This window comes from Streptomyces sp. NPDC056734, assembly GCF_042790455.1.
Classification (GTDB): Bacteria; Actinomycetota; Actinomycetes; order Streptomycetales; family Streptomycetaceae; genus Streptomyces.
The window spans coordinates 294,804-349,936 of sequence record NZ_JBHTZD010000004.1 but is presented as its reverse complement, the minus strand read 5'-3'; the positions used below and the strand labels follow the sequence as shown (position 1 = coordinate 349,936).

General features: G+C 71.5%; 51 protein-coding genes, 1 tRNA gene and 5 pseudogenes (1 of these 57 only partly in view). 32 read left to right on the top strand and 25 right to left on the bottom strand.

What is annotated here, in order from left to right; all coding sequences use genetic code 11:
• Window positions 1-101, bottom strand: partial view of an ArsR/SmtB family transcription factor gene (locus ACFRFC_RS07940; RefSeq protein ID WP_382687173.1) — the 5' portion only. 259 nt of this gene lie to the left of the window's left edge; 101 of the gene's 360 nt are visible here — the first part of the coding sequence; the start codon lies at window positions 99-101; its stop codon lies beyond the left edge, outside the window.
• Between the two features lie 54 nt (window positions 102-155).
• Complete coding sequence (locus ACFRFC_RS07935; protein ID WP_382687170.1) at window positions 156-1,019, bottom strand: LysR family transcriptional regulator; 864 nt, start codon at window positions 1,017-1,019, stop codon at window positions 156-158.
• Window positions 1,020-1,087: 68 nt separating this feature from the next.
• Here ACFRFC_RS07935 and ACFRFC_RS07930 point away from each other — a divergent pair, with 68 nt between their 5' ends.
• From ACFRFC_RS07930 to ACFRFC_RS07920, 3 genes are all read left to right on the top strand, one after another.
• A complete protein-coding gene (locus tag ACFRFC_RS07930; protein WP_382687168.1) occupies window positions 1,088-2,008 on the top strand; it encodes a DMT family transporter in 921 nt (306 codons plus the stop codon).
• Window positions 2,009-2,092: 84 nt separating this feature from the next.
• The gene (locus ACFRFC_RS07925) at window positions 2,093-2,431 is read left to right on the top strand and encodes an SCO4225 family membrane protein (RefSeq protein ID WP_382687166.1); all 339 of its coding nucleotides are present in this window, start codon (window positions 2,093-2,095) and stop codon (window positions 2,429-2,431) included.
• A 194-nt stretch (window positions 2,432-2,625) separates the two neighbouring features.
• A complete protein-coding gene (locus ACFRFC_RS07920; RefSeq protein ID WP_382687164.1) occupies window positions 2,626-2,970 on the top strand; it encodes a cupin domain-containing protein in 345 nt (114 codons plus the stop codon).
• On the opposite strand, the gene ACFRFC_RS07915 is transcribed toward ACFRFC_RS07920, so the two are convergent.
• Window positions 2,960-4,030 (bottom strand): LacI family DNA-binding transcriptional regulator, encoded by a 1,071-nt coding sequence (locus ACFRFC_RS07915; RefSeq protein ID WP_382687162.1) that lies wholly within the window; start codon window positions 4,028-4,030, stop codon window positions 2,960-2,962. The two genes, ACFRFC_RS07920 and ACFRFC_RS07915, sit on opposite strands and share 11 nt — an antisense overlap.
• Window positions 4,031-4,234: 204 nt before the next feature.
• Between ACFRFC_RS07915 and ACFRFC_RS07910 the strand changes: the two genes are divergently transcribed.
• The gene (locus ACFRFC_RS07910; RefSeq protein WP_382687479.1) at window positions 4,235-5,428 is read left to right on the top strand and encodes a Gfo/Idh/MocA family protein; all 1,194 of its coding nucleotides are present in this window, start codon (window positions 4,235-4,237) and stop codon (window positions 5,426-5,428) included.
• On the opposite strand, the gene ACFRFC_RS07905 is transcribed toward ACFRFC_RS07910, so the two are convergent.
• Window positions 5,376-6,452, bottom strand: coding sequence for a LacI family DNA-binding transcriptional regulator (locus ACFRFC_RS07905; RefSeq protein ID WP_382687160.1), 1,077 nt, complete (start codon window positions 6,450-6,452; stop codon window positions 5,376-5,378). The genes ACFRFC_RS07910 and ACFRFC_RS07905 overlap by 53 nt on opposite strands.
• A 216-nt stretch (window positions 6,453-6,668) precedes the next feature.
• Between ACFRFC_RS07905 and ACFRFC_RS07900 the strand changes: the two genes are divergently transcribed.
• Window positions 6,669-7,673, top strand: coding sequence for a Gfo/Idh/MocA family oxidoreductase (locus ACFRFC_RS07900; RefSeq protein ID WP_382687157.1), 1,005 nt, complete (start codon window positions 6,669-6,671; stop codon window positions 7,671-7,673).
• A 48-nt stretch (window positions 7,674-7,721) separates the two neighbouring features.
• Here the strand turns inward: ACFRFC_RS07900 and ACFRFC_RS07895 are convergent, their stop codons facing one another.
• Window positions 7,722-9,104, bottom strand: coding sequence for a glutamate decarboxylase (locus tag ACFRFC_RS07895; protein ID WP_382687155.1), 1,383 nt, complete (start codon window positions 9,102-9,104; stop codon window positions 7,722-7,724).
• A 283-nt stretch (window positions 9,105-9,387) separates the two neighbouring features.
• Between ACFRFC_RS07895 and ACFRFC_RS07890 the strand changes: the two genes are divergently transcribed.
• Window positions 9,388-10,401: a DUF3068 domain-containing protein gene (locus ACFRFC_RS07890; RefSeq protein ID WP_382687152.1), complete on the top strand. Its 1,014-nt coding sequence runs from the start codon at window positions 9,388-9,390 to the stop codon at window positions 10,399-10,401.
• A gap of 111 nt (window positions 10,402-10,512) precedes the next feature.
• Here the strand turns inward: ACFRFC_RS07890 and ACFRFC_RS07885 are convergent, their stop codons facing one another.
• The 6 genes and pseudogenes from ACFRFC_RS07885 to ACFRFC_RS07860 all read right to left on the bottom strand — a co-directional run bounded on the left by ACFRFC_RS07885 (window position 10,513) and on the right by ACFRFC_RS07860 (window position 15,957).
• Window positions 10,513-11,415: a sugar phosphate isomerase/epimerase family protein gene (locus ACFRFC_RS07885; RefSeq protein ID WP_382687150.1), complete on the bottom strand. Its 903-nt coding sequence runs from the start codon at window positions 11,413-11,415 to the stop codon at window positions 10,513-10,515.
• A gap of 103 nt (window positions 11,416-11,518) precedes the next feature.
• On the bottom strand, window positions 11,519-12,418 hold the full coding sequence (locus ACFRFC_RS07880; protein ID WP_382687477.1) for an ATP-binding cassette domain-containing protein: 900 nt from the start codon (window positions 12,416-12,418) through the stop codon (window positions 11,519-11,521).
• 116 nt (window positions 12,419-12,534) lie between these two features.
• Window positions 12,535-12,773 (bottom strand): annotated as a pseudogene (locus ACFRFC_RS07875) (ABC transporter permease); the annotation flags it as partial.
• A 320-nt stretch (window positions 12,774-13,093) separates the two neighbouring features.
• Window positions 13,094-14,242 carry a methyltransferase gene (locus ACFRFC_RS07870; RefSeq protein WP_382687147.1) on the bottom strand — a complete coding sequence of 383 codons (1,149 nt, stop codon included), beginning with the start codon at window positions 14,240-14,242 and terminating at the stop codon, window positions 13,094-13,096.
• Between the two features lie 206 nt (window positions 14,243-14,448).
• A pseudogene (locus ACFRFC_RS07865) lies at window positions 14,449-15,285 on the bottom strand (aldo/keto reductase); the annotation flags it as partial.
• A gap of 3 nt (window positions 15,286-15,288) precedes the next feature.
• Complete coding sequence (locus ACFRFC_RS07860; RefSeq protein WP_382687144.1) at window positions 15,289-15,957, bottom strand: NUDIX domain-containing protein; 669 nt, start codon at window positions 15,955-15,957, stop codon at window positions 15,289-15,291.
• Window positions 15,958-16,158: 201 nt separating this feature from the next.
• Here ACFRFC_RS07860 and ACFRFC_RS07855 point away from each other — a divergent pair, with 201 nt between their 5' ends.
• The gene (locus tag ACFRFC_RS07855; protein WP_382687141.1) at window positions 16,159-18,078 is read left to right on the top strand and encodes a glycerophosphodiester phosphodiesterase family protein; all 1,920 of its coding nucleotides are present in this window, start codon (window positions 16,159-16,161) and stop codon (window positions 18,076-18,078) included.
• 163 nt (window positions 18,079-18,241) lie between these two features.
• Here the strand turns inward: ACFRFC_RS07855 and ACFRFC_RS07850 are convergent, their stop codons facing one another.
• Complete coding sequence (locus ACFRFC_RS07850) at window positions 18,242-19,114, bottom strand: helix-turn-helix transcriptional regulator (RefSeq protein ID WP_382687139.1); 873 nt, start codon at window positions 19,112-19,114, stop codon at window positions 18,242-18,244.
• Between the two features lie 193 nt (window positions 19,115-19,307).
• Between ACFRFC_RS07850 and ACFRFC_RS07845 the strand changes: the two genes are divergently transcribed.
• The 3 genes from ACFRFC_RS07845 (at window position 19,308) to ACFRFC_RS07835 (ending at window position 22,139) form a co-directional block, all read left to right on the top strand.
• On the top strand, window positions 19,308-20,144 hold the full coding sequence (locus ACFRFC_RS07845) for a helix-turn-helix domain-containing protein (RefSeq protein ID WP_382687136.1): 837 nt from the start codon (window positions 19,308-19,310) through the stop codon (window positions 20,142-20,144).
• A 142-nt stretch (window positions 20,145-20,286) separates the two neighbouring features.
• Window positions 20,287-21,126: an SDR family NAD(P)-dependent oxidoreductase gene (locus ACFRFC_RS07840; RefSeq protein ID WP_382687133.1), complete on the top strand. Its 840-nt coding sequence runs from the start codon at window positions 20,287-20,289 to the stop codon at window positions 21,124-21,126.
• Window positions 21,127-21,356: 230 nt separating this feature from the next.
• The gene (locus ACFRFC_RS07835; protein WP_382687131.1) at window positions 21,357-22,139 is read left to right on the top strand and encodes an SDR family oxidoreductase; all 783 of its coding nucleotides are present in this window, start codon (window positions 21,357-21,359) and stop codon (window positions 22,137-22,139) included.
• 2 nt (window positions 22,140-22,141) lie between these two features.
• Here the strand turns inward: ACFRFC_RS07835 and ACFRFC_RS07830 are convergent, their stop codons facing one another.
• Together ACFRFC_RS07830 and ACFRFC_RS07825 are read right to left on the bottom strand one after the other, a co-directional pair.
• Window positions 22,142-23,533, bottom strand: coding sequence for an amidohydrolase family protein (locus tag ACFRFC_RS07830; RefSeq protein ID WP_382687128.1), 1,392 nt, complete (start codon window positions 23,531-23,533; stop codon window positions 22,142-22,144).
• Window positions 23,534-23,609: 76 nt separating this feature from the next.
• The gene (locus ACFRFC_RS07825; RefSeq protein WP_382687125.1) at window positions 23,610-24,446 is read right to left on the bottom strand and encodes an Atu4866 domain-containing protein; all 837 of its coding nucleotides are present in this window, start codon (window positions 24,444-24,446) and stop codon (window positions 23,610-23,612) included.
• A 310-nt stretch (window positions 24,447-24,756) separates the two neighbouring features.
• Between ACFRFC_RS07825 and ACFRFC_RS07820 the strand changes: the two genes are divergently transcribed.
• Window positions 24,757-25,107, top strand: a complete 351-nt coding sequence (locus tag ACFRFC_RS07820) for an Atu4866 domain-containing protein (protein WP_382687124.1) — start codon at window positions 24,757-24,759, stop codon at window positions 25,105-25,107.
• Between the two features lie 106 nt (window positions 25,108-25,213).
• Here the strand turns inward: ACFRFC_RS07820 and ACFRFC_RS07815 are convergent, their stop codons facing one another.
• The 4 genes from ACFRFC_RS07815 to ACFRFC_RS07800 form a co-directional block, all read right to left on the bottom strand.
• The gene (locus ACFRFC_RS07815) at window positions 25,214-25,894 is read right to left on the bottom strand and encodes an NADPH-dependent F420 reductase (protein WP_382687122.1); all 681 of its coding nucleotides are present in this window, start codon (window positions 25,892-25,894) and stop codon (window positions 25,214-25,216) included.
• Between the two features lie 3 nt (window positions 25,895-25,897).
• Window positions 25,898-26,962, bottom strand: a complete 1,065-nt coding sequence (locus ACFRFC_RS07810; protein ID WP_382687474.1) for an LLM class flavin-dependent oxidoreductase — start codon at window positions 26,960-26,962, stop codon at window positions 25,898-25,900.
• Between the two features lie 72 nt (window positions 26,963-27,034).
• The gene (locus ACFRFC_RS07805) at window positions 27,035-27,712 is read right to left on the bottom strand and encodes a response regulator (RefSeq protein ID WP_382687120.1); all 678 of its coding nucleotides are present in this window, start codon (window positions 27,710-27,712) and stop codon (window positions 27,035-27,037) included.
• Complete coding sequence (locus tag ACFRFC_RS07800; protein WP_382687117.1) at window positions 27,709-29,079, bottom strand: sensor histidine kinase; 1,371 nt, start codon at window positions 29,077-29,079, stop codon at window positions 27,709-27,711. Before ACFRFC_RS07800 ends, ACFRFC_RS07805 begins: the two co-directional genes overlap by 4 nt.
• A gap of 280 nt (window positions 29,080-29,359) precedes the next feature.
• Here ACFRFC_RS07800 and ACFRFC_RS07795 point away from each other — a divergent pair, with 280 nt between their 5' ends.
• The 10 genes and pseudogenes from ACFRFC_RS07795 (at window position 29,360) to ACFRFC_RS07750 (ending at window position 37,847) form a co-directional block, all read left to right on the top strand.
• The gene (locus tag ACFRFC_RS07795) at window positions 29,360-30,625 is read left to right on the top strand and encodes an alpha/beta hydrolase family protein (RefSeq protein ID WP_382687115.1); all 1,266 of its coding nucleotides are present in this window, start codon (window positions 29,360-29,362) and stop codon (window positions 30,623-30,625) included.
• A 102-nt stretch (window positions 30,626-30,727) separates the two neighbouring features.
• Window positions 30,728-31,255, top strand: a complete 528-nt coding sequence (locus tag ACFRFC_RS07790; protein WP_382687470.1) for a sugar O-acetyltransferase — start codon at window positions 30,728-30,730, stop codon at window positions 31,253-31,255.
• Between the two features lie 34 nt (window positions 31,256-31,289).
• Complete coding sequence (locus ACFRFC_RS07785; RefSeq protein WP_382687112.1) at window positions 31,290-31,814, top strand: transposase; 525 nt, start codon at window positions 31,290-31,292, stop codon at window positions 31,812-31,814.
• 946 nt (window positions 31,815-32,760) lie between these two features.
• Window positions 32,761-33,084, top strand: a pseudogene (locus ACFRFC_RS07780) (4-hydroxy-3-methylbut-2-enyl diphosphate reductase); the annotation flags it as partial.
• A gap of 61 nt (window positions 33,085-33,145) precedes the next feature.
• A pseudogene (locus ACFRFC_RS07775) lies at window positions 33,146-33,304 on the top strand (hypothetical protein); the annotation flags it as partial.
• A 77-nt stretch (window positions 33,305-33,381) separates the two neighbouring features.
• Window positions 33,382-33,582 carry a hypothetical protein gene (locus ACFRFC_RS07770; protein WP_382687468.1) on the top strand — a complete coding sequence of 67 codons (201 nt, stop codon included), beginning with the start codon at window positions 33,382-33,384 and terminating at the stop codon, window positions 33,580-33,582.
• A 33-nt stretch (window positions 33,583-33,615) separates the two neighbouring features.
• The gene (locus ACFRFC_RS07765) at window positions 33,616-34,380 is read left to right on the top strand and encodes a 1-deoxy-D-xylulose-5-phosphate synthase N-terminal domain-containing protein (protein ID WP_382687109.1); all 765 of its coding nucleotides are present in this window, start codon (window positions 33,616-33,618) and stop codon (window positions 34,378-34,380) included.
• Window positions 34,299-34,649: pseudogene (locus ACFRFC_RS07760) on the top strand (flavodoxin-dependent (E)-4-hydroxy-3-methylbut-2-enyl-diphosphate synthase); the annotation flags it as partial. The gene ACFRFC_RS07765 and the pseudogene ACFRFC_RS07760, both read left to right, overlap by 82 nt.
• Complete coding sequence (locus ACFRFC_RS07755) at window positions 34,646-35,737, top strand: polyprenyl synthetase family protein (RefSeq protein WP_382687106.1); 1,092 nt, start codon at window positions 34,646-34,648, stop codon at window positions 35,735-35,737. The pseudogene ACFRFC_RS07760 and the gene ACFRFC_RS07755, both read left to right, overlap by 4 nt.
• Before the next feature lie 241 nt (window positions 35,738-35,978).
• A complete protein-coding gene (locus tag ACFRFC_RS07750) occupies window positions 35,979-37,847 on the top strand; it encodes a hypothetical protein (RefSeq protein WP_382687104.1) in 1,869 nt (622 codons plus the stop codon).
• Window positions 37,848-38,082: 235 nt separating this feature from the next.
• On the opposite strand, the gene ACFRFC_RS07745 is transcribed toward ACFRFC_RS07750, so the two are convergent.
• A complete protein-coding gene (locus tag ACFRFC_RS07745; protein WP_382687101.1) occupies window positions 38,083-38,616 on the bottom strand; it encodes a hypothetical protein in 534 nt (177 codons plus the stop codon).
• Window positions 38,617-38,711: 95 nt separating this feature from the next.
• Between ACFRFC_RS07745 and ACFRFC_RS07740 the strand changes: the two genes are divergently transcribed.
• Both ACFRFC_RS07740 and ACFRFC_RS07735 read left to right on the top strand, forming a co-directional pair.
• Window positions 38,712-38,984 (top strand): zinc-binding dehydrogenase, encoded by a 273-nt coding sequence (locus tag ACFRFC_RS07740; RefSeq protein WP_382687098.1) that lies wholly within the window; start codon window positions 38,712-38,714, stop codon window positions 38,982-38,984.
• A gap of 318 nt (window positions 38,985-39,302) precedes the next feature.
• Window positions 39,303-40,427, top strand: a complete 1,125-nt coding sequence (locus ACFRFC_RS07735; protein WP_382687095.1) for a Rieske 2Fe-2S domain-containing protein — start codon at window positions 39,303-39,305, stop codon at window positions 40,425-40,427.
• A 256-nt stretch (window positions 40,428-40,683) separates the two neighbouring features.
• On the opposite strand, the gene ACFRFC_RS07730 is transcribed toward ACFRFC_RS07735, so the two are convergent.
• Both ACFRFC_RS07730 and ACFRFC_RS07725 read right to left on the bottom strand, forming a co-directional pair.
• The gene (locus ACFRFC_RS07730) at window positions 40,684-40,962 is read right to left on the bottom strand and encodes a hypothetical protein (protein ID WP_382687092.1); all 279 of its coding nucleotides are present in this window, start codon (window positions 40,960-40,962) and stop codon (window positions 40,684-40,686) included.
• 316 nt (window positions 40,963-41,278) lie between these two features.
• Window positions 41,279-41,355, bottom strand: a tRNA-Pro gene (locus ACFRFC_RS07725).
• A gap of 93 nt (window positions 41,356-41,448) precedes the next feature.
• Here ACFRFC_RS07725 and ACFRFC_RS07720 point away from each other — a divergent pair.
• The 3 genes from ACFRFC_RS07720 to ACFRFC_RS07710 all read left to right on the top strand — a co-directional run bounded on the left by ACFRFC_RS07720 (window position 41,449) and on the right by ACFRFC_RS07710 (window position 45,018).
• Window positions 41,449-41,961 (top strand): DUF309 domain-containing protein, encoded by a 513-nt coding sequence (locus ACFRFC_RS07720; RefSeq protein WP_382687089.1) that lies wholly within the window; start codon window positions 41,449-41,451, stop codon window positions 41,959-41,961.
• 67 nt (window positions 41,962-42,028) lie between these two features.
• Window positions 42,029-42,802: a precorrin-6A synthase (deacetylating) gene (gene cobF, locus ACFRFC_RS07715; protein ID WP_382687087.1), complete on the top strand. Its 774-nt coding sequence runs from the start codon at window positions 42,029-42,031 to the stop codon at window positions 42,800-42,802.
• A gap of 137 nt (window positions 42,803-42,939) precedes the next feature.
• Window positions 42,940-45,018, top strand: a complete 2,079-nt coding sequence (locus tag ACFRFC_RS07710) for an MDR family MFS transporter (RefSeq protein WP_382687084.1) — start codon at window positions 42,940-42,942, stop codon at window positions 45,016-45,018.
• A gap of 168 nt (window positions 45,019-45,186) precedes the next feature.
• Here ACFRFC_RS07710 and ACFRFC_RS07705 read toward each other — a convergent pair whose 3' ends face one another.
• On the bottom strand, window positions 45,187-45,951 hold the full coding sequence (locus ACFRFC_RS07705) for a cobalt-precorrin-6A reductase (RefSeq protein ID WP_382687082.1): 765 nt from the start codon (window positions 45,949-45,951) through the stop codon (window positions 45,187-45,189).
• Between the two features lie 31 nt (window positions 45,952-45,982).
• Window positions 45,983-46,759, bottom strand: a complete 777-nt coding sequence (locus tag ACFRFC_RS07700) for a sulfite exporter TauE/SafE family protein (RefSeq protein ID WP_382687079.1) — start codon at window positions 46,757-46,759, stop codon at window positions 45,983-45,985.
• A gap of 327 nt (window positions 46,760-47,086) precedes the next feature.
• Here ACFRFC_RS07700 and ACFRFC_RS07695 point away from each other — a divergent pair, with 327 nt between their 5' ends.
• The gene (locus tag ACFRFC_RS07695; protein ID WP_382687076.1) at window positions 47,087-47,899 is read left to right on the top strand and encodes an SAM-dependent methyltransferase; all 813 of its coding nucleotides are present in this window, start codon (window positions 47,087-47,089) and stop codon (window positions 47,897-47,899) included.
• A 54-nt stretch (window positions 47,900-47,953) separates the two neighbouring features.
• On the opposite strand, the gene ACFRFC_RS07690 is transcribed toward ACFRFC_RS07695, so the two are convergent.
• Window positions 47,954-48,835: a Cof-type HAD-IIB family hydrolase gene (locus tag ACFRFC_RS07690; protein WP_382687073.1), complete on the bottom strand. Its 882-nt coding sequence runs from the start codon at window positions 48,833-48,835 to the stop codon at window positions 47,954-47,956.
• A 302-nt stretch (window positions 48,836-49,137) separates the two neighbouring features.
• Here ACFRFC_RS07690 and ACFRFC_RS07685 point away from each other — a divergent pair, with 302 nt between their 5' ends.
• The 5 genes from ACFRFC_RS07685 (at window position 49,138) to ACFRFC_RS07665 (ending at window position 53,704) form a co-directional block, all read left to right on the top strand.
• On the top strand, window positions 49,138-49,950 hold the full coding sequence (locus tag ACFRFC_RS07685) for an SAM-dependent methyltransferase (RefSeq protein WP_382687071.1): 813 nt from the start codon (window positions 49,138-49,140) through the stop codon (window positions 49,948-49,950).
• A gap of 40 nt (window positions 49,951-49,990) precedes the next feature.
• A complete protein-coding gene (locus ACFRFC_RS07680; RefSeq protein WP_382687068.1) occupies window positions 49,991-51,412 on the top strand; it encodes a glutamine synthetase family protein in 1,422 nt (473 codons plus the stop codon).
• Window position 51,413: 1 nt separating this feature from the next.
• Window positions 51,414-52,547, top strand: a complete 1,134-nt coding sequence (locus ACFRFC_RS07675; protein ID WP_382687066.1) for an amidohydrolase family protein — start codon at window positions 51,414-51,416, stop codon at window positions 52,545-52,547.
• A gap of 15 nt (window positions 52,548-52,562) precedes the next feature.
• Window positions 52,563-53,099, top strand: coding sequence for an NUDIX hydrolase family protein (locus ACFRFC_RS07670; protein WP_382687064.1), 537 nt, complete (start codon window positions 52,563-52,565; stop codon window positions 53,097-53,099).
• A gap of 185 nt (window positions 53,100-53,284) precedes the next feature.
• Complete coding sequence (locus tag ACFRFC_RS07665; RefSeq protein WP_382687063.1) at window positions 53,285-53,704, top strand: molybdopterin-binding protein; 420 nt, start codon at window positions 53,285-53,287, stop codon at window positions 53,702-53,704.
• A gap of 30 nt (window positions 53,705-53,734) precedes the next feature.
• On the opposite strand, the gene ACFRFC_RS07660 is transcribed toward ACFRFC_RS07665, so the two are convergent.
• Window positions 53,735-54,721: an XdhC family protein gene (locus tag ACFRFC_RS07660; protein WP_382687061.1), complete on the bottom strand. Its 987-nt coding sequence runs from the start codon at window positions 54,719-54,721 to the stop codon at window positions 53,735-53,737.
• Window positions 54,722-55,133: the final 412 nt, after the last annotated feature.

The window sequence follows — 55,133 nt, the reverse complement described above, 5'->3', positions numbered from 1 at the left end:
TGGATGACCTCGCCGACCGCCCCGGACGTCATCTCGCCGTCCGCGAGCAGTTCCAGGATCCGGCGGCGCACGGGGTCGCCGAGCACATCGAAGGCGTGCATAGGCATAGAGTATCATCCGTCGCTTATATAAGTGGATAGTGAATTAGGTGGGAGTCAGGCGGTGCGGTACAGCGTGCTGAGCAGTTCGATCACCACGGGTGTGGCCGGGTGCGGGTCGTCCCGCCACCACGCCAGGCGTACGGCGACCGGTTCCGCGTCGCGCACCGGGCGGTAGACGACGCCGGGGCGCCGGTACTGGTGGGCGGTGGACTCGGCGGTGACGCCCACACAGCGGCCGGTCGCGATGACCGTGAGCCAGTCGTCCACGTCGTGGACCTCCTCCGTCCGCGGACGCGCGTCCGGCGGCCACAGTTCGGGGGTGGTGGTCCCGGTGCGGCGGTCGACCAGCAGCCGGCGTCCGGACAGGTCCGCGAGGCGCACCGAGCGGCGGCGGGCGAGCGGGTCACCTGCGGGCAGCGCGCACAGCCGGCGCTCCAGGCCGACGAGGGCGCAGCCGAAGCGCCGTTCGTCGACCGGCCTGCGCACCACCGCGACCTCGCACATGCCCTCAAGGAGCCCGGCCGTGGGCGAGTTGGTGCGCACCAGGTGCAGTTCGGTCTCCGGGTGGGCGGCGCTCCAGCGCCGCTGGAAGGGCACGGTGTGGCGGCCCAGTGCCGCCCAGGCGTAGCCGATCCGCAGCCGGACATGCCCCGAGGTCGCCTCGCCGACCAGGTCGTCCACCTCCGCGAGCACCCGGCGGGCGTGCGCCACCACCCGCAGCCCGGTCGGTGTCGGTGCCACCTCGCGCGAGGTCCGCCGCAGCAGCCGTACGCCCAGCGACCGTTCCAGCCCGGCCAGGGTGCGCGAGACCGCGGCCTGGGAGACGCCGAGGCTGTGGGCCGCGTCGGTGAAGCCGCCCTCGTCCACGATCGCCACCAGACAGCGCAGCTGGCGCAGTTCCAGATCCCTTCGATCCATACGTCCAGCGTATAGATCTTCGGTCCTATGCATTTTGCTCATGTGCCGGGCGGGCGCACGATCGGGGGATGCGTTCTTCTGCCGTACGCGCGCGGGCCGCGCGGCGTGTCCCGCGTGCCCGGGCGTCCGGCTCCGGCCGGGGGCAGCTCGCCGGGGTGGTCATCATGACCGGCAGCGGGCTGTCCAACCAGTTCGGGGCCGCCGTCGGCGCGCTCGCCTTCCCGGTGCTCGGGCCGGTCGGGGTGGTGGCCGTGCGGCAGTACGTGGCCGCCGCCGTGCTGCTCGCCGTCGGCCGGCCGCGGCTGCGGGAGTTCACCTGGGGGCAGTGGTGGCCGGTGCTGCTGCTGGCGCTCGTCTTCGGGACGATGAACCTCAGCCTCTACACCGCCGTGGACCGGGTCGGGCTGGGGCTGGCCGTCACCCTGGAGTTCCTCGGACCGCTGGCCATAGCGCTGGCCGCCGCGCGGCGCCGGCTGGACGCGTGCTGTGCGCTGATCGCGGCGGCGGGCGTGCTGGTGCTGATGCGGCCCCGGCCCTCCGCCGACCATCTGGGCATGGGCCTGGGCCTGCTGGCGGCGTGCTGCTGGGCGTCGTACATCCTGCTCAACCGCACGGTCGGCAGGCGGCTGCCCGGGGCGCAGGGGTCCGGTGCCGCGGCGGCGGTCTCGGCGCTGATGTTCCTGCCGGTGGGGGTGCTGGTGGTGCTCCACCGGCCGCCGACCGCCGGGGCGCTGGGGTGTGCGGTGGTGGCGGGGGTGCTGTCGTCCGCGGTGCCCTATCTGGCGGATCTGTTCACCCTGCGCCGGGTGCCCGCGCAGACCTTCGGGCTGTTCATGAGCGTCAATCCGGTGCTCGCCGCGGTGGTCGGCTGGACGGTGCTGGGGCAGGGGCTCGGCGCGGCCGAGTGGGCGGGCATCGGGGCGGTCGTGATCGCCAATGCACTCAGCCTGGCGGTACCGCGCGGGCGCGAACGAACAGAAACGATCTGAGTACGGCTACTCACGACCCGGAGCACTCCCCGGGCGCACGATGGAGACCTGACCACGCCTTGCCGCACACCCGGGGGTGTCCTGATGGACCGTCGTACGCTGTTCCGTTTCGCCGTCGCCAATCCCGCCTCGGCGGTGTACCTGAGCGCCGTCGGCGCGTCGGTCGCCGTGACGGCGGGGGTCGTCCTGCTGAGCGACGACCCCGGGTTCATCGGCGTCTGGCCCGTCTTCCTGACCGCCCCGACCTCGCTGCTGGCTGTGATGCCGCTGGCCGCGACCGAAACAGACCTGCCGACGGCGGTGTACGGCGTGGGGATCGCCGTGGCCGCGCTGGTGCAGTCGCTGGTGATCGGTACGTGCTTCGAGCTGCTGCGGGGGCGGGGGCCGAGGTCGGGGGGCGCCCGGCGGATGCGGACGCAGTGAGACCGGTGGCACGGCATGGCCAAGTGGTTCAGATGACTGAGTGGTCAAGATGACCGAAGGGTCAAGTAGTCAAGTGGTCATGACGTGATCAGGTGATCACTCCGCCGATCGGGGGACGGAGTGTCCGGCGGTGGGGGGCGATCGCGGACAGTGTGTCCACATCGCCGCCGGGCGCCGCTGGCTAGGGTCGCCCTATGAACCACAGCTTCGCCGTGCACGTCCCCGACGCCGTTCTCGAACCCGAGCCGCTCGACCCCGGCCAGATCGTCTCCGGCTCCCCCGAGGTGACCGGCAAGGTCGTCTGGGAGTCGCAGGACGGCCGGCAGCTCCGCGGCATCTGGCAGATCACCCCCGGGGTGGTCACCGACACGGAGGCGGACGAACTCTTCGTCGTGCTCAGTGGGTCGGCCACGATCGACTTCGAGGACGGGCCGACGCTGACGGTCGGCCCCGGCGATCTGGCGGTACTGCGCGCGGGCGACCGGACGACGTGGACCGTGCACGAGACCTTGCGGAAGGTGTACTCGATCAACCTCTGATCGTTCGATCAGTCTCCGATTGTTCGTTTCCGGTCGCTGCGCCTTGGCGGTCGGTCCCCGGCCCGGCGGTCGTGCCGCGTACCTCCAGGCGCGGCATCGTCAGGTGCAGCCGGCCCGTGGCCCCGGGCGTCGGTGTCTCCAGCCGGTCGAGCAGACAGCGCGCGGCCCGGCGGCCCATCTCGTGGCCCGCGTTGTCGACCGTGGTCAGCCATACGTGCCGCAGCTTGGCGATGCTGGTGTTGTCGTAGCCCGCCACCGACACCTGCCCCGGCACATCGAGCCCCAGGTCCCGGGCCGCCGAGAGCGCGCCGACGGCCGCGATGTCGTTGGCGGCGAGGATCGCGGTGGGGCGGTCGGGGCGGGCCAGCAGCCGGACGGCGGCGCGGTGGCCGCCCTCCTCGGTGAGGTCGCAGGGCTCGACCCGCACTCCCCCGGCCAGTCCGTGCGCCCGCATCGTCGCCTCGAAGCCGCGCAGCCGCAGGGCGCCGACCGCCCCGTACCCGGCGAGATGCGCGATGCGCCGGTGGCCGAGGCCGATCAGATGCTCGGTGATCAGCCGGATGCCCGTCTCGTCGTCGCCGGCGACCAGGTCCACCCCGTACGGCACCGGTTCACGGGCGCCCGCGACGACCAGCGGGACCCGGGCTGCCACCGGGTCGAGGGCGGCCGGGTCGGGCAGGGTGCCGACCACCACCAGGCCGTCGACCCCGAGGTCGAGGAACGGGCCGGTGAGGTCGTGTCCGGCGCGGCGGCCGAGGCGGGCGTCGGCGAGCAGCATGTGCAGGCCCGCCGTGTCCAGGACGGAGTTCAGGCCGTCGAGCAGTTCCACGAACCAGGGGTTGCGCAGGTCGTTCAGGAGCACGCCGACCGTGCGTGTACGGCGTTCGCTGAGGCTGCGGGCGGCGGCGTTCGGCCGGTAGCCCAGTTCGCGTACGGCCCGCAGCACCGCGTCCCGGCGTTCGGGGCTCACCTGGTCGGAGCCGCGCAGCACCAGCGAGACCAGCGACTTGGAGACTCCGGCGTGCGAGGCGACATCGCGGATGGTCGGCGGGCGGGGCATGGATGGACCGTTCCATGCGGCCCACGGGTTGTCAAAGGGCCCGAGGGAAGGGGGGCCCGGAGGAGGGGGGCGGGCCAAGGGGCGGGAGAAGGGCCCGGCGGATGGGTGAGGCGACACTCGGGGAAGGGTTGACACCAACCAGGATGGTGCTGATCGTGGCCGGTGAGTTCGAGTTCCTGGACCGGTCCAAGAGAGGTGGCCATGGTGGTGGAAGCGTGCGGTGTCGCCGTCGTCGGTTTCGGCTGGATGGGCCGGGTGCACACCCAGGCGTACGCCCGGGTCCGGCACCACTTCCCGCGTCTCGCGCTGCGGCCGGAGCTGGTGGTCGTCGCCGAGGAGGTGCCGGGGCGGGCCGAGGAGGCGGCGCGGCGGTTCGGGTTCGCCGCGACGGCCCGGGACTGGCGGGAGGTGGCGGCCGATCCACGGGTACGGGCGGTCAGTGTCACCGCGCCGAACTTCCTGCACAGGGAGATCGGCGTCGCGATGGCCGAGGCGGGCAAGCACCTGTGGATCGAGAAGCCGGTCGGGCTGAACGCCGAGGACGCGCGGGCGGTCGCCGACGCGGTGGCCAAGGCGGGAGTGCAAGGCACGGTGGGCTTCAACTACCGCAACGCGCCCGCCGTGGAGGCGTCCCGTGAGCTGATCGCCTCCGGCGGGATCGGCACGGTCACCCATGTCCGTATCCGCCTGTTCAGCGACTACGCGGCGCATCCGGACTCCGCCCTGACCTGGCGCTACCAGCGGGCGCGCGGCGGCAGCGGGGTGCTCGGCGATCTGGCCTCGCACGGCGTGGACCTGGCCCGCTTCCTGCTCGGCGAGATCACCTCCCTCACCGCCGACACGGCCGTCTTCGTGCCCGAGCGGGCGCGTCCCGCCGGGGCCACGGCGGGCCACTCCCGGGCGGCGGGCGGCGCCATGGGCCCGGTCGAGAACGACGACTACGTGAACTGTCTGCTGCGCTTCGCCTCCGGGGCGCGGGGCGTGCTGGAGGCGTGCCGGGTCTCGGTCGGCGAGCAGAACAACTACGGCTTCGAGGTGCACGGCACGAAGGGCGCGGTCTTCTGGGACTTCCGCCGGATGAACGAGCTGGGTGTGAGCCGGGGCGCCGCCTATCAGGACCAGCCGGTCAGCACGGTGTACGTGGGTCCGGGCGCGGGCGAGTTCGGCGCGTTCCAGCCGGGCGCGGGCAACGCCATGGGCTACGACGACCTCAAGGTGATCGAGGCGTACCGGTTCCTGCGCTCGATCGCCGAGGACACGCCGTACGGGGCCACGCTCCAGGACGCCGTACGCGGTGCGGTCCTCCTGGACACGATGGAGCGGTCGGCGCGGCGCGGGGTGTGGGTCAGCGTGCCGGAGGTGCCAGAGGTAGGGGTGGCTGACGTCCTGGAGGGGTAGGGGCGGCCGGCGGCAGGTTGAAGGGCGTCACGATCTGGATCGCGGACGGCAGGGTGGGGCCCGCGGGCGGCAGTGCGCCATGGGCCCGCATCACCTGCTGGCACGCCTCGCGCAGGTCGGCGCGGAGATCGTGGTGGAGGACGGCGGACAGCCGGTGCTCGCGCAGCAGGCGGGTGTTGTCGTGGTCGAGATCGTGGGCGATGAACACCGCGCAGTCGCGGCCGAGGTCGGCGAAGGCGCGCAGGGTGGCGATGTTGCCGCCGCCGATGGAGTAGACGGCCCGGATGTCCGGATCCCGCTCCAGGGCGGCGCGTACGAGGTCGTACTGGGTGGCGTCCAGGCCCTGGCCCTCGGTGATCTCGACCAGGGTCCGCTCGGGGTGCCGGGCCCGCACGGCGGCGCGGAAGCCCATCTCGCGCTCTTCCTCGTTGCGGAAGAAGCCGCTGCTGAGGCTGGTGAGGATGTTGCCGCGGCGGTCGCCCAGCCACTGGCCCATGAGGTACGCGGCGGTCGCCCCGGCCGCGCGGTCGTCGATGCCGACATAGCCGAGGCGGGTGCTCGCGGGCAGGTCGGTGACCAGCGTGACGACCGGGACGCCGGCCGCGGTGAGCCGTCCGACCGCCTCGGTGACCTCGGGGACGTCGGGCGCCTTGAGGATCACGCCCTGCGAGCCGCGCCGGGCGATCCGGTCCAGGGTGCGCGCCAGTTCCTGGACCGGGCCGGTCTCGCGGAAGTGGAAGCGGGAGCGCAGCACCGCCGGGTGCAGCGCGGGGAGTTCGGCCTCCAGGGCGGCGCGCACGGCGGTGCTGAACCGTTCGGGGGCCTGCATCACGATGTCGACCATGAAGGTGCGGCCGACGAGGCGGACCTGGGTGCGCTGCCGGTCGAGGTCGGCGATGGCCCGCCGTACCTCGTGCGCGGTGCTCTCCCGGACCCCGCCGCGGCCGTTGAGCACCCGGTCCACGGTGGCCTCGCTGAGCCCGGCCTGACGTGCGATCTCCCGGATCGGGAAGGGGTGGCCCATACGCCGACTCCTTGAGGGGTTTTTGATGGCTTCCTGCTGGTTGTTCGAGGGGTTTGTGCTGACAACAATGACAGGGCCGTGTGGCCCCTGTCATGGAAAGGACGGCGATGTCCTGGGCGGCCTGGACTGAGCGACCGAACGAACTGAACGACCAAACGAACTGAACGAACTTGAACGAACCCGTACGCCCCTCACCGACAAGGAGCCGCACCCCGTATGCGTATCGGAATCCTCGGCCTCGGCCGTATCGGCGCTTTTCACGCCGAGACCCTGTCAGGGCTGGACGCGGTCGTGTCGCTCGTCGTCGCCGATCCGTTCGCGGACGCGGCCAAGGCGGCCGCCGAGCGGTTCGGGGCCGAGGTCGCGGACTCGCCCGAGGCCGTGCTCGCGGCGGGCGTGGACGGTGTGGTGATCGCCGCCGCGACCGACGCCCACCCGGGTCTGATCCGCTCGGCGGTGCACGCGGGGGTGCCGGTGTTCTGCGAGAAGCCGGTCGCCCGCACGATGGCCGAGGGGGTCGGCGTCCTGAAGGATGTCGCGGGCACGGACGTGCCGGTGCAGATCGGGTACAACCGGCGCTTCGACGCCGGGTTCATCGCCGCGCGGGAGGCCGTGCGCGGGGGAACGCTGGGCGCCCTGCACACCGTACGGTCGACGACGCTGGATCCGGCGCCGCCGCCTGCCGCGTATGTGGCCGCGTCGGGCGGGATCTTCCGGGACTGTTCGGTGCACGACTTCGACATCATCCGCTGGGTGACCGGCCGTGAGGTGACCGAGGTGTACGCGGCCGGCGGCAACCGGGGTGCCGACCACATCAGGGCGGCGGGCGACGCCGACACCACGGGCGCGGTCCTCACCCTGGACGACGGCACCCTCGCGGTGGTGTCCAACAGCCGGCACAACGGGCGGGGGTACGACGTGCGGATGGAGCTGCACGGCTTCACCGACGCGATCGCGGTCGGCTGGGAGGACCGGTTGCCGCTGCGCTCGGTGGAGCCCGGGGTGACCTTCCCGGCGGGCGTGCCGTACGACTTCTTCATGGACCGGTTCGCCGCCGCCTACCGGGCCGAGCTGACCGCGTTCACCGAGGTGGTGGCGGGCACCCGGCCCTCCCCGTGCACGGTCGCGGACGCGCTGGAGGCGGGCTGGATCGCGGAGGCGTGCACGCTGTCGCTGCACGAGCGGCGGCCGGTGCGGATCGAGGAGGTGCGGATGGGCTGACGCGTCAGTGGTGGAACCCGGGTTGTTCAGTGAGGGAACCCGGGTTGTTCAGTGGTGGAATCCCGGCTGCTCGGCCACATGCGCCGCCCGGCCCGCCGACAGCAGTTCGACGGCCTTGCGGATGTCCTCGGCCAGCAGCATCACCTTGTCGTAGCCGATGCCGTGCCGTACCAGGACCCGGGCGATCACCGTGTCCTCGCGGCTGGCGGGCAGCGGGTACGCCGGGACCTGCCAGCCTCGGCGGCGCAGCTGGTCGGTGAGGTCGTACAGGGTGAAGGCGGTCGAGGCGGGGTCGGTGAGGGTCCAGGAGACGGCGGGGAGCGCCTCCTGTCCGTCGTGCAGCACGGTGAAGGGGCCCATGTCGCGCAGCTTGCCGGCCAGCATCTGGGCGGTGGTGGCGCAGGAGCCATGGACCTGGGCGTAGCCCTCATGGCCTAGGCGCAGCAGGTTGTAGTACTGGGCGACTACCTCGCCGCCGGGGCGGGAGAAGTTCAGGGCGAAGGTGGGCAGGTCGCCGCCGAGGTAGTCGACGCGGAACACCAGGTCGTCGGGGAGCAGATCGGCCTCGCGCCAGACGATCCAGCCGACGCCGAGCGGGGCCATGCCGTACTTGTGGCCGGACGCGTTGATCGAGGCGACGCGTGGCAGCCGGAAGTCCCACACCAGGTCGGGCTGGAGGAAGGGGGCGACGAAGGCGCCGCTGGCCCCGTCGACATGGATGGGGATGTCCAGGCCGGTCTCCTCCTGGAGGCGGTCGAGTTCGGCGGCCATCTCGGCGACCGGCTCGTAGACGCAGGTGTAGGTGACGCCGAGGATGGCGACGACGCCGATGGTGTTCTCGTCGACGTGGTCGCGGAGCTGGTGGGCGCGCAGGCCCAGGGCGTCCGGTTCCAGGGGGACCTGGCGCAGTTCGACGTCGAAGTAGCGGGCGAACTTCTCCCAGCAGACCTGGACCGGGCCGGTGACGATGTTGGGCCGGTCGGTGGGCTTCCCGGCCGCGCGGCGCCGCTCGCGCCAGCGCCATTTCAGGGCCAGGCCGCCGAGCATGCACGCCTCGCTGGAGCCGGTGGTGGAGCAGCCGAGGGTATGGGCGCCCTCGGGTGAGTTCCACAGGTCGGCGAGCATATGGACGCAGCGGTTCTCGATCTCGGCGGTCTGCGGGTACTCGTCCTTGTCGATCATGTTCTTGTCGAGGCACTCGTCCATCAGGGCGTGCACCTCGGGCTCGGCCCAGGTGGTGCAGAACGTGGCCAGGTTCTGCGAGGCGTTGCCGTCCAGGGTCAGCTCGTCATGGATCAGCGCCTTGACCGCGCGGGCTTCGGACACGCCTCGGGGCACCTGGTACTTCGGCAGCTCGCGCCCGCTGATGGGCAGCGAGTAGACGTCGTCGAAGGGCACCTCGTCGTCGCGGTTGGTCTGGTGCAGGGCCATGGTCTCCTCCGCGTCCTCCCCCCGACGCAATCTGGCACAGGCGGCCGGGCGCCGCCCGTGGGGCGCACCCGGACGAGGGTCGGACGGTCTCCCGGCGGCCGCGGGTCGGTGGGGGCTGTTCGCCGGCCGCGAGTCGGTGGGGGTTGTTCGCCGGCCGCGAGCCGGTGGGGGGGGTGTTCCCCGGCCGCGTTCGGCGCCGTTTTGTCACCCACGTGCGTAGACGCGCCCCCCTGACTGCTCCTACGGTCTGCGGGCGTAGTCGAGCGACAGAGCGGAGTACCGGATGCGCCGGAGTGCCTCACCCCTCTCCCTGGTCCTGCTGGGCATCGGTGTGTTTCTGCTCGTCCTGGCGCCGATGCTGGTGTGGTACGTGAAGCCGCGCGCGGCGGTGAACCCCATCGACATCGATGTGACCGCCGTCTACGAGGGCACCGGCAGCTACTTCGACATCGCGGCGACGGAGACGCTGGAGGATCAGCCGATCACGGTCACCCAGCGAGTGCGCGGTGACGTGGCCGACAGCGAGCGCAGCGGGAACGCCGTGTGGGACGTGGTGACCACCGTCGACACCGAGAAATCGCTCCCGGCGGCCGACCCGCACGACGCGCTGGACTTCTCCACCGCCCGCTGGGTCACCGACCGGCGCACCAATGAGCCGGTGCACTGCTGCGAGGAGCAGCCGTACCACGAGGGCGAGGCGTATCTGAAGTTCCCGTTCGACGTGGAGAAGCGCGCCTACCGCTGGTGGGACAGCACCGGTGACACCACGGTGATGCTCTCCTACCAGGACACCCAGAAGGTGCGCGGCTACGAGGGGTATGTGTTCACCGGCGAGGTCGCGCCGATGAAGGTCGGCACCCGCCAGGTCCCGGGCGCGCTCGTGGGGCTCCCGGACACACCGCAGGTCATGGCCGAGGAGTGGTACTCCAACGAGGGGATCAAGCTGATCGTCGACCAGGCCACGGGCCGTACCCTCTACGCCCAGCTCGGCCCCCGGCGCACCCTGCGCGCGCCGGGCTCCGAGGAGGACGCGGTGACCCTGCTCCAGGTGGAGAAGCTCGCCTTCACGGCCGACACCCAGCAGTTCGCGGTGGACCGCGCCGAGGCGGACAGCGGCCAGCTGCGGGCGGTGGGGCTCACGGCCCCGGTCGCCGCCGCGTCGGCGGGCCTGCTGCTGACCGCCGCGGGGGTCTTCCGGCTGGTACGGGGACGGTGGCGGGGGCGCGACGACGACCACGACGGCCACGACGAGGTACGGCCGGTGCCGGAGGGGGAGGTCGCGACGGGCCGTCCGTGAGGGGGCCGTCCGGTCCGGGGGCCCTGCCGGCGTCGTGCCGATCCGACGCCGGTGTCCATGCCGCTCTGACGCTCTGACGCCGGCGTCCTGCCGATCCGACGCCGGCTCCGCTCACGCCCCGCAGGACCGCAGGAACTTCCTGGTCCGGACCGCGATCGGCATCGGGGTGTCGGGCTCGCAGGGGTACATGTCCTGCTCCACGATCGCGAACAGGTCGACGCCCAGCCGCTGGGCGGCGGCCAGCACCGGCTCCAGTTCCGGCACCCCGGACGGCGGTTCGCACATCACTCCGCGGGCGACGGCCGGCCCGAACGGGATCTCGTGGGCCACGACGTCCGCGAGGATCGCCGGGTCCACCTGCTTGAGGTGGAGGTAGCCGATCCGCTCGCCGTACGTCTCGATCAGCTTGACGCTGTCGCCGCCGCAGTAGGCGTAGTGCCCGGTGTCCAGGCACAGGTTGACCAGGCCGGAGTCGGTGGAGTCCAGGAAGCGCTCGACATGGGCCTCGGTGTCGATATGGGTGTCGGCGTGCGGGTGGACGACGATGTCCAGGCCGTACGTCTCCTTCACCTGGCGTCCGAGCCGTTCCATGCCCCGGGTGAGATGGCCCCACTGGTCGGCCGTCAGCTCCGGCGGCTCCAGGATCTCGGCGGTCTTGTCGTCCCGCCAGAAGGACGGGATCACCACGAGGTGCCGGGCGCCCATGGCCCGGGTGAGTTCGGCGACCTGGCCGACGTGCTCCCAGGTGGACTCCCAGACGGCCGGGCCGCGGTGCAGGCCGGTGAAGACCGTACCGGCGGAGACCCTCAGCTTGCGCTGAACCGTTTCCTCGGTGAGCTGGGCCGGGTCGGTCGGCAGATAGCCGTAGGGACCCAGCTCGATCCACTCGTAGCCGGACGCGGCGACCTCGTCCAGAAAACGCCGCCAGGGGACCTGCCGCGGGTCGTCGGGGAACCAGACGCCCCAGGAGTCGGGGGCCGAGCCGACCCTGATCCGGTCGAGCGCAGCGGGCATGGTCAGGACTTCCCTTCGGATGGTGCGGGGGGTGCGGGTGGTTCGGGGGTTGTGGAGGGGACGGGGGGTGTGGAGGGGGTGGGGGTTGTGGAGGGGGCGGGGGTCACTGGGGGTCAGGTGTGTCGTCCGGGCTGCCAGGGGCATCCGGCAGTTCCGCCACATCGACCCCCCTGACCTGTGCCAGCTCATGCTTGAGCGCGGCGAGTTCGGCGCCGCCCGCCATATGGTTGGTCAGCTCTTCCAGGGTGACCTCGCTGCGGTCGGAGGAGAGTTCCAGGGTGCCCAGGCGCAGGACGCTGAAGTGGTCGCCGACCAGGTAGGCGTGGTGGGGATTGTGGGTGATGAAGATGACACCGAGGCCCCGGTCGCGGGCCGCGGCGATGTACTTCAGGACCACGCCGGACTGTTTGACGCCGAGCGCGGCGGTCGGCTCGTCGAGGATGAGGACACGGGCGCCGAAGTGGACCGCGCGGGCGATGGCGACGCACTGGCGCTGGCCGCCGGAGAGGGTGCCGATGGGCTGTTCGAGGTCGTCGAGGACGATGCCCATGTTGCGCAGTTCGTCGTCGGCGGTCCGTTTCATCCGGTCGATGTCGAGGCGGCGGACCGGCCAGGGGCCCCGGGTCAGCTCGGAGCCGAGGAAGAAATTGCGCCACACCGGCATCAGCGGCACGGTCGCCAGGTCCTGGTAGACGGTGGCGATGCCACGGTCCAGGGCCTCGCGGGGGCTGGCGAAGCGGACGGGCCCGCCGTCCACCAGGAACTCGCCCTCGGTGTGCTGGTGCAGCCCGGAGATGATTTTGATCAGGGTGGACTTGCCGGCCCCGTTGTCGCCGAGGACGCAGGTCACCCGGCCGGGGTGGACGGCGAGATCGACGCCATGCAGGGCGCGGATGTTGCCGTAGGACTTGCCCGCCCCGCGCAGTTCCACGACCGGGCGGTCCTGGGCGGTCGGGGGGTCGGGGAGGACGGCCCCGTGGGTGCCGGTGGCGTCGCCGGTCATTTCTTCGGTCACCTATTCCGTCGTCTCTCGCATCGAGTCTCGCATCAAGGCCCGCATCGACTCTTGCGGCCTCTCGGGCGTCGCCTCGGGTGTCACCTCGCGCGGCATCTCACCTGTCACCTCCGCGTCGCCGTACGGCTGACCCACAGGTTGACGAGCACGGCCCCGGGCAGCATCACACCGAGGAACGCCTTGAACCAGTCGGGGGTCCACCCGGCATACACGATGCCCTGGTTCACCATGCCGAACATGAAGGCGCCGAAGACCGGGCCATGGCGGAGCCGTAACCGCCGGTCAGCAGGCCGCCGCCGATGACGGCCGCGGCGATGGACTGGACGGTGTTGAAGGAGAACAGATCAGAAGAACGGTCCATCTTTTCTGCACCTCACTGTGCGACCGGGAAAAGGGTGAGGGCTCCGGAGAACGGGAGAACCCAGTGCCGGGATCAAATCCCCTTCCTGAGTCCACTGTCAATACTTTGTTAAGACATCAGCACAGGGCACTGTCAGAATGTCAGCACAAAGCTTAGACAGCAGCAGCGGCCGACCCGTATCCCCGATCGGACCGATCCGTATCCCTTCCCTGGACTTCACGCCGGACCGCGCGAGCCCGTCGACCTGGAGTCGGCCGGTCAGCAGTCCTCCACCCGCGTCCTACGCAACGAGCCCGCCCCGGTCACCCCGCCGTCAGCCGCCACAGCGAGACGACCTCGGCGGCTCGGTGCGGGTGCAGTGGATCGGCGGTGTCGCGGGAGCGCGGATGCGCGGGGCGGGTGTCGAGCCGCCCGGCCACCCGCAGCCCCGCCTCCGTGATCCACCCCGGCAACGCGCCCGGCGCGCGCAGTCCGAGCCGCTCGGCGAGGTCGGACAGCACCAGCCACCCTTCCCCGCCGGGCGCCAGCCGCGCCGCGAGCCCGTCCAGGAAGGCGTGGAGCATCGCACTGTCCGGGTCGTAGACGCCGTACTCCAGCTCGGAGACCGGCGACCCGGGCAGCCAGGGCGGATTGCAGACGACCAGTTCCGCCCGCCCTTCGTGGTGTCCGGGGTACAGCGCCGGTCCTACGACGTCGACGCGCCCGGCGAGCCCGAGCCGTGACACGTTGGCGCGGGCGCAGTCGAGGGCCCGGCGCCCGATGTCGGTGGCGACCACCCGCCCGACCCCGCGCCGGGCGAGCACGGCGGCCAGCACGCCGGTGCCGGTCCCGAGGTCGAAGGCCGTACGGCAGCCCCCCGGCACCGGCGCCTCGGCGACAAGCTGTACGTACTCGCCCCTGACCGGCGCGAACACCCCGTAGTGCGGATGGATCCGGGCGCCCAGCGCGGGTACCTCCACGCCCTTGATCCGCCACTGGTGGGCGCCGAGCACACCGAGGAGTTCGGTGAGCGGCACCGCCATGGTGTCGTCCGCCGGACCGTACGCCTCGCGGCAGGCGTCCCGTACGTCGGGCGCCCGGCGCAGGTTCAGGGAGTGCCCCGCGTCCAGCAGGACGAACAGCCGGCCGAGGACGCGGGCGCGGTCGGCGCGCGCCCGGCGTCCGTGCCGGAACGCCTGGAGCGGGTCCTGGGGAGCGGGCGGTGCCGCGCGGGCGATCCGCCGGCCGAGCGCGGCCAGCAGCTGACGGGCGCCCGGGAAGTCGCCCCGCCACAGCAGTCCGGTGCCCTCGCGGGCGAGGCGGAGGGCGGTGGCGGCGGTGGTGCGGTCGTCGACGACGACGACCCGGGCGGGCGGCGGGGCGGCGCTCTCGGAGTGCCAGCGGGCGGTACGGACGGTGGCGGCTTCGGTCCAGGTGACAGTCAGCACGGGAACGGGCACGGGCACGGACACGGTGGAACTCCTCGGGCGGGAAGGTGCGGGAACACGGCACACCGCACACCGACGAGGAAGGGGTCGAGACGGAGATGGGTCGCTGAGGTCTGGCTCAGGACCCGGAACACCCCTCACCCGTCGACGCGGGCGAGGTGGGATCGCCGAGCACCATGCCGAGAGTCATCGAACAGCCTTTCGCCGTCTGAGGGGGATCGGCCAGGCTATCACCGCCCCCGCAGGGGTGCGCGTGTCCCGTCCAGCCGGGCCCGCTGATCCACCGTCAGCTCCAGGTCCACGGCCGCGAGGTTCTCGTCCAGCTGGGCCACGGAGGAGGCACCGGCGAGCGGGATGACGGGGAGGTCGGAGGCGAGCTGCCAGGCGAGGACGACCTGGTTGGCGGTGGCGCCGGTCTCGCGGGCCACCTCCCGGAGGGCGGCGAGGCGGACCGGGTTGCCGGGGTGCTCGTAGTCCGGGGGCAGCGGCTTGTCGTCGCGGGTGTAGGCACCGGCGAGCAGCGGTGAGTAGGCGACTAGGGTCAGTCCCGGCTCCTGGCGCAGATAGGTGGTCAGTTCCGCGCCCGCGTGGCCCAGGCTGCCGTCGGGGAACAGGTCGGTGCGCACGTCGTGGCGTGGGCGCAGCAGGCTGTGCTGGTACTGGAGCACCTCGTAGCCGGGCAGTCCGGCCGCCGCCGCGAGGGCGCGGGCGCGCTCCACCCGCCAGATGGCGTGATTGCTGACGCCGAGCAGCCCGACCGTGCCCTCGGCGACCAGCGCGGCGAACCCCTCGACAGTCTCGGCGAGCGGGACGGTCCGGTCCTCGATGTGGGCGTAGAGCAGATCGAGCTTCTCGACACCCAGCCGTTCGCGGCTGCGCTCGGCGGACTCGCGGATCACCTTGGCGGACAGGCCCTCGGGGTTGTCGGTGAACGAGGTGCCGGGGGCGAGCGGGCGGGCGCCCAGCTTGGTGGCGATGACGATCTCGTCGCCGACGCCCCGGCTGCGCCGCCAGCGCCCGAGGAGTTCCTCGCTCTGGCCGCCCTGGCCGCCGTCCGCCCAGAAGGCAGGTCATCCGGCGTCCGTGAAAGGGCCCTCCAGTGCGGCCCACTGGAGCAGCATGATGGTCTTGGCGTCGGCGATCCGGCCGTCCCGGATCATCTCCAGGGCCTGCCGGAAGGGCAGTTCGAGGATCTCGATGTCCTCGCCCTCCTCGTCCAGTCCGCCACCCTCGTGGGTACGGGTCGAGGCGGCGTACTCGGCGGCGTAGAAGCTGACCCGCTCGGTGACCGATCCCGGGCTCATATAGACGTCGAAGACATGGCGGACGGCGCCGATGGTGTGGCCGGTCTCCTCCACCACCTCGCGGCGCACGGCCAGTTCCGGGTGCTCGTCCTCGTCGTCGAGCAGTCCGCCGGGGGTCTCGATCAGCATGCCGTCGGGGTGTCCATTGACGTACACCGGGAAGCGGAACTGCCGGGTGAGCAGCACGGTCCGCCGCTCGGTGCAGTACAGGAGCATCGTCGCCCCGTTGCCCCGGTCGTGGGTCTCGCGCTGCTGGGTGTGCCAGGTGCCGTCGGCGTGCTGGAGGTCGTAGGTGGTGGCCCGCTCCACGTACCAGTGGCTGGACAGCAGTTCCACGTCCCGCACCTTGACGCGCGGGTTGCCGGTGAGGCCGAGGCCGGTGCGGTGCAGTCCGGTACGGCCACGGCGGTCGGGGGTGTCGGCGCCGGCGGTCATCGGGCACCCGCCAAAGGGGTGTGGGGGGCGGGTCGGGCTGAGGCTGAATCCATGACCGATTGCATGACCGATTTCTAGCATCTTGGCCGGATGGTGGGGGCCGGGGTCCGGCGAGTGAAGTCTCACTCCACCGGCCGCCGTTCCCCAACCGGACACACACAGGATGCCCACAGGACGGAAAGGGCTTCTAGCTTCACCGTCATGATCCTCCAAACCCTCCAAATTTCCCGGAACCTCCGATACAGGCCCAGACCGGCCAGAGTCACCACCGCCCTGGCCGTCGTCGGCTCTCTTCTGCTGCTGCCCCTCGCCTCGTCCGCGAGCGCCGACTCCACCGTCGAGCCGGGCGATGTGGTCGTCTCCGAGGACTTCGGCTCCGGGTCGATACCGGCCGGCTGGCGGGCCGTCGACGGGGAGTGGCAGGTGCAGAACGGCCGGCTGGTCGGCACCGCCGCCTCCGGCACCAGGAAGCTGACCTTCGGCGCGCACCTGGAGAACTACCGCTTCGAGACGACCGCGCGCTTCGAGTCCGTCAACGAGGCCACCCGCTGGTTCGCGCTGGGCCTGGACGTGCCCGCGTCCGGCGCGACCCCCTGGTGGATCGCCACCCTGCGCAGCGGCAGCACCGCGTCCAACGGTGTGGAGTTCGCCCAGCTGAACCCGGCCGGCGCGTGGAACGTCACCAACACCGCCGCCGCCCCGCAGGCCGCCGCGACCGGACGGGACGTCAAGGTCCGGATCGAGGTGCACGGTCACCAGGCGACCTGGTTCCTCGACGGCAAGCAGCTGATGCGCACGAACCAGCTCCAGCGTTCCGCCGACGGCGGTCTCGCCTTCGTCGTCAACGGTGCCAAGGTGTCCTTCGACGACGTCAAGGTCACCGCGCTCGGCCCGAACGGCTATCTGCGTCCCGAGGGCGCCCCGATGACCGTCATCGCGCATCGCGGCGCGTCCTCGGCCGCGCCGGAGAACACCCTCCAGGCCCAGGAGGTCGCCCGGCGCGGCGGCGCCGACTTCATCGAGAACGACGTGCAGCTCAGCAAGGACGGCGTGCCGTACCTGATGCACGACTACACCGTCGACCGCACCACCGACGGCACCGGCGACATCACCGCCCTGACCGCGGCGCAACTCGAAGCGCTGGACGCCGGTTCCTGGTTCGCACCGACCTTCGCCGGGGCGCAGGTGCCCACCCTCGCCGAGCAGCTCGCCGATCTGCGCACCCGCGGCGGCAGTCTGCTGCTGGAGGTGAAGCGGGCGGACACCAAGGAGCAGGTCGCCACCATGCTCGACGTGGTCCGCGCGGAGAAGATGACGGGCCGGGTCTTCGTCCAGAGCTTCAGCAAGGACCACTTGCGCTGGGTGCGCGAACTGGCGCCGGAGCTGCCCCTGGGCCTGCTCGTCGGCACCCTGGACGCCGACCCGGTCGCCGTCGCCAAGGACCTGGGCCTGACGTCGTACAACCCGAGCGGCGGCGCCCTGGAGGCCCGTCCCGAGGTCGTCGGGCAGCTGCACCAGGCCGGTGTGGCCACCATGGTCTGGACGATCGACTCCGCCGCGAAGTGGCAGCAGTACGACGCGTGGGGCGTCGACGCCATCATCACCAACCGGCCGACCGAACTGACCGGCTGGAACCAGGCCAAGGCGCAGCAGGTCACCCCGGCCACGGCCGTCGCCGTCACCTCCCCGGCCGACGGTGCCGTCCTGAACCGCGCCCAGCGCCCGGTCCTCGCGGTGGACGCCGACCACGCGGACGCCACGAAGACGGAGATCACCGTCGACGGTGTGACCCGCAAGGCGGGTGACGCCCTGGACCTGACGAAGCTGCCGGCCGGCAAGCACACCGTCACCGTCAAGGCGACGGGCGCCTCCGGCATCGCGACGGCCACCAGCACGTTCACCGTTGAGGCGGACCAGGCCGGTCTCGGCCATCTGATCCTGACCTCGAAGGGCAAGCAGAGCGCCGTCTCCGTCCTGCTGTCCCAGCTGGCCCAGGGCAAGTACAGCCTGCTGGCCAAGACCGCGGACCTCGCCGGGCGGCACGGCAACCTCCCGTCGGACACCGCGAAGCTGATCGCCTCGGACGCCCGGCAGCTCCAGGCCGAGCAGAACGACCGCTGACGTTCGTTCGTCCTTCTGCGACGGGGCCGCACGGGGAACCGGGTGCGGCCCTGTCACGGGGTACGGCGCGTGCACCCGTGGCGGCACGCTGTCCCTGGGGCCCTTCCCGGTCCTGGTCCTGGTCCTGGTCCCTGTTCTGGGGTCAGCCAGGCGGCCCCCAGTCCTAGTCGTTGACGGTGACGTCGGCAGCGGCGGGCGGGGCGGCCTGGGCCTGCTTCGGCGGTGACGCCATCGCCCGGAGCCTCTCGAAGGCGGCCTGCGTGGGGCTGGCGGGTTCGGCCTGGTAGACGACCAGTTGCTGGTGCGGGGCGCCGTTGACGGTGAACGCGGCGAAGGCGATGTGCAGGTCCCCGACCTGGGGGTGCCTGAGGTGCTTGCCCTCCTGGGACTTGCTCTTGACCTCGTGCGTCTGCCAGATCCCGGCGAACTCCTCGCTCCCCGTGGACAGTTCGGCGACGACCTCGGCGATCCGGGCCGAGCCGGGGTCATGGCCGTAGGCGGCGCGGAGTTCGGGGACACAGGAGTGCGCGGCGCGCTCCCACTCCGGGTAGAACTCGCGCCCGGCCGGGTCGACGAACACCATGCGGGCCAGGTTGTCGAACCCGTCGAACCCGCTGTGCAGGGCGGTGGCGAGGGAGTTGCCCGCCATGATGTCGAGGGCCGGGCCGAGGACGAACGCAGGGGTGTGCGCCCAGCCGTCCATCAGCTGCAACAACTGCCGGCTGACCGTCGCCGCGCCCCGGTCGCGCGGGCGCTGCGTCGGGGTGAGGCAGAGGCGGTTGAGGTGGTCGGTGGCCTCGGGGTCCAGCTTGAGTGCCTGCGCGACGGCGTCGAGGACCTGCGCGGAGGGGCTGTTCTCACGCCCCTGTTCCAGGCGGATGTAGTAGTCCGAGCTGACTCCGGCGAGCAGGGCGACTTCCTCCCTGCGCAGCCCCGGCACCCGGCGTCGGCCATGCTCCGGCAGACCGACGTCGTGGGGCTTCAGGGCTTCTCGACGGGCTCGGAGGAAGTCACCCAAAGGCGTCGCATTGCTCATCCGGCAAGACTAGAGGGCATTTCCCGGAGAGGGAGTGCCGGTCACGGAAAATCGACGCCGGGTCGGCCTTCCGTCACGCGGGGTGAGCCCGGTGCGAACGTCGTGATTTCCCGCGTACCACTGGTGTTCCTGGGTGTGATGCACCCACTTTCGGCGAAGCGTTTCGGGGTGTGTTCCGCCTAGCCTTGACGGTATGGACGACGACGCGCGCCCCGGCCCGGTGGGCGGGCTGGGTGGGTTCCTTCGCTCGCGCAGGGAGAGCCTCACCCCCGAGGCGGCCGGGCTGACCGGTGCGGGCCCGCGCCGCGTGCCCGGCCTGCGCCGGGACGAGGTCGCGGCCCGCGCGGGGATCAGTCCGAGCTACTACAGCCGGCTGGAGCAGGGCCGGGACGTCAGCCCCTCGCGCCCGGTGGCGGAGGCCCTGGCCCACGCGCTGCGCCTCGGCGACGAGGACCGGGCGCAGTTGCTGCGGCTGGCCCGGCCGGCGGCGCGCCGTACGAAGGCGCCCGCCCGCGTCGAGCGGGTACGCCCGCACCTGCGGCGGCTGATCGAGAGCTGGACCACGACACCGGCCTTCATCCTCGGGCACGCCCAGGATCTGCTGGCCGCCAACGCCCTGGCCGACGCCCTGTACCGGGACTTCGCGGAGCGGGACAACGTACTGCGCATGCTCTTCCTGGACCCGGCGGCGACGGCCTTCCACCGGCACCCGGAGCGGGCCCGGAGCCGGGCGGTCGCCGACCTGTGGCAGACCGCGGCGAGCGCCCCGGCCGATCCCCGGGTCCTGGAGCTGGTCGGGGAACTGTCGGTGCGCAGCGAGGCGTTCCGCGCCCTGTGGGCCCGGCCGTGCCCGCGCATCCCGTCGTACGACGTCCAGCGGGTGCGGCACTCCGTCGTGGGGGCGCTGGAGCTGCGGCACGAGGCTCTCGTCATCCGCAGCGCACCGGGACAGCAGCTCGTCGTCCTCCAGGCGGAGCCGGGCTCTGTCTCCGCCGACGGGCTGGCCCTGCTGGGCTCCCTCGGGGCGTAAAGGGCTCTGGTTGTGCGGCTCCCCTTGCCTGGGTGTGTGACTCCCAGGAAAAGCACGGCCTTCAAAGCCACAAAGCGGGCGGGCAGACTCGAATTCGTCAACAGGAAATCCCGAAAAGGGAAATGGCGAAAGAGGTTTTCCCATGGCCACATGGTTTGTCACCGGCGCTTCTCGTGGAATCGGGGCGGAGATCGCCCGAGCCGCTCTGGCGGGCGGCAACGAGGTCGTGGTCGCCGTCCGTAACCCGGAGCGGGTCCCGGACGATCTCAAGAATTCCGACCGGGTCTTCGCGGTCGCCCTGGACGTCACCGACCACGACAGCATCCCGCGGGCGGTCGAGGCCGCCGTGCAGCGGTTCGGCGGGATCGACGTCCTGGTGAACAACGCCGGCCGTGGTCTGCTCGGCGCCCTGGAGGAGATCACGGACGCGGAGGCCCGGTCGCTGTTCGACCTCAATGTCTTCGGCCTGATCAATGTCACGCGGGCCGTACTGCCGGTCATGCGCGAGCAGGGCTCGGGCAGGCTGGTGCACATCGGTTCGCGCTCCGGCTTCGAGGGGGAGCCCGGCGTCAGCCTGTACTGCGCGTCGAAGTTCGCCGTCGCCGGGATCAGTGAGGCGCTCTCCGTCGAGATGGCGCCGTTCGGGATCCAGTCGATGGTGGTCGAACCGGGTGTCTTCCGCACCGACTTCCTCGACTCCAGCTCGCTCTCGGTGGCCGCGACCCGTATCGCGGACTACGACGACACCCCGGCGCACGTGACACTGGACTGGATCGGCCGGGCCAACCACACCCAGCTCGGCGACCCCGTCAAGGGCGCTGCCCTGATCGTGGAGGTCGCCTCCACGGAGAAGCTGCCGACCCACCTCTACCTCGGGCAGGACACCCTGGACCGGCTGGATGTCAAGTACCAGCAGGTGCGGGACGACGTCGCCCCGTGGCGTGAGAAGTCCGCGGCCACGGGTCATGAGGACGCCGCCTGACATTCCGCCTGACGTCTCGGCTGACGTCTCGCCTGACCTCCCGACTGACCTCCCGACTGACATCTCGCCTGACATCTCGCCGGGCGCCCGGCACGGTCCGGGCGCCCGGGGGTCACTCGCTCAACCCACCCCACCAGCCACCCCGATCAACCACCCCCCTCTCCTCCATCTCCTCCATCTCCTCCATCACCTTCCATCGCCCTGACCGAACTCACACGGATTGAGGTTCTGTGATGTCCGCTGCTCTGCTCACCGGTACCCCCCTGGCCGGCCGGGTCGCCGTCGTCTCCGGCGCCTCCAGCGGCATGGGTGCCGTCACCGCCCGCCGACTGGCCGAACTGGGCGCCACCGTCGTCGTACTGGCCCGGCGCAAGGAGCGCCTGGACACCCTGGTGGAGACCATCGAAACCGCCGGCGGCACCGCGCTCGCCCTCGCCGTCGATGTGACCGACCGTGCCGCCGTCCAGAGCGCCGCCGACCAGGTCGCCGCCCGCTTCGGCAAGGCCGACCTGGTGTTCAACAACGCCGGTGTCCAGCTCATCTCGGGCATCGAGGAGCTGAAGGTCGATGAATGGCAGCGCCAGATCGACCTCAACATCAGCGGTCTGATGAACGTCATCGCCGCGTTCCTGCCCCACCTCACCGCGTCAGCGGGGCAGGGCAGGCCCGCCGACCTGATCAACACCTCCTCCATCGCGGCCACCCGCATCCTGGAGAAGTTCTCGGTCTACTCGGGTACGAAGGCGTACATCAGCCATCTCACCCGCCTGCTCCGGGTCGAGCTGGGGCGCAAGATGGTCCGGGTCGCCACCATCGAGCCCGGCATGGTCGACACCGAACTGCCCGACCATGTCACGGACCCCGACGCCTCCCAGCTCATGGCCGACCTCATCCATGACATCGACGTCCTCCAGTCCGCCGACATCGCGGAGACCGTCGCCTTCATGGCCGCTGTCCCCCGCCATGTCAACCTCACGGAGATCACCATCCTCCCCACCGCCCAGGCCGTCTGACCTCACGCGGACGGGGTGTGCAGCACATACTCACGGGAGCTGTGCACCTCGTTCCGCAGGGCGGCCAGGTCGACATCGAGGACCTGTCCGTCCCACTTGCGCGGTTCGCCGTCGATGAGGACGGCGCTGATGTTGCGGGCGTCGGAGCCCAGGACGATCGTGCCGATGGGGTCGTTGAGGGGCATGTTGTTGAGGTCCTCGGCCTGGATGACCAGGAGGTCGGCCTTCTTGCCCGGGGTGAGCGAGCCGGTGACACCGGCCAGGCCGTTGGTGCGGGCGCCCTGGAGGGTGGCGAAGTCGAGGACGTCATGGGTCGTGATCCGGGAGGGCTGCCGGTCGGTGCCGTACCCGGCGTTGACCGCGCGCATCCGCTGGATGGCGTGCAGGGCCCGCATCTGGGTGAACATGTCGCTGGCCAGGGCCACTTCGACGTCGATGCTCAGTCCGGGACGGATACCGGCGGCGAGTGCCTCGTCCACGGCGGGGATCGCGGTCTCCAGGCCGATCTGCGCGTCGGAGGTGGGCGCGAGCGCCACGGTGGTGCCGGTGGCGCCCATGGCCTGCCACGCCTGGGCGGTCAGTCCGGTGGCGTGGATGAGGGTGACATCGGGGCCGAGGATGCCGTCCTTCGCCCAGCGCAGGACGGCCTCGGAGGAGGCGGTGCCGAAGACGGCGTCGACGCTCACTCCGACGTCCAAGTCCCTTGCCACGCACGCGAGTTCGGGACCGTAGGCGAGGGCCGGTCCGGCGATCTCGTCGGTGGCCAGGGTCGCCAGGCGCAGGGTGAGGAGCTGGTCGTCGCTGCTGAAGTACCGCTCCTTGAGCCGGGTCAGGTCGCCGGGCCACTGCCGGTCCCAGTCACCGAAGTGCGGGCCCATGGAGGCGTGCACGCCCCGGATGCCGGTGTCACGCAGGGCTTCGACGGCGGCGTCGGAGTGCTCGCGGGTACGGGAGTTGTGGGAGAAGTCGAGCATGGTGGTGATGCCGCTGTCGATCGCGGTCAGGGCGGCCAGGCGGGTGCCGATGTACATGTCCGTGGGCCGGTAGACGGTCGCGTACCCGGCCAGGGTGGCCATGACATAGCCGCCGAGGTCGTCCACGTCCGGCATGATCCGGCGCAACTGGGCCTCCCAGGCATGCCGGTGGGTGTCCACGAAACCGGGGCTGAGGATCGTACCGGCGCCATCCACGACCACCGCGTCACCCGCGTCGAGGTCACGGCCGACGGCGGCGATCGAGTCGCCCTCGACGAGCAGGTCACCGCCGTCGATGACGCCGAGGGCGGGGTCCATGGTGACGAGGGTCGCGCCGGTGAAGAGGATGCGGCGCCGGTCGGCGGGCCTGCGGCGGAGTTCTTCGAGCGGGGGCGGGGCGGAGGGGGTGTTGCGGGGCATGAGGGGGCTGCTTTCTGTGGGGAGGGGAGCGGGGTTGGTTGACCGGGAGTGGGTGGGCCGGCTCCGACCAGTCAGGTCAGGCCAGCTCGGGGCGAGTCAGGGCGCGTCGGGTCAGGTCGCGTCGGGTCAGCTTCATGACGTAGCCCGCGTGGTGGAGTTCGTCGCCCCGGAACTCCCCGTAGGCCCAGAAGCCGAGGTCGTCCAGGTAGTCGATGCGGTCGCCGTCGGTCCAGTAGCGGCCCTGGTAGGCGTGCGGGCGTCCGCCCCGGGTCTCGTCGTAGCGGCCGTCGGCGGTGAGTTCCTGGTGCAGGAAGTCGTTCCGGTCGATCCAGACGCCGACGCGCGGGCTGCCGGTCAGGTCGGGGGCGGCGGGGATGCCGGTCCCGGGGGCGGCGGCCCGGCCGGGCACGTCAGCGCCCGCCCACCGCACCGGCCGGCCCGCCGCGACGAGCGCACGGACCTGCTCCGGCCGGGTCAGGGCCGTGGCCACCGCGTCCGGCACGCCGGAGGCGAGTGCGTCGGGCAGCACCAGGAAGTCGGGGACGTTGCCCGGGGTCAGGGTCGCCACGTACTCCGAGCGCTGGGCACGTCCGCCCGCCAGGGCGACGGTGTCCACGACGGCCGGGGCGATGGTCATGCCGACGCAGTCCACGACGATGGCGTTGTCGTCCTGCGCCGCCGTGACGATGGCGGGCCCGACCCCCACGATCAGGGAGCCGACGAACAGGAGGTCGGCGCCGGTCATGGTGCCGATCAGCGGGTCCATGGTCAGGATGCGGGCGTTGGTGAACAGGACGGGACGCCCGGTGTCGTTCGAGCGGATCTCGTGGAGGGCCTTCGGGTTCCAGTTGAGGGCCTCTGGGCTGTGATTCGGGGCCTTGGGGTTCTGGTTCGGGGTGTCGGTGTCGCTCATCGCGCGCTCCTCGGTCTGGTGGTCCGGCACCGTGGGTGACGGCTGCCCAACCACCAGATTTGCCGCGCGGCGGAGGCGGAACCAGGCCGCGATGTGCCCAGGTGTGGCGCACCCACGATGGACGGGGCGGGGGGCTCCGCGATGGACAGGGCGGTGGGCTCCGCGATGGACACCGTGGGGGGCTCCGTGATGCTGGGTGGGTGCGCGATGCCGGGTGGGTGCGCGATGCTGGGTGCGCGGCACCCAGGAGACGCTCACCCGGGGAGACTGCGGCCTGGTTACCCCCGGCCGGCGGGTGGACCGTAGACCCATGACCAGGAACGATTCACCCCGCAGCCGTCCCACCCCGCAGGCCCCGCCCGCTCCCCACCCGTACGTCGGGATGTGGGTGACCGCGGACGGGTTCATCCGCCAGGAGCTGCTGGCGAACGGCCGCTACGACGAGGCCCGCGGCACCCGCCGCAGCGCCTATACCGGCGACTACACCGTCACCGGCGCGCACATCGACTACGTCGACGACACCGGCTTCACGGCGACCGGCGATGTCCGCGACGGCGTTCTCCACCACGAGCACTTGGTGCTCTATCGGGAGGGGGATGGGGGCGAGGAGAGTGACGGGAGGCGTGACGGCGCCCCGGCCCGGCCTGGCGAAGCCGGTTAGGGTCGTCGCCGGTCCGGGTCAGGGTCAGGGTCGGGGTCCTGTTCTGGGTCTGGGTCTGGGTCGGGGTCTGGGAAGCCCCCACCAACTCACCCCCGGGCCCGCCACCTCACCCCCCGTCGCCCGGCGCCTCCCCCACCAACCGGCCCGGCTCGGTGGCCGGGAACCGGTCGAGCAGCTCACGGACGGTACCCGCATCCGTGTTGGCCCCGAACAGCTCCGTGCCCGGCTGCATGCGGACGCCCTCCGCCAGCGGCCCGGCGAGCACCGGTTCGAAGCCGAGGGCGTCGACCAGGGCCGCGACCTCGGTGACGTCGGCGTCGCCGTCCCCGGCGATGGCGATGGCCTTGCGGCCGGGGGTGCCCGGCGGCCGGGCGCCCTCCTCCAGATCGTGATAGCCCATGTGATTGAACGCCTTGACGATCCGCGCCCCGGGCAGGAAATCCCGCACGATCTCGCTGGAGGTGGTGCGCGGGTCGGTCAGATCGTCCCGGATGCCGTCCACCTCCCACCAGTAGTTCATGGCGTCGACCACGAGCTTGCCGCGCAGCGCCTCCGCCGGGATGGCGCGGTACTTGCCCAGCGGCAGGGCGAGGACGACGAGGTCGGCGCGCTCGGCGGCCTCGGCCGCGGTCACCGCGACCGCGCCGGGCGTGACGACCTCCACGATGAGGGCGATCTTCGCCGGGTCGCCGGAGCCGGCCACCAGGACGTCGTAGCCCGCCGCGACCGCGAGCCGGGCGAGCACGGTGCCGACCTTGCCCGCGCCGAGGATGCCGAGGGTGGTCATGGGTCAGCCCGCCAGGAGGTCGCGGACCATGGGCGCCACCTTGGAACCGAAGAGTTCGACGGCGTGCATCCGGGCCCCGACCGGCAGGGCGCCGGAGCCGTAGATCATGTCGAAGCGTCCGACACCCAGCGTCTTCACCGCACCCGCGATGCGCCGCGCGACGGTCTCGGGCGCGCCGATGTACAGCGAGCCGTGGTCGACCTCGGCGTCGAACTCCTCACGGCGCAGCGGCGGCCAGCCGCGCTGTGCGCCGATCCGGTCCCGCATCACCTTGTACGGCGGGTAGAACACCTCTTTGGCCTGCTCGTCGGTGTCGGCGACAAAGCCGGGTGAGTGCATGCCGACGGGGTGCGCGACCGTGCCGAACTGGTCGGCGGCCCGCTGGTAGAGGTCGATGTACGGTCCGAAACGCGCGGGCGAGCCTCCGATGATCGCGAGCATGAGCGGCAGCCCGTGCCGGGCGGTGCGCACGACCGACTGCGGGGATCCGCCCACGCCGACCCAGGTGTCCAGGCGCCCCGACTCGGTCTTCGGGAAGACGTCGGCGGCGTCGAGCGCGGCTCGGGTGGTGCCGCTCCAGGTGACCGGCTTCTCGTCGAGCAGCTTCACGAACAGATCGAGCTTCTCCTCGAACAGGATGTCGTAGTCACTCAGGTCGTACCCGAAGAGGGGGAAGGACTCGGTGAAGGAGCCACGGCCGAGGATGACCTGGGCACGGCCGCTGGATATCGCGTCCACGGTGGCGAAGCGCTGGAAGACACGGACGGGGTCGTCCGAGCTGAGCACGGTCACTCCGGAGGCGAGCTTGATCCGCGAGGTGCGGGCGGCGATGGCGGCCAGGACGGTCTCCGGGGCGGAGATCGAGTACTCCGGGCGGTGGTGCTCACCGAGGGCGATGACATCGACACCGAGTCCGTCGGCGACCACGGCCTCCTCGACGACCTGCCGGACGGCGGCGGCGTGGGAGAGGGGTACGCCGTCGCGCTGCGGGACGTCGCCGAACGTGTCGAGGCCGAGCACCAGGCCGGCCGCGTCCGTCCCGTCCACCCTGCGCGTCACGCCTGTCATGTCACTCATGGCGACATCCTCCACATCTCCCATTGGTTGATATTTCAACTATCCCATAGTCAGGTTGATGCGTCAACAATGTGGCCCGGGGGCTCGAACGAGGCCCGTCTCGTAGGCGAGGATCACCGCCTGGACGCGGTCGCGCAGTCCCAGCTTGGACAGGATGCGGCCGAAGTGCTTCTTCACCGTGGGCTCCGCCAGGCGCGTGGCCGTGGCGATCTCGGTGTTGGTGAGGCCGTGGGCCACATGGAGGAGGATCTCGCGTTCGCGGTCGGTGAGCAGCCGCAGGCGGGCGTCGCCGTCGGACCCGCCCAAGGCCGGCGGCAGCTGGTGGGCGAAGGTCTCCAGCAGGCGCCGGGTGATACGGGGAGAGACCACCGCCTCTCCCGCGGCGACATCCCGGATCGCGGCCAGCAGATGTTCCGGCCGGGTGTTCTTGAGCAGGAACCCGGACGCCCCGGCCCTGAGCGCGTCGAAGGCGTACTCGTCCAGGTCGAAGGTGGTCAGGACGAGCACGCGGGTGCGGGGCGACTCCTGGAGCAGCCGCCGGGTCGCCTCAATGCCGTCGGTGCCCGGCATACGTACGTCCATCAGGACCACGTCCGGCCGCAGTTGGCGTGTCAGGCGCAGGGCGCTCTCGCCGTCGGCCGCTTCGCCGACCGGCTCCAGGTCGGGTTCGGCGCGCAGGATCATGGTGAACGCCACGCGCAGCAACTCCTCGTCGTCGACGAGGAGGACTCGGGTGGTCATGCGGTGTCCAGTTCGAGACGAGTGAAGACCCGCCATCCCCCGAGGGGGAGCGGGCCCGCCTGATGTGTCCCGCCGTAGGCGGCGGCGCGTTCGCGCATCCCCGCGAGGCCGCGGCCGGGCGGCCCGAGGGGCCCGAGGGGCCCGGGAGGTGGAGGGGGTGCGGGCGGCCCGGACGATGCGGATGACCCGGCCGGTGCGGAGAGTACGGCGGGTACGGCCGTTACGGCGGGTGCCGCGGGTACGGCGGGTGCCGCGGGTACGGCGGGTGCCGCGGGTACGGCGGGTACGGCGGGTACGGCGGGTACGGCGGGGCCGTCGTCGGTCACCTCGATGGTGACGGCGCTCGGCGAACAGGACACCCGTACCTCGGCCCGGGTCCCCGGCGGCGCGTGCCGGAGCGTGTTGGTCAGCGACTCCTGCACGATCCGGTAGACGGTCAACTGCGCCGCGGCGGGTACATCCGTGGGGTCGCCGTCCAGGTGGAGGAGAGTCGGCAGGCCCACGGCCCGCATCTGCGCGCACAGGGGGGCGAGGTCGGGGATGCCGGGGGGCGGGTGGCGTTCGGCGTGCGGTGTTTCCGGGACGTCGGGTAGGTCGCCCGCGTCACCCACGTCACCCACATCACCCGCTTCGGCTCGAAGGATGCCCAGCGATCGCCGCATGTCGGTCAGCGCCTGCCGTCCGGTGCTGGCGATCTGGTCCAGCACGGGGTACGGATCGGCGGGCCTGGCGTGCACGGTCGCGTCGGCGAGGGCGACCATCACCGACAGGTTGTGGGTGACGCTGTCATGGATCTCCCGCGTGATACGCGCCCGTTCCTCGGTCACGGCCAGCCGCGCCTTCTGGTCACGCTCGCGTTCCAGATGGGCGACCCGGTCCTCCTGTGCGCGACGTCTGCCCCGTACGTTCGCCCCCAGCAGGGCGGCGACGACGACCAGGGCGGTGGTCGCGCAGGCCGCAGCGAGGAAGCGGCCCTCGGGCGCCCAGCGCGCCGCCGACATCAGGGCGCCGGCCTCCAGTACGGCCACGGCCAGCAGCGCCGGCCGCCGGGGAGAGCGGGCGGTGACCGTGCCGAGGGCGATCAGCAGCGCGACGTCGGCGGGCAACTGGACGCCCAGCAGCCACTGGACGAGCGCGACGGCGGCGATCACCCCGAACACGGTCAGCGGCGCCCGGCGCCGCCACACCAACGGCAGCAGTAACGCCGTCTGGAGCAGCACCCCCCGGGCGCCCTCCAACTGCCCCTGCCCGAAGGTCACGGCGAAGACCGTGGCGGCAAGCGCGGTGTCCTGTGCCGTGGGGGGCAGGTGCGCCGCACGGACGAGGAGACGCTTGAGGGGATGGGGGCAGGGGGCGGATTCGATCATCGTGGCGGTCCTCGCGGGGTGCTCCTTGTGGGACAGATGCCTCTCCACGCTAGATGCCAGGCCCGTTCCCTCGTATCCGACGACCGGCGGACAGCGAAGTACGCCCTGGGGCGCTGGGGGCTCCCCCGTGGCTCCTCCCGGAGAAGGACGGACCTTCTCGGAGGGGACCTGGGTCCACCGGGTGGATCAGCCCCGCGTACGTCGCGAGGGCGACCGGCCCACTGAAACGCTGCTCGCAGCCGAACACACATCACCCCTCGCAGGAAGCAGGTTGCTGCCGATGCCACGTCCCAGCCGCAGAACGCTGATGAAGCTGGGGGCCACGGCCCTCGTCACAACGGCCACCACCGCCACCCCGGCCACTGCCACCCCGGCCACCGCCCGCCCGGTCTCCCGCGCCCTTCCCGCGGCCCTCCCCTCCGCCCTCCCCGTCTCCCTGCCCGCGCCCACCACCCGGCACCCCGTAGGCACCGTCGAACTGCACCTCGTCGACCGGACCCGGCCCGATCCCCTCCTCCCGTCGAAACCCTTCCGGGAGCTGATGGTCGGCGTGTGGTACCCGGCGGAACGGGGAGGAACGTTCCCGACCGCCCCATGGCTGCGCCCCGCCGCCGCGGCCGACTGGGACAGTCACTCCGCGCCCGGTCTGACGATCGCGCCCGGAGCGGTGGACTGGCCGGGAATCCGGACACACGCGCGGACCGGCGCCCCGGTCGCCCGGCGGATGGGACCCCTGCCCGTGGTGCTCTTCTTCCCCGGCGACGGCGGCACCCGCGCGCTGGGCACCACCCTGGTCGAGGAACTGGCCGCGCACGGCTACGTCGTGATCACCGTCGACTCCACCTACGAGGCGGACCAGGTCGAGTTCCCCGGCGGTCGTGTCGAACGAGCCGTCCCCCTCCCCGACGAACTGACCCCGGAGGTCATCGCGGCGCTCCTCGCGAAGCACTCCCGCGCGCGCCTCGCGGACGCCGGATTCGTCCTGGGCCGGATCGAGGCCCTGGCCCGGGGCCACAACCCCGACGCCGAGGCGCAACCGCTCCCGGGCGGACTGTCCACGGCACTGGACCTCTCCCGCGTCGGCGCGCTCGGCCAGTCCCTGGGCGGTTCCGTGGCCGCCCAGCTCGCCCACGACGACCCGCGTGTCGGCGCGGCGGTCAACCTCGACGGGGAGTTCATCGGCCCGGTCGCCGGCACCGGGGTCACCTCGCCGTTCCTGCTGATGGCGTCCGGACCGCACACCTTCGGCAACGTCCCCGGCTGGGACACGTTCTGGGCCGCCTCGACAGGCTGGAAGCGCGCGCTGCGCCTGCGCGGGTCCGCACACGGCTCGTACACCGACCTCCAGGTCATCCTGCCGCAGCTCACCCCGTATCTGGAGATCCCGGCGGCGGCGGACCTGATCGGCACCATCACCCCCCACCGCTCCCTGACCGCCCAGCGAGCCGCCGCGAGGGCCTTCTTCGACCACCACCTGAAGAACCGGCCCACCGGCTTCTTCGAACGTCCGGGCGCGCGCTGTCCGGAGGTGGAGGTGATGAGCTGAAACCCACAACCATTGGTTGTGTCCGTTGTGGTGCAGGGTTGTTTGATCGAGTGCTCTGCGCGGTGGTGGAATCAGCGCATGTCTACCCGCACAGAGCAGGTCATGTATGTCCAGACGCCTGAGTTCGCGCGTCATGCAGAGCGGATCATGGAGATGACCGATGCGACGTCTCGACTGAACGTGCTTCCGTTCAGCGACAGCGAGGGTCGCGCGGAACTACTTTCCGTTGTGTTCGGCGGCCCGCTGCCGGAGTCGGTGGTGATCTACCCGCCGTTCTTCACCGAGTACGGGCTCAACACGACGTTCGGGAAGAACGTCTTCGTCAACCAGGGATGCACCTTCATGGACAAGGGAGGCATCCGTATCGGCGACGGCGTCATGATCGCCCCGAAGGTCAGCCTCATCACCGGAGGCCATCCACTGCCCCTGGCCGAGCGCCGCGAGTACCTCTCCTTCGCCCCGATCGTCATCGAGGACCACGTCTGGATCGGGACGGCTGCCGTGATCACACAGGGGGTGACCATCGGTGCCGGTGCGGTGGTCGCCGCCGGTGCGGTGGTCACTCGTGATGTTCCTGCCGGCACCGTGGTCGCGGGAGTGCCCGCCCGGGTGATCAAGAAGATCGACTGATCCCGGCCGGGCTGTCGGTCCGGGTGCGCTGCACATGTGCGGTCCGACCCTGATGCCTCGTCACGCCCGGCCGACCGACCACCAGTGGGACCGCATCCAGCCGCTGCCGCCCTCCCGTGCGGGTCGTCGTGGCAGGCTATGGGCCGATCACCGCCGCATGGTGGAGGCGATCGTCTACCCGTACCGCACTGGTACTCCCTGGCGAGGGGCGCCCATACCGCTCGCCCTGATCGCCGAGCGTCAGGCGCAGGTGTGCGGTGCCCGCTGGAGCCCGGACCTGGACCTGACGGCCAGGAAGGTCGCACCCTGCCCCTGCCCAAGCCGGTCCTGCGGACGCTCAAGGCGTGCCGGGCGCAGCAGGCAGCGTAGAAGCCGACCGCCGGGGAGCGAGGCACCCGAGCTGATGGCTGCGACGGGGGTGCGGAGAGTGCGCCTGCACGACGCTCGGCACGCCTGCCCGTCCTGGACGGCCGACCGGCCTTGGTCAACAGCGTTGGTGAGAAAGCGCCGGACGGCAGCCCTGGAAACGGTCAAGAGGGGCCCCGAAGGACCCCTCTGACCTGCTACCTCGCTGTCGGGACGACAGGATGTTGAACCCGCGACCCCTTGACCCCCAGGAGTTGGGGGCACCACCGGTCCACCGACCGCTCGCTCCCCCGCACAGTCGCCACGGCATCGAATTGCCTCATCCACCGGACCCGCTCCGCTCCGGCGCCGTCGCGGATCGCGTCTGCCCACCCCAGATCGCCGGTGGGCGGCTGCTCCACCGCGCGCAGTGCCTCGGCTGCTCACGACGTTCCCGCCTGAAGCAGGCGCCCGTTGTCAGCAGTGTGGGAGATAGTCCCTTTGCGGCGGCGGATCACGGATACCTGATGTCGGTCCGGTTGGGTGCGGTGTCGTCGACCGTATCGTCCGTTCAACACGTGCACGCATTGATCATGGCCCGGTCTTGTCACGCAGGGCACGGCGGGTACTTGATGGAAGAGTCCCCCCGGGTGGAACCGGTTGAGGCATCGATGCCTTGCCGACGCGGCACGAGGGGCCCGCTCGTTCAGCGGAGACGGCTACTCACGGTCCCGCCCGGCCCAGCGGCCCGCAGTTCCCCCGAGACCTCATCCCGTCCGCGTGCTCCCAGGAGGCGGCCACTGTGATCGGACCGGAAATCCGCAGGTGCCCCGCGGTATCGCCCACCGCCGCCCTGGGACCGGGTGAGGCTCTGGTGGCCACAGAGGTCATAGGCTCCTCGGGCCCCCGGGCTCCGTGTCCCGCGGCACCGCTGGTGGCTGCCGAGTTGAAGCGGGCGGGCACACAGGTGCGTACCACGCCGGTGACGCTGCCGTCGGAAGACACCGGCAGCGTCTTCCGGCCGGTGACGACCGTTCCGGCGAGGGAGTCAGCGGCGCGGCAGCCGGTACTGGCCTGCGGCGCCCTGGTGCCCCCTGACAACCGGACCAGCAGCACCGTGGCGACGTCCAACCACCGTATGTGGTGCGGCACGGAACGTCGTGGAGACCTGGGCCCGTCTCGCGCGCCCCCGCACGGTGCTGCCGGCGGCTCCCCGCTCGTTCTGCGTGGGAGTCGAGCAGGCGATCGGCGTCGTCGAGTCCCTTCTGGAACAGCACGCGGCCACGGACGTATCCGTATTCGTGCGCAGACAGGTTGTCCACCACACTCACGTCATCGCCGATCTGGCGCGGCGCGACGCGGTGTCCGTGGAGGAACTGGACGAGGTTCCCGAGGGGGCGCTGGTGTTCTCCGCCCATGGTCTCTCCCCGCAGGTCGGTGCGGAGGCGGAGCGCAGAAGCCTTCAGGTGGTGGACGCGACATGTCCGCTGGTGACGAAGGTCCACGCGGAGGCACACCGCTTCGCCGAGCGGCGGCGACAGCATCGTGCTCATCGGACACGCCGGACACGCCGGACACGAGGAAGTCGAGGGCGCGTACGGCGAAGCGCCCGGCTCCACCGTCGTCGTCGACGGTCCGCGGGACATCGCCGAACTCGAACTGCCGAACCCGTCGAGGGTCACGTATCTGACCCAGACCACGCTTGCCGTGGACGAGACGCGGGCGACGATCGCCGCGCTCAGGGAGCGTTTCCCCCGGCGCGCGGTCCGGGCTCGGAGGACATCTGTCACGCCACCACCAACCGTCAGCACGCCCTGCGAGCCATCACCGCGCAATCGGACTGCGTACTCGTCCTGGGATCAGCCAACTCCTCCGGCTCCGTCCGGCTCGTGGAACCGGCTCGCAAGGCGGGCACCTCCGCTCACCTGATCGAGGATGCCTCCCACACCCGGCACCCCTGGGTGCCCCGATCCTACGAATGACCGGAACGAGCCCACACAGAAGGTAAGGAGCCGATGAGCAGCGCCGACGGACACATCACCGCCTATCCACTGCGGGCGGGAGCCGGCCGCCCGGCGGGCCTGCGCGCTGTGCGCGGAGAGGAACTGGACTCACCCAGGGACGCGATCATCGTCGACATCGGTCACCAGGCATATGTGCACAAGCTCCTGACGGGCCGCGCCGGCCGATTCGAGTCGCTTCGGGGTGCGCGCGGCCTCTCCGGGTATCCGTCGCGCGCCGAGTCGCCGCACGATCTGGTGGAGAACTCCCACGCCTCCACCGCCCTGTCCTACGCCGACGGCCCGGCCAAGGGCCGCCGGCTCTGGTCCGAGGCGGACAGCGACCGGGCGGTGGTGGTGGTCATCGGGGACGGCGCCCTGACCGGAGGCATGGCCTGGGAGGCGCTGAACCACCTCGGTGCCGTCCCCGAGCGGCCGGTGATCGTGGTCGTCAACGACAACGGCCGCTCCTACGCACCGACCACCGGGGCTCTCGCCGCCCAGCTGAGCGATCTCCGGGGACGGACCGGCGGGACGCGACCGCACCGCAATCTCTTCACCGAACTGGGATTCGTCTACCTCGGCCCCATCGACGGCCATGACATCACCGCGACCGAGGCAGCACTGCACCGGGCACGCGAGCTGGGCCGTCCGGTGGTGGTGCACGCACTGACCGTCAAGGGCAAGGGATACGACCCGGCCCGCGCCCCCGCAAGCTGGAGATCGTCTCCTGTCCCGGCTGCGGACGCCTCCAGGTCGACATCCACACCCTCGCCCTGAAAGTGGAGGCCGCCTTCGACGGCTTCCCCCACCCCCTGCGGATCGCGGTGATGGGCTGTGTCGTCGACGGACCCGGCGAAGCCCGCGAAGCCGGCCCTGGCGTCTCCTGCGGCAACGGCAAAGGCCAGATCTTCCGCAAAGGCCAGGTCATCCGCATAGTTCCCGAGCACAAGATCGTCGACGCACTCCTCGACGAAGCCCTCCGCCTCACCGACGAACCCGACCGCCCGCACCCATCCGAGACCACCACCGCCGGGAATGCCTCATGACGACCTCCACCGTCCCTGCCGAGCACCACGGCCTCGACCATGACCGGATCCGCGCCGAGGTTGACGCCGTCCTCAGCGCCTTTCTCCGCCACAAGGCCCGCACCGCCGCAGGGCAGAAACTGCCCACCGAAGTGACCACCGTCCTGCGGGACTTCCTGGCCGTTGGCGGGAAACGCATACGGCCCCTGCTCTGTGTCACCGGCTGGCACGCCGCAGGAGGCAAGAACCGCCCGCACGCCCTTGTTCAGGCCGCGGCCTCGCTGGAGATGTTCCACGCGTTCTGCCTGATCCACGACGACATCATGGACAACTCCGCCACTCGGCGCGGACAGCCCGCCGTCCACCGCACCCTCGCCTCCCACCACGGACAGGGCCGTACCACCTCGGCGGCCGACCGACTCGGCAAGAGCGCCGCTGTCCTCGTCGGCGACATCGCTCTCGCCTGGTCCGATGAACTCCTCCACACCGCCGGTCTGGACACGCGGCGACTCGGCGAAGTCCTCCCACTGGTCGATGCCATGCGCACCGAGGTCATGTATGGCCAGTACCTCGACGTCACGGCCGCGGGAACACCTACCGACGACATCGAACGGGCGCTGGCGATCTGCCGCTACAAAACCGCGAAATACACCATCGAACGCCCTCTGCACATCGGCGCCGCACTTGCCGGCGCTGATCAGCGGCTGCTCGACACGCTGTCCGCGTTCGCCCTCCCGCTGGGCGAGGCGTTTCAGCTCCGCGACGACCTCCTAGGGGTCTTCGGCGACCCCCGGCGGACCGGGAAACCGACCCTCGATGACCTCCGCGACGGCAAGCACACGGTCCTCATCGCCCACGCCATGCGGCACGCCGACGAAGCCCGGCGGCAGATCCTCCGCACCCTGCTGGGCAACCCGCACCTTGACGAATCCGCCGCCGACCACCTCCGTCGCATTCTGACTGCCGTCGGTGCACCCGCAGCGGTCGAGGACATGATCCGGGAACGGCACGACGCCGCCCGCCACGCCATTGAATCCGGCTCGATCCCGGCCGGCACGGCTGCCCTGCTGCTCGATATGGCCCGGCAGGCCACCGCGAGGACCACATGAACCCACCCTGCCTCCGCACCCATGCCGGAAGGCCACAAGGCCACCCCGCGGGACCACGGCGGCTCCGAACCGGGACCGCCGGCTCCGCGCCACATCCACACCCGGAACAGCGACGCGCGGACTCCCCCGTCGTTGCCGACCTGTACACACCAGGGAGCGCGAAATGACTACATTCGGCCATCGTGCAGGCACCCCCTCTGCTGAATCAGTACTGCGTGCCCGCAGGGCGCCTGGAAATCAAGTGGACCTATGGGACCCGGCAGCGTGCGGAATCTTCCGCACCAAGGAATGCCAGGAATTGCTCCTGTCGCTGCACATGGGCCCGGACGAGGAATTCACCGCAGCAGACGGATCAACAGCGTACGTCGCGGGAACTCCGGAGTATGTTCCCTTCCACTCCGACCGGGTACCCCGCTCTGAGGAAGCAGCCCGCCTGGGCCGACGCGCCCTGCACATCAGCTTCCTGCCCGAGGTGGTGAAGGACGGCATCGGCAACGAACTGGGAGCCTTCTCCTTTCTGTGCCGGGCGGCGGTACGCCTCGGGCTCGGTCCTGGCCGCAGTCATGCCGGCGAAACGCTGGCAGCCCTCACAGCCATGGCGCCGGAGAAAGGCGGCGAGATCGAACGCCTCGTCCCCGAGTACCTCGCACGGCATGCCACAAGCACGGAAGACGCGATCCCCATGATCATCCGCGACTTCTTCGCCTCCTGGTACTCCTGGATCTACATTCGCTGCGACGACGGCCGGGTTCCGGACCTCTGGGGGTCCCTCCTCTGCATGACGACAGCCGTGGACTACGTGGAAACAGCCGACCGCGCGGGCGACGCGGGAACCACCTTGCACATCGCCGCCGCGGAAGAGGGGCTCCTGCGCCTGGCGGGACCCACAGCCACACAGGCACTGCGCGACATTGCGGCAATCAACACCACCATGGCGGTCAAATCCGCCATGTTCGACGCAGCCGAGGAAGTACCGGACCTGGCAGACCTCGACCGCTTCGTCGACGCCGCCGGCGGTCCGGTCACGCCGGAAGAGGTGCTCCAGGTCCGCTGGTGGGACGGCGCCCTCTCGATCATCTACGGCGCCATCCTGGGCATGGCGGGATACGCCTGGGCAACCGAAGACCTCGGACGGTTCCGGGCACTCACGCGGTGCCCCAAGATCAAGCGTGTAACGGACGCCTGCATTCGCTGCAATGAGGTCGTCGACGTCTACGCCGACCACCGGTGCGGAGAGTCGCTCAACGAAATACTCGTCGCGCTCGCGGTAGGAGGGGTTGAATCCATTCGCGGATACGCCGACGCATGCGCCCGGATGACTGACGACGTCCTCGAATGCGACTGCGGTGAACAGGGGCATCAGATCGCCGCCGAAGCAGGAATGGGAAACTACACCTTCTTCCTCCTCGCCGCCCGATATGTCGTCAGGCGCCACCTGACAACTTTCTCTTCCGCAGGGGGGCACGTGGCGGAAGCCTTCGCATGGCCGGCGCCCGGACAGCGCCTGAAGCCCGTCGCCTCCTTGACGATGCTGCCCGGCAGCACTCTGCACGCATCCGACTGGAAGCCGCTCTGGCGCTACGACACCGACACCGCCGATGAAGTGGAGCGCCTGGCCGAACGAGCCCTTCGCAGGTCTGCCGAAGCGGGCATCCCGCCAGGCACTCCTGCCGGAGAACGATGCCGCACGGCAGTACGTGCAGTCCTCGCTGCGGGCGATCGGGCCGCCCACCCCGCGCAGGTACACGATCTCGCCGCAGGATGGTGCGAGGTGTTCGACGCGGTCATCGACGCAGTCGTACCCAACCGCCCCGGATGCCGTCAGGTCACCGCACAGCTCAGGAGGCTGCTGGAGCGGATCTGGCATCAGGCCGTCGCGGTCACCGGAGACGAGTCCCTCGACGCAGCGGACAGCACCGACGAACGCCTCTACCTGGACATCGACAGGGTCTTCCGGGGCACACACGCCCTGCCCGTGCAAGAAGGAAACCCGGTACGCAGGGCCTTCCTCGGCGTCGTCACCAGCGCGGCAGAACTGAGCGGCCTGAATCCCTACGCGCGCCTGATCGACGGCATCGTACGGACAGCCGAGAAGACCGACCCGGCATAGACCTGACGTTGACGCCTCTGCCGATGGCTGGGGATCCCATCACACCGATACGGAGGAGGCGGCACGGGGTTCACCACAGGGTGGGCCCCGTGCCGGTCCAGTGGTTCCAGGCCGGCCGGGCGGCACAGCGACGGCGACCACGTGCGTAGGTGCCTGGCTGAGGTCCGACCGAGCCGCAGGAGGTCGGGGTAGGTGGTTCTGGCGAGGCAGAAAAGGTTGTGCAGGAGGTCGGCGGTCAGGGTCCGCAGCGCGGGGCGCCGCAGTTCCTCCGGCGCTGTTCGCTCGATGGCTCGCAGGGCGGCGCAGGTGCGGGGCCGTTGCCGATCCGGTGCCACATCCGTCCGCTGTCGGTCAGGAACCGTGCGGTCCTCCCGGCGGTGGGGAGCCGGGCGGGGTCGATGCGGCGGGCGTAGGTGATTCCTTCGTCGGGGGTGCGTGCGGTCAGGAGCAGCACGGTGGCTGCGTCGAGTACGGCCGGAGGTGAGTCGCCGCGGTGACTTTCGGCGTGGGCGAGCGCGGTGCGGGCGAGGAACTGAGCGGCGTCGGCGCCCCGTCCGGCGCGGCGCATGGTGAGGGCGGTCATGCGGGCCACTGCGGCAGTCACCTGAGGGTCGCCGGAGGCGCGGGCGGCGGTGAGAGCACGGTCGGAAGTGGTCCATGCCACGGGTGAGTGGTACTTGATGGCGAGTTCGGTGGCGAGGACGGAGGCCAGGCAACTGCGGCGTGCGCCCGGTCGCGGACCCAGGACGGCCTGGAGGCCGTGGCTCATCCCCTCTCCGGTGTGACCGCCCTCCAGGTCCTCAGCGGCACGTCCCGCCCCCGGGGCCCGGTCAGCGGGTCCTCGTCATCGGCGCGTCCGGCGGCGTGGGAACGTACGCCGTCCGGCTTGCCGCGGTGTACGGCGCCGAGGTCACCGGCGTCTGCGGCCCCGCGGGCGCGGACCTCGTCCGGTCCCTGGGTGCCGCCCACGTCATCGACCACACCCGCGAGGACATCACCGACGGCCGGCACCGCTATGACGTCGTCGTCGACAACGCGGGACTGCGGCCGGCCGCTGCCCGTAATCCGCCGGGCCCTCACACCACGGCACTCTCGTCGTCGTCGGCGAGGGCGGGAGCGGCTTCCCCGGCGGGATGAGCCGCGGCCTCCAGACCGTCCTGCTCTCCCCCTTCATCACCCAGAACCTCCGCGATCTCGTCTCCCGCGGCCGTCCGCCACCTGAGGCAGGGTCACCCCCGGGGCAAGCTCGTCGTCACCATCTGACAAGCGTTCAACACGTGCACGCATCGATCACGTTGCGTCTGTTCCCATGAGAAGCCGACGGGTGTCGGATGGTCGGAGGGCCTCACCTTCTCCGCTGCCCCGGGCATCGGCTCACGGTGTCCGCAAGACCCCCTCCCTCGGAAGCCGGAGAAGGACGAATCCACGACAAGGGCCCTCGATACGGAGGCTGAGATGCGTTTTCGCAATCGCACACGCCGATTCATCGGGAAGCCGGTCCGCACTCATGACGAACTGCCGGTGCCGCTGCCCTTCCCCGACGGCTGGTTCTATCTGGGCATGTCTCGCGAGTGGACACCGGGATCCGTCCGCACCCTGACCTTCGCGGGGGAGGAGGTCGTCGTCTACCGCACCCGACGCGGCACGCTCTGCGCCACCCGTCCGTACTGTCCGCACATGGGTGCGCATCTGGGTGTCGGCGGCGCCGTCGAGGGCGAGTATCTGGTGTGCCCCTTCCACCGCTTCGGCTTCGCCACGGACGGCGAGTGTGCGCGGACCCCCTATGGATCGCCGCCCAAGGCCAGGCTGGACACGCTTCCCGTCCGGGAGATCTCCGGCATGGTCTGGATCTGGCGCCATCACACCGGTGAACCGCCCTCCTGGGAGCTGCCCGACATGGGCATCGCCGGCGGGCACGCGCCCCTGAGCCGCTCGATCGAGGTGGCGGGCCAGGCACAGGACGTGTTGGAGAACGGGATCGACTACGGGCACCTCGTCGAGCTCCACGGCGTCCGAGTCCAGAACCCGGTCACGAAATTCGCGCCCGGCAGCCCCTTCTTCGATGTGAGCTTCCGACTGACCCGCAAGTTCCCCCTGCTGGGCACCACCGAACAGGACTTCCAAATGCGGGGCATCGGTGTCTCCGCGTACTACGGCGAAATCGTCCTGGCGCGCTACGGCCTGCGTACCATCAGCTGGTCCCTGTGTACGCCCACCGAACCCGGCCGCTTCCGGTTCACCTTGGTCAACGTCTCCTCCCTCGACGGGCCACGATGGCTGCCCGGCCCGCTGCGACGCCTCGGCGCGCGTGCCGTCAGCCATGCCGCGCTCCGGTCCGGCGTCAAGGACACCACCATCGACCTGTACATCTGGAACCACCGACGCTTCCTGCATCATCCCAAGCTCAACCAGGAGGACGGACCCATCGGACCCTTCCGGCTCTGGTCCCGCCAGTTCTATCCGCCCTTGGCCGTGGACGCGGCCGGAGACGTGGCCGGAGACGCCCCGGCCACGGCCTCGAAGCGGATCCCGCCCCCGCCGCCCCGGAACATCGTGCCGCGGGTGACGACAGAGACCTGAGGTCCGTGCGGTCGTCGGGTCAGCAGCCGCTCATCCTGACAAAGCGTTTCGATGCGAGGTGCCACAGGATGCTTCCGCTGATCATCTCGCGGCGACGATTTCCCGACGGCCGTCGTAGGCGCCGCCGTGTTCACCGTCATACCGGTGATGTGCCGTGCAGTGCGCCGCGCGGCGCGGGGTGTGCCCGGCAGGGTGTCGACCACCTCGGTGATCAAGGGCAGCACGCCGTGAGTTCATCGGCGGGCGGCGCCGCCTCTCAGCCGAGCAGCGGACGCTCCACCCGGCTGATCGGCTCCCGGTCCGCGGCACCGACATCGGCACCACCGACTGGATCTGGACCGTACGCCGGCAGACCACCCCCGCGCCCGGCGGACTCGTCGACATCCGGCCCCTCGTCGCCGAACGCATCCTCACCGCAGGCCCCAACCCGGACGCCCGGCTCTTCACTGGACCGCGCGGCGGACGGATCTCCACCGCAGTCCTGCGCGATGCCACCCACTGGGACGAAGTCGTCACCGCGCTCGGCCTCGAACACCTACGACGCCACGATCTGCGCCACACCGGACTCACCTGGTTCGCCGACGCCGGAGTCCCCGCTCATGTGCTGCGCAAGATCGCCGGGCCCGGATCCCGCTCACCACCCAGCGTTACTCCACCCCGACATGTCCCAGATCACCGGCGCCGGGACCGCCCTCACAGCCCACCTCAACCCGTCCGCCCGCCCCTCAGCCTGACCGTTCGGCCCGTCCCCGGAAGGCGCCGCCAGACCGTGTGGTCCACAAAGGGTCCCCAAGAACGACGGAAAGGCGGTACCGGATTTCTCCGATACCGCCTGCGACCTGCGAAAACGCTGGTCGGGACGACAGGATTTGAACCTGCGACCCCTTGACCCCCAGTCAAGTGCGCTACCAAGCTGCGCCACGTCCCGATGCGCGTCCCGCGTGGAGGCGGTGAGGTGGGGAAACGCGCGGGACGTACATTACCCCACGCCCCGGGGCGGGCCGTCGCGGACAATCGTCCTATGGACCATCGCAGCGAGATCGACGGGCGGCGGGACCGGGACAGTGAGGGCCGGGCCCGTAGTGCCCGGCCGCGGGACGGGCTGGGGCGGCCGTTGCCGTACGGGGCGACGGGGGTGGCTCGGCAGCCCGAGGGGATCGTGCGGACGCCGGAGGACACGGTGCTGGAGGCGCAGGCGCTGCTGGACGCGGGGCGGCCGTTCCACGCGCACGAGGTGTTCGAGGACGCGTGGAAGGCGCGGCCGGGCGAGGAGCGCGGGCTGTGGCGCGGGCTCGCACAGCTCGCCGTGGGGCTGACGCACGCGGCGCGCGGGAATCCGACGGGCGGGGCGCGGCTGTTGCGGCGGGGGGCGGGCGCGGTCGAGGAGTGGGCGGCGGAGTCGGGGCGGGCGCGGCCGTACGGGATGGATCTCGGCGGGCTGGTGCGCTGGGCGCGGGACCTGGCGGCCGAGGTGGCGCGGGACGCGGCGAAGGTGGACGCGGTGGTGCGGGCGCCCCGGCTGCGCGGGCGGTGACCCGGAGCGCTGCGGGGCGGGGGTGGCGGCGGGCGCGTTGTCAGTGGCGTACGGCAGACTCGACGGTGTGCGAGAGATTCATGTCATCGGTATCGGCGCGGGCGACCCGGAGCAGCTCACCCTTCAGGCGGTGCGGGCGCTGCGGAGCACGGATGTGTTCTTCCTGCTCGACAAGGGCGAGGTGAAGTCGGATCTGACCGGGCTGCGCCGGGAGATGCTGGCGGCGCACATACCCGAGGGCACCTACCGGATCGTCGAGGCGCGCGATCCGGAGCGCGACCGTGCGGCGGGCGGTACGCGGTATTCGCCGGCCGTGGAGGACTGGCGCAGCGCGCGGGCCGCGTTGTACGAGCGGCTGATCGCCGAGGAACTGGGCGAGGACGAGCGCGGGGCGTTCCTGGTGTGGGGGGATCCCGCGTTGTACGACAGCACGCTCGGGATCCTTGAGGAGGTGCTGGCGCGGGGCGCGGTGGCCTTCGGGTACGACGTGGTGCCCGGGATCAGCAGTGTCTCGGCGCTGGTCGCCCGGCATCGCACCGGGCTGAACAGAGTGGCGCGGCCGGTGCAGATCACCACGGGGCGGCGGCTCGCCGAGGGTTTCCCGGAGGGTGTGGACGACGTGGTGGTGATGCTCGACGCCCACCAGGTGTTCCGGACGTACGCGGACCAGGACATCGACATCTACTGGGGCGCGTACATCGGCACCCCGGACGAGATCCTCGACTCGGGCCCGATCGCCGAGGCGGCACCGCGCATCGAGCGGGTGCGGGCCGAGGCCCGGGAGCGCAAGGGCTGGATCATGGACACCTATCTGCTGCGGCGCCGAAGAGCGGACGGCTGACCGGCGCGGAGGCGCCGGACGTCCGGTCCGCGGTACCCCTGCGGTCACGGACCACGGCACCCGCCCGTCCCGGCCCACGGCACCCGCGCGGTCGGTCCTGACATGCGGGGACGGGCGGGTGGTGTGATCGTGGCTCAGTGACAGTCGCCGAGGAGATCGCCCCGCCCGCGGCCCAGCCGCCCGTTCTCGACAGACGCCGGCGCAATGTCGTCTTCGTGACGATCATGCTCGGGGTGCTGCTGGCGGCACTGGACCAGACGATCGTGGGCACGGCGCTGCCGACGATCGTCTCGGACCTGGGCGGTGCCGAGCACATGTCGTGGGTGGTCACGTCGTATCTGCTCGCGGAGACCGTGGCGACCGTGCTGGTCGGCAAGTTCGGCGACCTGTTCGGGCGCAAGGTGGTCTTCCAGGTCTCGGCGATCGTCTTCATCACCGGCTCGTTCCTGTGCGGTCTGGCGTCCAACATGACGCTGCTGATCGTGTGGCGCGGCATGCAGGGCGTCGGCGCGGGCGGGCTGATGGTGACGGCGATGGCGCTGATCGCCGACGTCATCCCGCTGCGGGAGCGCGGCAAGTACCAGGGCGCGATCGGGGCGGTGTTCGGGGTGGCCACGGTCATCGGGCCGCTGCTCGGCGGGCTGTTCACCGACCATCTGACCTGGCGCTGGGCGTTCTACGTCAACGTGCCGATCGCGATCGCCGTGGTCGTCGCGGCGGCCCGGACGATCCCGGTGGTGAAGTCGGCGTCCCGGCCGATCATCGACTATCTCGGCATCGGGTTCGTCGCGGTCGGCGCCAGCGCGCTGATCCTGGGGACGAGTTGGGGCGGCAACGAGTACGCGTGGGGCTCCCCCGTGATCATCGGGCTGTTCGTGGGCGGGGTGGTGGCGCTCGGCCTGTTCTGCTGGGTGGAGACCCGGGCGGCCGAACCGATGCTGCCGATGCGGCTGTTCGGCAACCCGGTGTTCACGGTGTGCTCGGTGCTCAGCTTCATCGTCGGTTTCGCGATGCTCGGCGCGATGACATACCTGCCGACGTATCTCCAGTACGTCGACGGCGACTCGGCGACGATCTCCGGGGTCCGTACGCTCCCCATGGTGTTCGGGCTGCTGATCGCGTCGGTGTTCAGCGGCAATGTGGTCAGCCAGACCGGCAGCTACCGGCTGTTCCCGATCGCCGGCTCGCTGGTGATGGGCGCCGGCCTGTATCTGATGTCCCTGATGGGGCCGGACACCGGGGTCTGGCTGGAGTCGCTGTACATGTTCGTGCTGGGCACCGGCATCGGCCTGGGCATGCAGGTACTGACCATCGTCGTGCAGAACACCGTTGTGTACGCCGATCTGGGCACCGCCACCTCCGGGGTCACCTTCTTCCGGACCCTGGGCAGTTCCTTCGGCACGGCCGTGTTCGGCACGATCTACACCAACTCGCTCACCCCCAACCTCCGGGACGGCATCACCTCGGCCGTTGCCACCGGGGCCGCCGATCCACAAACGATCACCCGTGCGGCGACCAGCCCCGAGGGCCTGCACCGGCTGCCCGCCGAGGCGGCGGCACCGATCATCCACGCGTACGCCGAGACCCTCCAGACCGTCTTCCGGTGGACCGTGCCGATCGCGGCCGTGGGCTTCGTGGTCGCCCTGTTCCTCAAACAGGTCCCGCTCCGCGACAGCTCACGGCTGTCCTCCACCGACATGGGTGACGCCTTCGCCCAGCCGCACGGCCCCGACTCCCAGCGGGTTCTGGAGGGATCCGTCGGCCGGATCCTCGGCACCACCGACCTGGACACCGCACGGCGGCTGGTGCGTGACTCCGACACCCGGCTCGACCCGGCGGGCGCGTGGGCGGTGATGCAGGTCGAACTGTTCACCCGCCTCGTGGGCCACGCCAGCCTGGGCCTGATCGCGGCCCGCCGCCATATGCCGCCGGAAGTCCTGCTGCCGGTCTTCGACCGTATGGTCCAGGAGGGCTATCTCACCCGCGACGGCTCCCTTCTCTCCCACACCGAGGCCGGTGCCCGCGAGGCCCGTGTGATCACCGACGCGTGGGCCGCCTGGCTGGAACGACGCGTCGAGCAGGACATCGGCCGCCCCTCGGGCAAGGACCTACGCGCCGCGGTGGACACCATCGCCAAACGCCTGTTGGTGGAGGACCTGAGCCAGGTACTCCCCACGCCCACCATCAACCCAACCCCGGACACGGCTCCGGCCTGACCTGCACCAACGAGGGCCCGCGCCCACCGCAGGGCAATTCGGCGAGGACACGACCAACTCCCACCCCAGCCCCCCCAGGGGCGCGGGGAACTGCGCGACCAGCCACAACGCACCCGCACCCGAACAAGCCCCCCAGCCCACCCCTCGCCCCCTCACCCGATCCCAGGTTCACCCCGCACAGCCCACCCCCTCAAGCCACCCCACCACCCCCGCCACATCACCCACGACCACCCCCACCCCCACCGGCAGCGCAGGCCGCTCGACCACCACCACCGGCAACCCGGCCTCCCGCGCAGCGACCAGCTTCGCCGAGGTAGCCCCACCCCCACTGTCCTTCGTCACCACCACGTCGATGCGATACGCCCGCAGCAGCGCACGCTCGTCCGCCACACCGAACGGCCCCCGCCCCAGCACCACCTCGGTGTGCAGCGGCATCGGCGGCTCAGGCGCCTCCACCGACCGCACCACGAATTCATTGCCGTCGAGAGCGGCGAACGCGGCGAGCCCCAGCCGCCCGGTGGTGAGCAGCACCCGGCGCCCGAGGGACGGAACGACCGACGCCGCGGCGGCGAGCGAGGGAACCCGGTGCCACCGATCCCCCGGCACCGACCGCCACCCGGGACGCCGCAGCACGACAAGGGGCACGCCGGTGGCGGACGCGGCCCGCACCGCATGTCCCGTGATCCGCTCGGCGAACGGATGCGTGGCGTCGACCACCGCGTCCACCGCCTGCTCCCGCAGCCACCCGGCGAGCCCGTCGGCCCCGCCGAACCCACCGATCCGCAGCTCCCCCGCCACCGCCCCCGGCCGGGCCACCCGCCCGGCCAGCGAGGTCGTCACCCGCACCCCCGGCCGCCCGGCGAGCAGCGCGGCCAGTTCACGCGCCTCGGTGGTGCCGCCGAGGACGAGGAGGTGCGGGGAGGTGCGGGACATGGGCCGAGCGTACGGGGCGGGTCCGGTCCGGTCACCGGAGCAGCAGCTGAACCCCGCCGATCACCGTCGCCGCGATCACGAGTTGTTCAAACATTCGCTGGTTGATCCTGTTCACAGCCCATCTGCCGAGCAACGCGCCCGGCAGCACGAACACCACCAGCGCCGCGTCCAGCAGCAGCGACCGCGCGTCGATCAACCCCAGCCCCACGCTGAACGGCACCTTGGACACATTCACGATCAGGAAGAAGAACGCCGATGTCCCCAGGAAGCCCAGCTTCCGGAAGCCCGCCGACAGCAGATACATCGACATCACCGGTCCCCCGGCGTTGGCGACCATCGTGGTGAAGCCGCCGAGCACCCCGTACGACCGCGCCTTCACCCGCCCCGACCGCGTCACGATCTCGTCCGGGTCGGCCTCCCGCGCGCTCTCCTGGCGGCGCCGCCACACCGTGACGGCCGCCATCAGCAGCAGGATCGCGCCGATCGAGGTCCGCACCTGGGCGTCGTCCGCCCACAGCAGGAACACGGTGCCGAGCACCACCCCCGCCCCGACCGCCGGGAACAGCCGCCACAGCGTGGGCCAGTGGGCGTGCCGCCGGTAGACGAGGACCGCGAGCACATCACCGGCGATGAGCACCGGCAGCAGGATCCCGGTGGACTCGCGGGCGGGCAGCACCGCGGCGAAGACCGCGAGGCTGACCGTGTTGGCCCCGCTCACCGCGGTCTTGGAGAAGCCGACGAGCAGCGCGGCGAAAGCGAGCGCCGCGAACCCCCCACCGGATATGTGCCAGAGCGTCATCGTGTCCATGCCGACACCGATGCTAGGTCCACGCAACTGCCCCCCGTAAAGTCCGACGTAAGGAGTGACTTGTCACACGGCCCCGCCGACGGCCGCCCCACACTCTCACCCACCGCCCCGCACAGCCCCGCCGATACACGTACCCCTCCCCGTCCCCTCCCCGTCCCCTCCCCGTCGACGCGTGGCCGAAGACCGACTCCGATCGACCCCCGCCGCCGTGCCAGACTGCCTCGGACACCTGAGTGACACCCCGACGGACATCCGGCCGGACTCCCAGCGCGGAGGTGTCGTACGGCGCTGGGCAGCACCCGAAGGCCGGGAAAAGAGGAGCGCCCTGTGACCGGGACCGAGCCGACCGGCCCGCTGATCGACACGACCAGGCCGCACCCTGCGCGGGTGTACGACTGGTTCCTCGGCGGCAAGGACAACTACCCGGTCGACGAGGAACTCGGCCACCGGATCATGTCCATCGACACCGGCGCCCCGCGCGCGGCCCGCAGCAACCGCTGGTTCATGCAGCGGGCGACCCGGCTGCTGGCGCGGCAGGAGGGAATCAGCCAGTTCCTGGACATCGGCTCCGGGATACCCACCGAGCCCAACCTCCATCAGCTCGCCCAGGCAGTGACGCCCGAGGCCCGGATCGTGTACGTCGACAACGACCCGATCGTCCTGGCGCACGCCGCCGCACTGCTGCGCGGCACCCCCGAGGGCAGGACGGACTACGTCCAGGCCGACGCCCGCAGCGCGCGCACGATCATCGAACAGGCCGCGCGCGTCCTGGACTTCGACCGCCCCGTCGCGCTGTCCCTGATCGCGCTGCTGCATTTCATCGCCGACGAGGACGGCGCCCACGACCTGGTGGGCACCCTGGTCGGCGCGCTCGCGCCGGGCAGTTTCCTGGTGCTGTCCGCGCTGACGGCCGACTTCGAGCCGGAGAACGTACAGCGCGGCATAGAGGCGTACACGGCGGGCGGGGTCACCCTGGTCGCACGCTCGCAGGGCGAGTTCGGCGGGTTCTTCAAGGGGCTCGACCTGGTGACGCCGGGGGTCGTGGCACTGCCCGACTGGCACCCCGAACTGGCCGAGGACGAGTCGGACATCGGGGACGGCCCGGTGTCCCTGTACGGCGCGGTCGGCCGCAAGCCCTGACGCCCGAGGCCCGCAGAGCCCCGCCACCGGGCACCCCACGTCACGCCGTCCGGCTCACTCTCCTTGCGCCACGCCCGGCAGCCCCAGCACCCGGCCGATCGTCCGCAGCACCCCGTTGTCGTTGTTCGACGGGGCCACATGGCGGGCCCGCGCCAGGATGTCGGGGTGGGCGTTGGCCATGGCGAAGGACCAGTCGGCGGTGTCGAGCAGTTCCAGGTCGTTGAGGTAGTCGCCGAAGACCATGGTCTGTGCGGGTGTGATGCCCAGCTCGCGCTGGAGCCGGCGGACGGCGGCGCCCTTGTCGGCGGTGCGGTTCATGACGTCGACCCAGTGCGCGCCGGAGACCACGACCTGGTGGGTTCCGGCGAAGGGTGCCAGCGCCGGTGCGGTGGTCCGTTCGACGGCGTCGAAGTCGAAGAGGGCGACCTTGAGGATGTCGTCGTCCACGGCGGTGACGTCCTCGACGACGCGGTGCTGGACGTAGTACTTGCGCACCTCGGCGAGGAACGGCTCGTCGGCCCGCTCCACATAGGCGGACCGCTTGCCGCAGACGACGGCGCCGGCATCGGCGCCGGACGCCACCAGTTCCCGTACCGTGCGCACGATCCGCGCGGCGACGCCGGGGGTGAGCGGGTCGGAGCTGACCTCGACGCCGTCGCGGACCACGTACGTACCGTTCTCGGCGATGAAGACCATGCCGTCGCGGGCGCGGGCGAACTCACGGGCGAGGGTGGCGTACTGGCGTCCGCTGGCCGGGCTGAACAGCACCCCGCGCTCGCGCAGCAGGTCCAGGACGGTCCACAGCTGCGGCGGCATCCGCTTGGCGTCGTCCAGCAGCGTGCCGTCCATGTCGGTGACGATCAGCCGGATGTCGGCGGGACGCCCCGCGTCCTCGGGGGCGGTGGGCAGCGGCCAGGTCGCGCGGGAGAGGGGCATGGACCGTTTCCTGTGGGGCGCCGGGGACACGGCCCGGGGCTGCGGATGAACAGGCGTTCGCTGGACATGTCGATCTATGGATATGTGGAGGTGCGGCTATACCGCCATATGGCCATACAGCCATACAGCCATGTGGTCATACGGCCGTCCAGCCTACCCGGCTTGCCCGTCGCCGCCCGCGCCCTCGCCCCCGCCCGGCGAGACGCTCGTCCCATTTCCGGGACAGCCGATCATGGGCAGTGCACAATGACGGCGACACCGGCCGGGGTGCGGCGGCCCCCGCGGCGAGGAGGACGGACGACGTGAGCGAGAGCCCGACCCCGGCGGACAGACCGGCGGAGCCGAGGACGCCGGTGGCCCACAGCGCGCGGGTCTGGAACTACTGGGCCGGCGGCCGGGACAACTACGAGGTGGACGAGCGGGTCGGCGAGCGGGTCGCCGCGATGTTCCCGGTGATCCGTGACGTCGCCCACGCCAACCGGGCCTTCCTCGCCCGCGCGGTGGGGTTTCTCGCCGGGGAGTGCGGGATGCGCCAGTTCCTGGACATCGGCATCGGGCTGCCGACCGTCGAGAACACCCATGAGATCGCCCAGCGCGTCGCCCCCGACGCACGGATCGTGTACGTCGACAACGACCCGGTGGTGCTGATGTACGCCCGCGCCCTGCTGACCGGCACCAGCGAGGGGGCGACGGACTACATCGACGCGGATGTGCGCGACCCGGAGGCGGTCGTCGAACGGGCCGCGAAGACCCTGGACCTCGACCGGCCGGTGGCCGTGCTGATGCTGGGCATACTGAACTTCGTCCAGGACACCGGTGAGGCCCGGGACATCGTGCGCCGGACGATGGCGGCGCTCCCGTCCGGCAGCCATCTGGTGCTGACCCACCCCACCGACGATCCCGCCCTGGGCGGCGAGGGCCAGCGCGCGGCGATGACGTACTGGAACGAGCACGCCGGGCCCCCGATCACCGCCCGTGGCCGGGCCGAGACCGCATCCCTGTTCGACGGGCTGGATCTCCTCGAACCCGGTCTGGTGTCGTGTTCGGCGTGGCGGCCGGACGGCCAAGCCTCGGCCGTGGTACCGCAGTTCGGAGCGGTGGCCGTGAAGCCCTGACCCCGGCGCCGCCCGGACCGCGCACCACGCTGGAGGACACATGACCGCCGTCGCCCCCCTCGACGAGCTTGCCGATCCCGTGCCCGGTGGCCGTGCCGGGGAGGTGGAGCGGGCGACCGCGCTGGGCGCGGAGCTGGCCGGGCGCGGGGTGCACGGCATCGTCCTCGCCTACGTCGACACCGCCGGGGTCTGCCGGGTGAAGACGGTCCCGGCGGCCAAGCTGGCCACGGCGGTGGCGTGGGGCGTCGGGATGTCGCCGGTGTTCGACACGTTCCTCGCGGACGACTCGATCGTCACCACCGACGTGCTGGGCTCCCCGGACGGCGATCTGCGGCTCTACCCCGACCTGGACCAGCTGACCGTGCTGGCGGCGCAGCCCGGCTGGGCGTGGGCGCCGGTGGACCGGAGCACCCAGGACGGCGAGCCGCACCCCGGCTGCTCCCGCACCTTCCTGCGCCACCTGGTGGCCCGGGCGGGGCGCGAGCACGGGCTGGACTTCCGCGCGGGCATCGAGATCGAGTGGGCGGTGGCTCTGGCGGACGTGCCGGACGACGGTTTCGTACCGGCCACGACCGCCCCGGCGTACAGCGCGACCCGGCAGGTCGAGCTGAGCGACTACGCGGCACAGCTGCTGGCCGTGTGCGCGGCGCAGGGGCTGGACGTGGACCAGTTCCATCCCGAGTACGCGGCCGGGCAGTTCGAGCTGTCGATCGCGCCGCTGGACCCGGTGGCGGCGGCCGACCGCAGTGTGCTGGTGCGGCAGACCGTGCGGGCGGTGGCCCAGCGGCACGGCCTGAGGGTGTCCTTCGCCCCGGCCGTGCGCGCCGAGGGCGTCGGCAACGGCGGCCATCTGCACCTCTCCGCCTGGCGCGACGGCGTGAACCTGCACACGGGCGGTGACCGCCGGCACGGCATGACGGCCACCGCCGAGTCCTTCGCGGCCGGGGTCCTCGCCCACCTCCCCGCGCTGACCGCCGTCACCGCGCCCAGCCCGGCGAGCTATCTGCGGCTGAAGCCCTCCCAGTGGGCCGGGGTGTTCACGGCCTGGGGCCTGGAGACGCGGGAGGCGGGCTTGCGGGTGATCCGGGGCACCGCGGGGCTGCGCGGCCGGTCCGCGAATCTGGAGGTCAAGCCGGTCGACCTGGCCGCCAACCCGTATCTCGCCCTCGGCTGCGCGATCGGCTCCGGGCTGGACGGGATCGGCTCGGGCGCCACGCTGCCGGAGGAGATCACCGGCGACCCGGCCCGGCTGGACGCCGCCGAGGCCAAGGCCAGGGAGGTGCGCAGGCTGCCGGTGTCGCTGGCGGAGGCGGTGACGGAGTTCCGGGCCGACGACGTGCTGCGGGGCGTCCTGGGCCCGGTCCTCGCGGACGCGGTGACCGCCGTACGGCAGGGGGAGATCGCGGCCGTCGCCGGGCTCGACGACGAGCGGGTGGCCGCCGCCTACCGGTGGAAGTACTGAGATGCCGAAGGTGCGCGAGGCGCTGGACGCGCTGTGGCTGGTGGACCATCACTGCCACGGCGTGGTGACCGGTGCCCTGAGTCCGGAGGGCTTCGAGGGCCTGCTCGGCGAGGGCGAGCCCGCCCCGGGGATCTCCCTGTTCGACACCCCGGCCGGTACCGCCGTACGCCGCCACTGCGCCCCCTTTCTCGACCTCCCCGCCCACGCCCCGCCCGCCGACTATCTGCGGCGCCGGTCCGAGCTGGGCCCCGACGAGGTCAACCGGCGCTTTCTGGCCGCCGCCCGCACGGATGTGTTCTGCGTCGACACCGGCTTCGCGGCCGACCGGCTGACCCCGCCGGACGCGCTGGCCGGGGCGGCGGGCCGGGGGGCGGTGGCGTACGAGGTGGTACGGCTGGAGAGCCTCGCGGAGCGGGTCGCGGCCGGTGGGGTGGAGGCGGGCGAGTACGCCGACGCCGTACGGTCCGCCGCGCGGGCGGCGGTGGGGCGGCCCGGGGTGGTCGCGGTGAAGTCGGTGGCCGCGTACCGCACCGGTTTCGACCTCGACCCCCGGCGCCCGGACGACCGGGCGGTCACCGAGGCGGCCCGGACCTGGCTGGAAACGGGCGGCCGGCTGGCGGACCCGGTGCTCGTCCGGCATCTGCTGTGGACGGCCGTCGAGCTGGGGCTGCCGCTCCAGCTGCACACCGGGTTCGGGGACGCCGACCTGCGGCTGCAGCACGCCGACCCCGCCCTGCTGACCGACTGGCTGCGGCTGACGGCCGGCACGATCCCGGTCCTGCTCCTGCACTGCTGGCCCTACCAGCGGCAGGCCGGCTATCTCGCCGCCGTGTTCCCCCACGTGTACCTCGATGTGGGCCTCACCCTGCACCATGTGGGGCCGGTACGCGCGCGGGCGGTGCTGGAGGAGGCGCTGGAGATCACCCCGTACCAAAAACTGCTGCATAGCTCCGACGCCTTCGGGCTCGCGGAGTTCTATCACCTCGGCGCGCTCGCCTTCCGGCGCGGGCTCGCCGAGCTGCTCCAGGACCGCGTGGACGCGGGCGAAATGGCCCTGGCGGACGCGCTGCGGGTCGCCGAGTGGGCGGGCCGGGAGAACGCTCGAAGGATCTACCGGATTTCCGACGACAACTGAAAGTATGATCTAGCAATGTCTGACATGACCGAGACCACGCCCGGCTGGCTGCCCTCCGACGAGCTGGAAGCGGCCCGTGCCCGGATGCCGATCCTGTACGTCGACGCGGTGCCGGTGCGTGTCGACGACAGCGGCGAGGTCACCAGCATCGGCCTGCTGCTGCGGATCGGACCGGACGGCACGGTCAGCCGCACCCTGGTCTCCGGCCGGGTGCTGCACCACGAGCGGGTACGGGACGCGCTGCTGCGCCACCTGGAGAAGGACCTCGGCCCGGTGGCCCTGCCCCGCATCCCGGCCTCCCTCCAGCCCTTCACCGTCGCCGAGTACTTCCCGACCCAGGGCATCACGCCGTACCACGACCCGCGGCAGCACGCCGTGTCGCTGGCGTACGTCGTCCCGGTCACCGGCGACTGCCGGCCCCGGCAGGACGCCCTCGACCTGGTGTGGTTCAGCCCGCAGGAGGCGCTGTCCGAGGCCGTGCACAGCGAGATGCCGGGCGGCCACAGCGCGCTGCTGCGGCAGGCGCTGGCGCATGTCGGGGTGGCGCCGTAGAGGGGCGGCGACCGACCCCCGCCCCCCGGCCGTCGGTGGCGCGCGGCAGGTGAGCGGTGTGCGGGTGGCTGCGCGGTTCACGGTGCGGGGTTCGCGGTGGTTTCTCCGGTTACGGTGGCCTCGCGTACGGTGACCGAAAATCGCCCCCGCGTACCCCCGTACCCACGCCTCCCGGGAGAACCGTCATGAGCCTGAGCATCCGTAACCAGCTGCCCGGCACCGTCACGTCCGTCACGCCCGGCGAGGCCATGGCGACCGTGAAGGTGCGGCTCGCGGGCGGTCAGGATCTGACCGCCGCCATCACCGCGGAGGCGGTCACCGACCTCGGCCTCGTGTCCGGGAGCGGGGTGCGCGCCCTGATCAAGTCCACCGAGGTCGCCCTCGCCACCGGCCCGGTCCAGGGGCTGTCGATCCGCAATCAGCTGCCGGGCACGGTGAGCGAGATCGCCGAGGGCGCCGCCATGGCGTCCGTGAAGGTGACCGTGGCGGGCGGCGAGCTGACGGCCGCCGTGACCAGGGACGCCGTCGACGATCTGGGGCTGCGCTCCGGCTCGTCGGTCGTGGCGCTCATCAAGGCCACGGAGGTGTCGCTGGCGGCGGGCTGAGGCCCCCGGCACGCGCCTCGCCCGCCTCCGTCACGCCCCCCGCAGGGCGCCCAGCACCTCCGCGCAGATGGCCAGGGCCGTCTCCGCCGGGGTGCCCGCGCCCAGGTCGAGGCCGATCGGGCCGTGCACCCGGGTGAGCAGTTCGTTGCTCACCCCGGCCTCCCGGAGCGCGGCGGTGCGGCGGGCCTGGGTGCGGCGGGAGCCCAGCGCGCCGACGTAGGGCACGCCGGTGCCCAGGGCGTGGCGCAGGACGGGGACATCGACGTCGGGCTCATGGCTGAGGACGATCAGACAGGCGGCGCCCGGCCGGTCGGCGATCAGTTTCCGCACGTCCTGCGCGGTGTGCGCCCCGCTCACCCGCCAGTCCAGCAGCGCGGCCTGCGCGGTGAGCAGTTCGGCCAGTTCACCGCCTCCGGCGATGATCAGATGCGGAACGGCCGGGCACACCTCGATCAGCACCGGCCCGCCCTCGGCGGCGAGCGTCTCCCGTCCGGCGCGACGGCGGTGCAGCAGCCGACGGGCCTGGCGGACGGCCTCGGGCGACGGTACGCCGTCACCCTCGTCGCCCTCGTATCCGACGAGCGGGCCGGGTTCCCCCGCCGCGACGACCGTGCCGGTGGCCCGGGTGCGTGTCTCGTCCAGCCGGGTGACCAGGGCGGCGTCCGCCCCTTCGGCCAGCAGCTGCCACCAGCGCGCGGGGACGCCGGTCAGCGGCTGGAGCAGTACCTCCGCCTGTCCCCCACAGGTCAGCCGGGCCTCGGCGACCTGCTCGCCGTGCACCTCGACCGCGCACACGCGCGCGTTGCCGCCCTCCGCGAGCAGCGCGGTGGCCTCCTCGGCGAGCCGCGCGTCGAACGCGCCCCGGTAGAGCGTCCCGTACGGGATTCCCGCCGCGTCGATCAGGAGCGCGTCGGACGGGCGGCGGGGCCCGAAGCCCTGTTCGGTCAGCGGCCGGGCGAGCACCCCGGCCCGTCCCTCGGTGGCCCATCGCCGAGCCGTCTCGGCCAACTCGCGCATGTTCACGCCCCTTCTCGCCGTCCGGCGGGCAGTCTGGTGCCTTGGATTCTAATGACCTCGGGATATCCCCCGTTTCGCTGACGAATTGGTCAAAGGGCGACAAATATCGCTGACCCATGGATTACCGATTCGCCCAGGTCACGTCCGGTGGGACCAAGATTCTCTGGACGACGTACAAAGCTCGAACAACTTCTTTTCTTGAACCCTTCGCGTCTGAGCGGATAGGTTGGGCGTCGTGACCGCAGCCCAGCCCCCGACACCCGCCGAGGAGCTGCGCGGAACCGGCCCCATGGGGAGGCCGTCCCGCGGCACCGGCATCGGGGGGGCCGGCCCCGGGGGCCCCCCCCCCCCCCCGGGGGGCGGACCCCCGCCGAGCCCCCCGGGGGGGGGGGGGCGCGCCCCCCGGGGCCCC

Coding starts and splice junctions, on each gene's coding strand:
- ACFRFC_RS07900 (WP_382687157.1), top strand. CDS start 6,669: ATGCGTATCGGAATCCTCGGCCTCGGCCGTATCGGCGCTTTTCACGCC.
- ACFRFC_RS07895 (WP_382687155.1), bottom strand. CDS start 9,104: ATGGCCCTGCACCAGACCAACCGCGACGACGAGGTGCCCTTCGACGAC.
- ACFRFC_RS07820 (WP_382687124.1), top strand. CDS start 24,757: ATGACCAGGAACGATTCACCCCGCAGCCGTCCCACCCCGCAGGCCCCG.
- ACFRFC_RS07890 (WP_382687152.1), top strand. CDS start 9,388: ATGCGCCGGAGTGCCTCACCCCTCTCCCTGGTCCTGCTGGGCATCGGT.
- ACFRFC_RS07930 (WP_382687168.1), top strand. CDS start 1,088: ATGCGTTCTTCTGCCGTACGCGCGCGGGCCGCGCGGCGTGTCCCGCGT.
- ACFRFC_RS07920 (WP_382687164.1), top strand. CDS start 2,626: ATGAACCACAGCTTCGCCGTGCACGTCCCCGACGCCGTTCTCGAACCC.
- ACFRFC_RS07840 (WP_382687133.1), top strand. CDS start 20,287: ATGGCCACATGGTTTGTCACCGGCGCTTCTCGTGGAATCGGGGCGGAG.
- ACFRFC_RS07850 (WP_382687139.1), bottom strand. CDS start 19,114: ATGAGCAATGCGACGCCTTTGGGTGACTTCCTCCGAGCCCGTCGAGAA.
- ACFRFC_RS07880 (WP_382687477.1), bottom strand. CDS start 12,418: ATGACCGGCGACGCCACCGGCACCCACGGGGCCGTCCTCCCCGACCCC.
- ACFRFC_RS07885 (WP_382687150.1), bottom strand. CDS start 11,415: ATGCCCGCTGCGCTCGACCGGATCAGGGTCGGCTCGGCCCCCGACTCC.
- ACFRFC_RS07660 (WP_382687061.1), bottom strand. CDS start 54,721: ATGCGCGAGTTGGCCGAGACGGCTCGGCGATGGGCCACCGAGGGACGG.
- ACFRFC_RS07825 (WP_382687125.1), bottom strand. CDS start 24,446: ATGAGCGACACCGACACCCCGAACCAGAACCCCAAGGCCCCGAATCAC.
- ACFRFC_RS07765 (WP_382687109.1), top strand. CDS start 33,616: ATGAGCAGCGCCGACGGACACATCACCGCCTATCCACTGCGGGCGGGA.
- ACFRFC_RS07860 (WP_382687144.1), bottom strand. CDS start 15,957: ATGACCGCCGGCGCCGACACCCCCGACCGCCGTGGCCGTACCGGACTG.
- ACFRFC_RS07745 (WP_382687101.1), bottom strand. CDS start 38,616: ATGAGCCACGGCCTCCAGGCCGTCCTGGGTCCGCGACCGGGCGCACGC.
- ACFRFC_RS07935 (WP_382687170.1), bottom strand. CDS start 1,019: ATGGATCGAAGGGATCTGGAACTGCGCCAGCTGCGCTGTCTGGTGGCG.
- ACFRFC_RS07845 (WP_382687136.1), top strand. CDS start 19,308: ATGGACGACGACGCGCGCCCCGGCCCGGTGGGCGGGCTGGGTGGGTTC.
- ACFRFC_RS07670 (WP_382687064.1), top strand. CDS start 52,563: ATGTCTGACATGACCGAGACCACGCCCGGCTGGCTGCCCTCCGACGAG.
- ACFRFC_RS07785 (WP_382687112.1), top strand. CDS start 31,290: ATGTGCGGTCCGACCCTGATGCCTCGTCACGCCCGGCCGACCGACCAC.
- ACFRFC_RS07805 (WP_382687120.1), bottom strand. CDS start 27,712: ATGACCACCCGAGTCCTCCTCGTCGACGACGAGGAGTTGCTGCGCGTG.
- ACFRFC_RS07680 (WP_382687068.1), top strand. CDS start 49,991: ATGACCGCCGTCGCCCCCCTCGACGAGCTTGCCGATCCCGTGCCCGGT.
- ACFRFC_RS07815 (WP_382687122.1), bottom strand. CDS start 25,894: ATGACCACCCTCGGCATCCTCGGCGCGGGCAAGGTCGGCACCGTGCTC.
- ACFRFC_RS07675 (WP_382687066.1), top strand. CDS start 51,414: ATGCCGAAGGTGCGCGAGGCGCTGGACGCGCTGTGGCTGGTGGACCAT.
- ACFRFC_RS07795 (WP_382687115.1), top strand. CDS start 29,360: ATGCCACGTCCCAGCCGCAGAACGCTGATGAAGCTGGGGGCCACGGCC.
- ACFRFC_RS07735 (WP_382687095.1), top strand. CDS start 39,303: ATGCGTTTTCGCAATCGCACACGCCGATTCATCGGGAAGCCGGTCCGC.
- ACFRFC_RS07705 (WP_382687082.1), bottom strand. CDS start 45,951: ATGTCCCGCACCTCCCCGCACCTCCTCGTCCTCGGCGGCACCACCGAG.
- ACFRFC_RS07700 (WP_382687079.1), bottom strand. CDS start 46,759: ATGGACACGATGACGCTCTGGCACATATCCGGTGGGGGGTTCGCGGCG.
- ACFRFC_RS07665 (WP_382687063.1), top strand. CDS start 53,285: ATGAGCCTGAGCATCCGTAACCAGCTGCCCGGCACCGTCACGTCCGTC.
- ACFRFC_RS07855 (WP_382687141.1), top strand. CDS start 16,159: ATGATCCTCCAAACCCTCCAAATTTCCCGGAACCTCCGATACAGGCCC.
- ACFRFC_RS07790 (WP_382687470.1), top strand. CDS start 30,728: ATGTATGTCCAGACGCCTGAGTTCGCGCGTCATGCAGAGCGGATCATG.
- ACFRFC_RS07755 (WP_382687106.1), top strand. CDS start 34,646: ATGACGACCTCCACCGTCCCTGCCGAGCACCACGGCCTCGACCATGAC.
- ACFRFC_RS07830 (WP_382687128.1), bottom strand. CDS start 23,533: ATGCCCCGCAACACCCCCTCCGCCCCGCCCCCGCTCGAAGAACTCCGC.
- ACFRFC_RS07810 (WP_382687474.1), bottom strand. CDS start 26,962: ATGACAGGCGTGACGCGCAGGGTGGACGGGACGGACGCGGCCGGCCTG.
- ACFRFC_RS07720 (WP_382687089.1), top strand. CDS start 41,449: ATGGACCATCGCAGCGAGATCGACGGGCGGCGGGACCGGGACAGTGAG.
- ACFRFC_RS07800 (WP_382687117.1), bottom strand. CDS start 29,079: ATGATCGAATCCGCCCCCTGCCCCCATCCCCTCAAGCGTCTCCTCGTC.
- ACFRFC_RS07690 (WP_382687073.1), bottom strand. CDS start 48,835: ATGCCCCTCTCCCGCGCGACCTGGCCGCTGCCCACCGCCCCCGAGGAC.
- ACFRFC_RS07915 (WP_382687162.1), bottom strand. CDS start 4,030: ATGCCCCGCCCGCCGACCATCCGCGATGTCGCCTCGCACGCCGGAGTC.
- ACFRFC_RS07905 (WP_382687160.1), bottom strand. CDS start 6,452: ATGGGCCACCCCTTCCCGATCCGGGAGATCGCACGTCAGGCCGGGCTC.
- ACFRFC_RS07925 (WP_382687166.1), top strand. CDS start 2,093: ATGGACCGTCGTACGCTGTTCCGTTTCGCCGTCGCCAATCCCGCCTCG.